Origin of the sequence: Enterococcus sp. HY326, from assembly GCF_026157065.1 — a bacterium.
Lineage (GTDB): Bacteria > Bacillota > Bacilli > Lactobacillales > Enterococcaceae > HY326.
Genome location: NZ_JANLGQ010000001.1, coordinates 460,612 through 515,514, shown reverse-complemented (window position 1 = coordinate 515,514; position 54,903 = coordinate 460,612). Strand labels below are relative to the sequence as shown.

The following is a 54,903-nucleotide window of genomic DNA, read 5'->3' as shown; positions in this document are numbered from 1 at the left end:
GGGTCATATTTCTTTTGTTGAGTTGGATGAATTTGTCTTGCAAAATTTTGTCAACGGCTTGTCTGATAAAGGACTGAGTGGCAGTAGTATTCAATTGATTTTCAGCTTGGTCAAACAATCTTTAAAGGAAGCTGTTAAGCGGGACTATCTCCATCAAGAAATTGCCAATAAAGTCGTTTTACCTAAACAAGAAAAACGTAATATTTCGGCGTTGAGCTTAGCCCAACAGCAGGAGTTAGAAAAGTTGGCAAGAAATAGTCGTCATGGTTTACCGATTATGATTTCTTTATATACTGGTCTAAGAATTGGCGAAATCAGTGGGTTGAAGTGGGAGGACATCGATTTTTCCGAACAGATGATTAAAGTGGACAAAACTGTAATTCGGATAAAAAATGACACATCTGAAAAATTGAAAACAAAATTGATTATCGATTCACCAAAAACTACATATTCAAGACGTTTAGTTCCGTTGGCGGATACTTTGAAGGAATACTTGCTGCCTTATCGAAAGCTAGACCATGAGATGGTTGTGTCAACAGTTAATGGGATTGCAGAACCGCGAATTATCGGCCTGCGTTTTAAAAATTTGATTGCCGAAACTGATTTTTCAGATATTCATTTTCATGTGTTGAGGCATACGTTTGCGACTAGATGCTTGGAGCAAGGGATGGATATTGCTAGCTTGAGTAAAATTTTGGGCCATCAATCGATTAAATTAACTTTGGATACTTATAGTGATTCTTTGATGGAGCAACGAATCAAGGAGATGCAGAAAATCAATTTCATTTTTAAAGAAAGAAATTGAAGAGGCACGGGTACGTTAGGTTTTAAAACAGGATTTTTTTCTAAGACATTATATATTTTAAATATAGGAATCGCTGTTGATTTTGATAAAGTTATTTTTTCGAAATTGATAGGAGGTTTTAGATTTTTTGCCGTGACAGTTGTCACGGTTTTTTTTGCTCGAATTGTCAAACCAAATGCAACACTTCGTTGAAAAATACTTCGAAGGGTGTTTTCCACCCTAAGCACTTTCTAGGTCGAGTGTTTAAACGATAAACATATTCTTCAACTTGTTCATCAGAAATTATCAGCAATGGTTTTCCTATCTCGCCCTTGCAGAAAAGCCCTAACCTGAGTCTTTTTCCTCACTGAAATGGGAATAATCGTACCGTCGTTTAAACTCAAGCTTTTGAAATCTTTGGCGATTTGCTGAATGGCCTTTTGGTTGACTAAATAGCTGCGGTGACAGCGGATAAAGCTATTTGCTAGCTCTGTTTCTAAATGATTGAGGGTCTCCAGATAAATTGGATAGCTGTCCTCTCTGGTAAACAAAGAGAGGACATGGCCCTTGTTTGCAGAAAGATAGAGGATGTCATCGACCAAAAAAGATTGCAGATCATTGCCTGTGTTGAGGTGCAGCGTTTGGCTATTGGTTAAAGAATTTAGCCGCTGTTCCACCGTTTTTAGGCAACTGTGAACTCGCTCTGCAATATTAACAGCGGGATCTTTGATGATAAAATCCAAGGCCTGAACCCGGTATTGAAAGGTCAAGAAGCTCAGTTCAGAGCGCACCGTAATAAATACGATAAAACCAAAGGGGTCGAAAACGCGGATTTTCTGGGAAACGAGAAAGCCGTTATTGATTTTCGCGTCCTCGGCGAGATTGATATCTAGAAAGTAGACATTCCATTGATTTTCGTGGTCAATACTGGCTAGCAATTCCTCACCAGAGGCCACCGCACTGACGATTTTCATTTCCCAATTTGAAAAGAGGGCATAATTTTCAATGGCTGCGACTAATTGCTGTCGTTGGGAAAAATTGTCCTCTGCAATGTAAATATTAATAGCCATCACGAAACTCCCTTTTCTTTAAAATCAGCGTTTGGCGAAATTCAAAATCGACAAAGGTTGTATTTAGGGCAATTTCATTTTTATAATTTAACAAAATATCCCTGATAATCGCCAATCCTAAGCCTCGGTGTCGCCCCTTTGTTGAGATTCCTTTTTTTAAAAGGCAGCGTCGACCTCTTTTTTTGTGGAATTGACAACAATAAATAGATAGTCTTGTTGATTGTCAATTAAAGCCAGATGGACATAAGGTACAGGACTTTCAAGGGCCGCCTCCAAGGCATTGTCCACCAAGATTCCAAAAATTCGAGATAAAGAGAGCTCATCTAAGGGCAGTGTTTGAATCGTTTCTTCAATTTCTAAGTGAAAGTCAATGCCCTTCTCGTTGGCCACCATCATTTTTGTAAAGAGGAGGGATTTCAGTTCTGGAATCTCTAAATTTTTTAATTTCGAAACCTCTAAAAAATACTGATAATCAGCCTCAAATGTCTGACTGACTGTTTGAAAATAGTTTTTTAATTCTGGTTCATTAATCGGCTTTTGATAGATATAACCACCCAGTGAAAAAAGAATATTGCTGAAATCATGATGATTTTTGCGGATTTTTTGGGACATGCTTTCTAAGTTATCGACATACTGAGTCAGTTCAAACCTGTGCTTTTCCTGTTCTAGCAATTTTTGCTTGCGGTAATCGTTTAAGAATAATAGGAAGAAGAAGGCACCGATAATTATCATGACAAAGACAATCAGTGCCGTGCTAAAAGGAATTGTCTGATTAACCGGCTCCACCATAAAACGCGCATTAGGTACCAGCCATTGTAAAAAAGCAATCCCTAGATGTGTCGAAGAAATAAAGATAGCGACATAGCCTGGCAAATCATTTTGGGCGGTGACCGCACTGATTTGGACAAAAAGTTGAACAATTACCAGAGCAATCAGAACATACCAGAAAAACAATACCAATTGTTTTAGCGGCCAGCTAAAACGCTGATTGGCCCAATTTAACAGGATTCTGATTAGTGGCAGTAATAACAGGTAAAGTAAAAAATACCAGTTTAGTGTGAAAATTGAAAACAGTGGCGGTCCTAAATAATACATTAGGCAAATTCGCAAATAATCAAAAAAGGCGGTCCAAATCAACAGAGAAATTGTGACTAATAGCAAGTTTAGTTGGAACCGCAGTTGTCCTCGATGATAAATTAGATAGAGTAAAATCATCATTAAAAAATAGCAATGAATAATCAAAACGTTATGAATGACCATTACTTCTTGAAAAAAATATTGAATTAAGCCATTAAAGATACCGTTAACTAATAAAACTGGAAGAGCCGTAATCACCAAGAGTCTATGGGGGATTTCTAGCGGAAAAAAATAACGCATGGTGACATAGAAAGTGATTAAAATTGGCAAAGTTTGAACTAGGTAATTTAAAAAATTAATCTCAGTTGAGAAAAATTGAGTATAAAAATAAATCATGTCAAACTCCTTTTCTGATTAGTTATAGCGGCACTTGCAAGCACAGCTTGTCTGATTTTCTCAAAAAATTTTGAGAGTGGTCACTCGAGTTAGCAAATAAGTCTATTTTTATGTAAAGACTAACAGGAGACTGTGACACTAGCTTTTTTGAAGATGTAATTTCGAACTATCTTGTATTTGCCTCTGTATTCCAGTGGGTCTTTGAGACAAAAAGTGTCCGGGAGACTGCGACTGAGGTCCAGAGAGTCCTCAAGACAGGAAGTGCCTGCGGGACTGCCGCCTAATAGGTCATAATCGCAAACTTACAATACATAGAGATGTTTACTGGAAATTGTCTGTGAAATTTAGTTTTGTTTTACAAATGACCCCGTCTTTTTAAACTCACAAGTGTTTTGAAGTAATATTAACGCTTAGAACGAAAATTATAAGTGATAGGTTCGTTTTTATTGTTTTTTTTAGGTTATAAATTATTTTTTGAATCCTCTAAAATAGAAATAAAGATTATTAATAATGATTAACTGATTTTTATTTGATAATTATTAGTTAAAAAACCTCTCTTTTATCTTACACTTTTTGCTAAAAAAAAGAAAAAAACAACTGAAATATTTTTCGAAATCAACGCTTATGCTGCCTGAACGTTGTTTTTTTATTCGCTGGAAATACGTCTGGGGGGCTATTTCTTTGTTTAGGCAGCTTTGCCAGAGCAGACGATGATTTCCGCTATAATTTTAATATCAGGATGATAAGCTGACTCTGAGAATTTTTTCTTAAATACCCGTCGAAGAACGCATCGACAGCCGTTGAGAAAATGCGCCTTTAACAGCTGTTCTATGCCCTAATTCTCACAATTGCTGTAGATTTTTTCAGTTTCAAATCTGTCAAGCAAAGGAGTCAGCTTAATTTCTGGTATGAGTATCAACAGTCATGCTTGCTTATTATCTCTCAATTGGTTGTTGGAGATAGTGCGGCTCAGTGGAAAAGGTTAGAAGTATTTTGGTTGTCAAGGGAGTAGTGAGCCGAACTGTCTTGACTAATATCAAAAAGGGGAACAAGGGGAGGATTACGGAAATGAAAAATAGGCTGCCAAAACACACGGCTTTTTTAATAGGTTTTATTCTGCTATTTTCAGCTCTTTTTTTCAATGGAGAAACGGTTAGAGCGGTGGATGTAGATCAGCGTACGGGGTATTATTATGCAACTGGTACTGAACCGGCCGGCTTTGAAATTGAGGCACCGGCTGGGGCGGAAAATCCTAATATCGATATTACGGATGCCTTTACTTTACCCGGACGTTATGGAATTAGTTACTCTAGTGTCAATCCGAATGATTCATCAGATAGTAATTTTGCTTATATCAGTGAGGAACGTAACAATGTTCTGATTTTATATGATGGATCCGAGCAAAATCAAAAATCGGCCCTCTGGTATAATCAGCAGGTTAATTTAAATTACTCCTTTGAATTTGAAGCTTATGTCTATCTATCTAATAGATATCCCACAGATAACAATGGGATTGGTGATGGGATCACCTTTGTCATGCAGCATGATCCGAACTTGGAACGGGCTGTCGGCGGCCGGGGTGGCGGAATTGGCGTCTTACCGGTTGGAGTGAATACCGTCAATATGATTTATAATGCAGTCACGATTGAAATGGATACCTATTATAATGGTGCAGCCTCCGGAAATACTTATGATGAAGATTTATTAATTGATCCTTGGAATTTGACATCCACCATGGCTTGGCCACATATTGGTATGGGGACGACAGCTACAAGTGGCAATTTGTGGTCGCTAGCAACACCGGCGGCGGCACCGGCTTTTGTTCAGAAAGAATTCAAGCATCATGGAGTAACGAGTATTGGATCTGTTGCCGAACGCAATTCTTGGTTTAATAAATGGGTCAAGCTCAATGTCAAATGGTCCCCAGACGGAGTGGATGGTGACTTTGCTAATATCGAAACTGGTGATTTGAGTTACACTTGGGGTCCAATTTATGATGAGTTTGGTACTGTTCAATATGATTATATTGAACAGACCTGGGATAATATTAATCTTGATAGGACTTTTGCATCAGAAACCTTTAATGATGCTTTATCGTGGACCGAAGAAAATCGGGTGGTTACTTGGGGCTTTGCCGGCTCCAATTATCTGACAGGGAATCCTTTTGGCGTGATGATTACCAAGCTGCCAAATGAACCAGAGATCACTGTCAATCGAACTGTCAAAAATACCAGCGTTGCTGGAGAAGATTATGCCAGTTACACTCAAGCAGCAGCTGGCGATGTGCTTGAATATAAAGTTCGTGTAGCCAATACTAGTGATAACGGTACGACAATCCCTTTGCGAAACACGAGGATTGCTGAAGATTTACAAGGGAATTCATGGAATAATCAGTTCACTTATACGAGTAGTTTTGGGGATACTGCCACCACACCCACGCCAGTGATGGAAACAGACTTGTTTACCTTTACAGATAGTAACAATCTTTTTGTGCCGGGGGACTGGTTTGAATATACTTATCAAGTGGTTGTCGGCGATGATACGACAGAATTTATTAATGACGTTGAAATTACCAGCACCTACTCCTCTTTAGCAAACTTCGGTGAAACGAATGTGACTGTTTATCCGGAGGGATTGCAATTAAGCAAATCAGTGAGCGATAATAATCCTCGGGTCGGTGATCCGACGAAGGTCAGTTTAGATTTGACAGCCGCTAAAGGTTTAGGAGTTCTTGAAACGTTGACCGATACGATTCCGGCTGGTTTTGAATTAGCTCCCGGCTCAACGAGATTGACTGCCTATAGCGGATCGACTAAAGCTACCGAGCTGAGCCATGAGGTTTTGGCGGATAGCTTGTGGACTGGTACGACTGAAAGTGGTCAGAGTTTAACTTTTACAGCTGACACTGATCTAACTGACAGTAGCTTACGGGAAGTGTATGGCGGAGCAGTGGATAATAATTTGCTCTCATTAAGCTATGAAATAATTCCGACGGCGACGAATAAAGGTGCGCTCAATCTCTCATTAGGGGGAGCATCGGGAAACCTTACGGATAAAGTTAATAATGTGCGGGGCAACTCGGATTATCCAGTGACAGCTGCAGCAATAGCGCTCTCTGTCAAAACAGATTTAACCTTCAATTTTCTGGATGAAGCAAGTCAACCATTGGCGCCGAGTCTGATCAATAGTATCCACCCAGGCTTCGATGGTATAAATCCGGTTGTTTTATATCTCAATACCGATGAAGCATATAAGTATTCTTCGACGATTGCAGAAATAACCGGGCACCTTTTTACCGATAATAATTTGTCGCTGTATAAAGTTCAGACAAATGGTAGTGATAGTTCTTTAACAGATATTTCCGGTACTGCCAGTCGAGAGGGAACGGTGGTTGATTTATATTATGGTTCCAAAGCAGTCTTAACCATCGAGTTTGTCGACGATCAAGGAAAAGTCTTAACTGACCATACAATAACTGCAGGTGAAGGGGCGGAAAATACAATTGTGACAGACCTTTACGTTGGCTCAACGGTTGACCTCACCTCGACCACTTTCTTGCCGGTTCAAACAAAGGTCGCCGAATTTATCACGGCCGGTTATGCCTCGGTGACACCGCCAGTGAATGAAAACCAGATTGAAATCACTGGCGTGGCTCAGACTGTCCAATATATACTTGTTGGTCAGTTTCGGATGATGACGGCACCGAAGACTATTGATTTCGGTAGCCTGACTTATAATGCGCAAAGTCAGCGGGTCGATAATCCGCAAATTGATGATGACTTAGTGATTGTCGATACCAGATCTGATACTAAAAATGGATGGGCCCTCAAAGTGCAGCTGATTTCGGAGATGCATAATGATCAAACCGGCTCTACAATGTTGGAGGCACTTCGGTATGTCAAAGGGGTCGATGATGAAGAAATCTTAACTACGGAAGCCACAATTGAAGTTTATAATCAATCGACCGGTGGCACTGGAATTTTTAACGTAACCGATACCTGGGGAGATGTTGAAGGATCTCTAGGCTTGAAGCTTGTGGCAGATCCGTATAAAACAACTGGTTCAAGTGTTGGCACCTTTACCGGTGAAATAGAATGGATACTTGAATCTGCGCCATAGAAAAGTTTAAGTAAAAAAAGATTCACCAGCAAATATTTTAGTTTGCTGGTGAATCTTTTTCAGTTTATCTTACAAGTAGTATTTCTTCGCAACAGTTAAATCATCGTTTAATTCATAAACTAATGGTTGGCCTGTTGGAATTTCAAGGTCCATGATATCATCATCAGAGATACCCTCGATGTGTTTAGCTAACGCACGTAAAGAATTACCGTGAGCTGCTACTAGGACAGTTTTATTGTCCAATAAAGCTGGGGCAATTTGATCTTGCCAGAAAGGTAACGCACGTTCTAAAGTAACTTTTAAGTTTTCGCCTCCAGGAACGTCGCGAGGGTCTAACATGGAGTAGCGGCGATCATTAGCAGCAGAGCCTTCATCAGTTGCTTCTAAAAGCGGTGGCAAAGTGTCATAAGAACGACGCCAGATGTGAACTTGTTCGTCGCCGTATTTTTCAGCAGTTTCTTTTTTGTTTAAGCCTTGTAATTTTCCGTAGTGGCGTTCGTTTAAGCGCCAAGATTTAACAGTTGGTACCCAAAGTTGGTTAGAATATTCTAAGATGTAGTTACAAGTTTTGATGGCACGAGTTAAAACTGAAGTGTAAGCTACGTCGAATTCGATGCCGGCTTCTTTAATTTTACGGCCGCCTTCTTTTGCTTCTTCAACACCTTCTGGAGCTAGGTCAACGTCAACCCAACCGGTAAATTGATTCAAGGCATTCCATTCGCTAAGACCATGACGAGAAAAAACTAATTTTGGCATGTGATAAATCTCCTTTAAAATTTTTTCTGAAAATTTCAATTCCTCATCTATTGTACAAAACTTTTGCTGATTTTACCATTAAAAAAACGGCAAAATCACGACTTTGAGAAATTTTTAACTATCTTTTTTCGAGAGTTTTGGGACCTTCTGGATAACCAACGATGACTTTACCAGTTAAACCAATGAAAAGACCATGTTCGACGACTCCCACTGTTGTGTCTAATTCCTGAGCGAGGGCAGGGACGTCATTAATTTGCTGTAAATGCAAATCAATGATGTAATGGCCGCCATCAGTGACTAGGACTTGCCCAGTTTCATTTTTGCGTAACTTTGGTTCATAGCCCTTTTGGTCAAATAAAGTAACAAGCTGCTGATGACCATAAGGCACAACTTCAACAGGTAAAGGGAATTTCCCTAATTTTGCTACTATTTTGGATTCATCGACAATCCAAATATTTTGGCGGGAATAGGTTGCAACGACTTTTTCAAACAAGAGCGCTGCGCCGCCGCCTTTAATGCCGGAAAAATCGGGATCAACTTCATCAGCACCGTCAATCGTTAAATCGACATGAGTAACTTCATCAATGCTCTTCAAAGGGATTCCTAAGCCTAACGCTTGTTTTTCAGTAGCTTTTGACGTAGTTACTCCAGTAATCTTCAAGCCTTCTTCCTTCATTCGCCGACCAATTTCTTCTACCATATAATAGGCTGTCGAACCGGTTCCCAAACCAACAATCATGCCATCAGTTACAAACTTAGCGGCCTCAATGCCTACCATCTCTTTTAAATTCATCTGTGCACACCCTTCAAACGATTTCTGTAAGTCTATGGTCTATTGTAGCGTTTTCTCACTGAAAATACAGTAGGAAAAGCAGATATTCTCCATCTTTTTATAGAAGAAAAATTTATGCTAAAGTAATAAAGGCCCACAAGTGTAAAAAAATTTGAGGATTAGCAAAAAATCTTAAAGAGTCGTTGACAGCTTGAAAAAACCATGATATTCTATCAAAGGTGCTTTGTTTACAGGTCTCTCTACTGAGACGTGCTGACTGTGTTAAAGTACACGCTTGATGAAGAATGCAGAGAATGCATTATTTTTTATCGCCACAAAAGAACCACCTGGATGTGTGGGTCTAGTGAGCGAATCGAGGAAGGAGGAAAACAAGGAATGCCTACAATTAATCAATTAGTACGTAAACCTCGTAAGTCAAAGGTGAAAAAATCTAATTCACCAGCTTTGAACAAAGGATATAACAGTTTTAAGAAGGTTCAAACAGATATCAATTCACCTCAAAAACGTGGGGTAGCAACTCGTGTGGGAACTATGACACCTAAAAAACCGAACTCAGCTTTACGTAAATATGCTCGTGTTCGTTTGTCTAACTTAATCGAAGTTACTGCTTATATCCCGGGTATCGGCCACAATCTTCAAGAACATAGTGTTGTCTTGATGCGTGGTGGACGGGTAAAAGATTTACCAGGGGTACGTTACCATATCGTTCGTGGTGCTTTGGATACTGCCGGTGTTAATGACCGGAAACAAAGTCGTTCTAAATATGGTACTAAACGACCTAAAGCTTAATTTCAATTATTAGTGAAACTAACAATATTATAATAGAAGAGATTATTTCGGAAGGAGGAGTTACGGATGCCTCGTAAAGGTCCTGTTGCAAAACGTGATGTTTTACCAGATCCAATGTATAACTCAAAATTAGTAACTCGCTTAATCAACCGTGTAATGGTTGACGGAAAACGCGGAACAGCTGCTAATATCATTTATAACGCTTTTAACAACATCAAAGAATCTACTGGTAATGATCCATTAGAAGTCTTTGAACAAGCTATGAAAAATGTTATGCCCGTGCTTGAAGTTAAAGCACGTCGTGTTGGGGGTTCAAACTACCAAGTCCCAGTTGAAGTACGTCCAGAACGTCGCACAACTTTAGGTCTTCGTTGGATTGTTAACTATGCGCGTCTTCGTGGTGAACACACTATGGAAGAACGTTTAGCTAAAGAAATCATGGATGCCGCTAACAACACTGGTGCTTCAGTTAAGAAACGTGAAGACACACATAAAATGGCTGATGCCAACCGTGCATTTGCACATTATCGTTGGTAAGATTTTCTTTTTCAAGAAAATCTTATCTATACACTCGATATACAGAGAGGAGAAAAAAGTAGAATGGCCAGAGAATTTTCGTTAGAAAACACTCGTAACATCGGTATCATGGCCCATATTGACGCCGGTAAAACAACTGCGACTGAACGGATCTTGTACTATACTGGTAAAATCCATAAAATTGGTGAAACTCATGAAGGAGCTTCTCAAATGGACTGGATGGAACAAGAACAAGAACGTGGTATTACTATCACATCAGCTGCGACGACTGCACAATGGAAAGGTCATCGTATCAACATCATTGACACTCCTGGACACGTGGACTTCACAGTTGAAGTAGAACGTTCATTGCGGGTTCTTGATGGTGCTGTAACAGTTCTTGATGCTCAGTCTGGGGTTGAACCACAAACCGAAACTGTTTGGCGTCAAGCGACTACTTATGGTGTTCCCCGGATTGTATTTGCAAACAAAATGGATAAAATTGGGGCAGATTTCTTATACTCTGTAACAACTTTACACGATCGTTTACAAGCAAATGCTCATCCAATTCAAATCCCAATCGGCGCTGAAGATGATTTCACTGGAATTATTGACTTAGTCAAAATGAAAGCTGAAATGTACGTCAACGACTTGGGTACTGAAATTGAAGAAACCGACATTCCTGCTGATTATTTAGAATTAGCAACTGAATGGCGTGAAAAGTTAATCGAAGCTGTTGCTGAAACAGACGAAGATTTAACAATGAAATATTTAGAAGGCGAAGAAATCACTGAAGCCGAACTAAAAGAAGGTATCCGTAAAGCAACCGTTAACGTTGAATTTTACCCAGTCCTTTGTGGTTCTGCCTTCAAAAACAAAGGGGTTCAATTATTATTGGATGCCGTGTTAGACTACTTGCCTTCACCATTAGATATCGAAGCAATCAAAGGTATCGATCCTAAGACAGATGAAGAAGTTGAACGTCCTGCTGACGACAGCGCTCCTTTCTCTGCTTTAGCCTTTAAAGTTATGACTGACCCATTCGTAGGTCGTTTAACTTTCTTCCGTGTGTATTCTGGTGTCTTACAATCAGGATCATACATCCAAAACGCAACAAAAGGTAAACGTGAACGTGTTGGACGGATCCTACAAATGCACGCAAACTCTCGTTCTGAAATCTCTGAAGTGTACGCTGGAGATATCGCTGCGGCAGTTGGTTTGAAGGATACAACAACTGGGGATACTTTATCTGATGAAAAGAATTTAGTTATTCTTGAATCAATGGAATTCCCTGAACCCGTTATCCAAGTTGCGATTGAACCTAAATCAAAAGCTGACCAAGATAAAATGGGTACAGCTCTACAAAAACTTTCTGAAGAAGATCCGACCTTCCGGGCTGAAACAAATCCGGAAACTGGCGAAACAATTATCGCTGGTATGGGCGAACTTCACTTGGACATCATCGTTGACCGTATGCGTCGCGAGTTCAAGGTGGAAGCTAACGTAGGTGCTCCTCAAGTATCTTATCGTGAAACATTCCGTGCTTCTACTCAAGCGGAAGGTAAATTCGTTCGCCAATCTGGTGGTAAAGGTCAATACGGTCACGTATGGATTGAATTTACTCCGAATGAAGAAGGCGCTGGCTTTGAATTTGAAAATGCTATCGTCGGTGGTGTGGTTCCTCGTGAATACATCCCAGCCGTTGAAGCTGGTTTGAAGGATTCTATGGAGAACGGTGTCTTAGCCGGCTATCCAATGGTTGATATCAAAGCAAAACTTTACGATGGTTCTTACCACGATGTCGATTCAAATGAAACAGCCTTCCGTGTTGCCGCTTCAATGGCATTGCGTGCGGCTGCTAAGAAAGCTAATCCAGTTATCCTTGAACCAATCATGGGCGTTGAAGTTGTTATCCCAGAAGATTACTTAGGTGATATTATGGGTCACGTAACTGCTCGTCGTGGTCGTGTTGAAGGTATGGAAGCTCGCGGAAACTCTCAAGTAGTTCGTGCGATGGTTCCATTGGCTGAAATGTTTGGTTATGCAACTACTTTACGTTCAGCAACTCAAGGTCGTGGTACATTTACAATGACCTTTGACCATTACGAAGATGTGCCTAAGTCTGTTCAAGAAGAAATCATCAAGAAAAACGGCGGCAAATCTGAGTAATACCAGCTTTTAAGCTTGGTTGTCACATTTTTGACAATCATTCTAAAATTGCGATAGAGGGAGAGCTGTCCTTGCCAGGACGGTTCTACCTATCAAAAAATATTAACTTAAAAACCTAGGGGGAACAAATTAAAATGGCAAAAGAAAAATTCGACCGTTCTAAACCACACGTTAACATTGGTACTATCGGACACGTTGACCATGGTAAAACAACTCTTACAGCAGCAATCACAACTGTTCTAGCTAAAAAAGGCGGAGCAGAAGCGATGGCTTATGATCAAATCGATGGCGCTCCTGAAGAACGCGAACGCGGAATCACTATCTCAACTGCTCACGTTGAATATGAAACTGACGCACGTCACTATGCTCACGTTGACTGCCCAGGACACGCAGACTACGTTAAAAACATGATTACTGGTGCTGCACAAATGGACGGCGCGATCTTAGTAGTATCTGCTGCTGATGGTCCTATGCCTCAAACTCGTGAACACATCTTGTTATCTCGTAACGTTGGTGTACCTTACATCGTTGTTTTCTTAAACAAAGTTGATATGGTTGATGACGAAGAGTTATTAGAATTAGTTGAAATGGAAGTTCGTGACTTATTGTCTGAATACGACTTCCCAGGCGATGACACTCCAGTTGTTGCTGGTTCTGCTTTGAAAGCTTTAGAAGGCGACGCTTCTTACGAAGAAAAAATCTTAGAATTAATGGCTGCAGTTGACGAATATATCCCAACTCCAGTTCGTGATACTGACAAACCTTTCATGATGCCAGTCGAAGATGTATTCTCAATCACTGGTCGTGGAACTGTTGCAACTGGTCGTGTTGAACGTGGACAAGTTCGCGTTGGTGACGAAGTTGAAATCGTTGGTATTGCTGAAGAAACAGCTAAAACTACTGTAACAGGTGTTGAAATGTTCCGTAAATTGTTGGATTACGCTGAAGCTGGCGACAACATTGGTGCATTATTACGTGGGGTTGCTCGTGAAGACATCCAACGTGGTCAAGTATTAGCTAAATCTGGTACAATCACACCTCATACAAAATTCTCTGCTGAAGTTTACGTTTTATCAAAAGAAGAAGGCGGACGTCACACTCCATTCTTCACTAACTACCGTCCTCAGTTCTACTTCCGTACAACTGACGTAACTGGTGTAGTTGAATTACCAGAAGGTACTGAAATGGTAATGCCTGGTGATAACGTAACTATGGAAGTTGAATTAATCCACCCAATCGCTATCGAAGACGGAACTCGTTTCTCTATTCGTGAAGGCGGACGGACTGTTGGTTCAGGCGTTGTAACTACAATCAAAGCTTAATTCAATTTAAGTTGAACCTTTAAAGCAACATTGTGATCGGACGTATGCGTCAGAATTTATCCTCGTGATAGATTCTGGCGCTTTTTTTATAGTAAAAGGAGGAAATGAAGATGCGACTGGTTCCATTAACGAGCGAAAAATTCCCAGAACTACTGGAATTTGAGGAAGAAAACCGAAATTTTTTTCGCCAGCATATCCCAGATCGAGGGGATGATTATTTTTTACCAGAGGAATTTCAAGGACGAAATGAGGCGTTGCTGATGGAACAAGCCAATCAGCAATCTTTCTTCTATTTAATTGTAAATGAAGCTGGCCAGGTAATTGGACGGATAAATTTAACAGATTGCAATTGGCAGCAGCAAAGTGCTGAACTAGGGTATCGAATTGGTGAAGGCAGTCTTGGAAAAGGCATGGCAACGCAGGCAGTTGACCTGATTTCAATTGAGGCACAGACTTTAGGCTTGAAAAAAATCCTCGCTTATACTACCAATAACAATCTTGCCTCACAAAAAGTATTGACTAAATCTGGCTTTCAATTTACGCATCAAGCTTCTGAACCATTTTTATTTTTGGATGAGGAAGTCTTCTTCGTTTATTTCGAGAAAATGATTTAATAATTGACAATCTGACTGGGCACATAGGATCATCGTGAAAGGTTTTGTAGAATCCTTATTTGATGCCGGTTGTTTTTTTATATGAGACCCACTTTGTTGAAACTTAACTAATAAAACTAAATCAGACTGGATTATCAGTTCTAATAGAATCAGGCCATCTCACAAGTTTTTTGTAAAGGTGGCTATTGGCTACCGTTTCCGCAGGCACGTATGGAAATTAGCTGTGTACAAATGGAAGATTGCTGAAAGATTCTTTAGAACTTATGGTGCAGTCTTTTTTGTATTCAACAAATTAAGATTTAGTTTTTCGCAGTTAAGAATCAATTAACATTTAGTTAAGAGCTGATTTAGGAAGACTTGATATGATGTTCTTGTAAACAAGGAGGAGTTAAAAATGGAAACTATCTTAAATCTATCAGGTGTAAATAAAAAATTTGGCAAGCAGCAGGCTCTCCAGGATATCACTATGACAATTCGCAAAGGTGATATCTACGGCTTGGTTGGGCGTAATGGTGCAGGGAAAACGACGTTACTTAAGACCATCGTCCGGATGATTCAACCGAGTAGCGGTAGCATCCAGCTGTTTGGGAATCAAAACGAAAAAGACTATATCAAAGAGCTGAAACGGGTAGGGAATATTATTGAAACACCAGTCGCCTATGACCAGCTGACAGCCGAGCAAAATCTAAAATATTATTGCAAAATTAACGGGGTCATCGAAAAAGATGCGGTTGCTAAAGCGCTGAAATTCGTTGATTTAGAAGATACCGGCAAAAAGAAATATAAAAACTTCTCTCTAGGGATGAAGCAAAAGCTGGGTCTAGCAATTGCCCTATTAAATAAACCAGATTTTCTGATTCTGGATGAACCTATTAACGGCTTAGATCCGGTAGCGATTGTCGAGTTTCGAGAGCTTTTACTCAAGCTCAACCGAGAAGAAGGCATGACAATTTTAATTTCTAGTCATATCCTAGATGAATTGTATCAAGTAGCTACTCGTTTTGGCTTTATCAAAGATGGCTTGCTAGTGCAGGAAATGACCAAAGAGGAATTTGATTTGAAGGCCCAAGCCTTTATTAAAATTGAAGTTGACGATGTTAAAAAAGCCTTGCAGACTTTGGGCCAAATGGCGATTGAAGATTGTAAGGTTGTCGGACAACATCAGATTAATGTTTACCAACTGGAAACACCGATTCGCCAAATCGTGCGGGAATTGACGATGGCGGACTTGGCAATTGACGGTATTTCCCTTGAGGGAGAAAGCTTAGAAACTTACTTTAAAGAATTAGTGATGAATTAGGAGAGTGGAAAATATGTTTAATTTTATTCGTGGGGATTTTTATCGGTTGTTGCACACTAAGAGTTTTTGGATTACTGAAGCGATTGTCTTCATTTTTACTTTAATCGCTATTTTTTCAATGTCGACGGTCACAATGGTCACAGTCAATGGCGAATCTGCGACTAGCGGGAACTCTGTTTCAAGCATAACTGGGTTTACGGCAATCCAATTGAGTCTGACTTCAATGTTACTGTATTTCATGCTACCTTTGATTATTTTAGTGTTGGGTAGTGAGTATTCTAAAGGAACTCTGAAAAATATCGTGACTGTCGGCGTTTCCCGTACCAGCTTCTTCTTTGGGAAATTTATCAGCTTTATGACGGTTTTATTCGCTCAAATCTTAGGGATTATGGCAGTCAGCTTTGTTGTCGGCACCATCGTTGGTGGAGCCGGCTTTGAAAATGGTGAACAAGTTGCAACCCTTGTCTACTATATGTTTGGACTCTTGTTAATGTTAGCAGCTATCTCTTCTTTAATCATTATCGTTCTTTACCTAACAAAGAACACGGCTGTCTGTATTATTCTCGCAATCATTTTGCCAACAATTATCAATACGTTGCACATCTTTAAACAAGACTGGAAAGTTTTGGAATTTATCGACTTCCAAGGTGGGATGGATAGCTTGGTCAGCGGGACTTTGAGTAACTTTGGTGATATGCTGCCGGCCTTTGCAGGTTCGATTATTACAATGGTTTTTTGCTTGATGCTTTCCAATCGGATTTTCAATAAGCAGGATTTATAAAATAAAAATGGCGAGAACGAATCATTGTTCTCGCCATTTTTATGGGGCCTTTTTGAAAAAAACAATCGTAACTTTAAAGCTTTCAGCCTGCGCTTGGATGGTCATCTTTCCTGATAAGCGTATTACCAGCTCCTTCACAATAAAAAGACCAAGTCCAGAGTTTTGGCTTTGACGGGATAAGTCCTCAGTGTAAAAGCGTTCTGTTAATTTTTCCGGATGAAGGATTGGTGTGGCTAAATGATTTTCTGCGATTAAAATTAGCTGATTTCCGCTTTCTTTTAGCTGTAGTGAGGCAGCCTCAGTCCCGTGATTTAAAATATTTCCCAAAATATTTTGAAAAATCCGTCGTAACAGCTTACTATCAGTAATCAAGCTAAGCTCCGGCTGAATATCAACGGCCATCTCGATATCTGCTTCTACAAAGGATTGGTAAAGATTCAGCAGCTCTTCCTGCAACAGCCGGGAGACATTCACTTCGGCAAATGTCGGCTGAATTTGATCTTCAATTAGCCGCTGATAATTGAGAAGCTGTTCTAAATGCTGCTCCACTGTGCCTAAATTCGTTGAGATTTTTCTCAGTAGCTCCTGTTGTTTTTCTGTTGCCTGATCATCCTTTTCCAAGAGCTGCACATAGCCACCCGCCACCGTCAAGGGGGTTCGCAAATCGTGGGAAATATTATGAATCGCTTGTTCCAACTGCTTTGTCTCGTTGACCAGCTGATGGCGTGCTTGTTTATGATTGCGAATCATTTGATTATTTAGTAAAACAATCTGCTGAAAAGAGCGCAGACGGGAATGGGTTTTTAATTCCAAATTGGTCTCATTATCAGTAATGATAGCCAGTTGATCATGGTATTTTTTTAATTCTGATAAGACTACTGCTAGAATCACCACTAAGATGAGGGCAATTGCTGTCATTAACCAGAGCATCGGCTTTCCTCCTTTTGAAGTTTTTTAAAGGACCTAGGCAAGTTTGACACCAATGCCCCAAACAGTTGCAATATAGGGCTCTGCATCATCCAATTGCTTAATTTTTTTTCGCAGGTTGCTGATGTGGACATTGATGGTATTTTCATCACCATAATAGGCTTCGCCCCAAATTTCTTCATAGAGCATTTCTTTTGTGTAAACTTTTTTTGGATGATTCAATAGAAGGGTGAAAATTTCAAACTCCTTCTTTTTAAGGGCCACGACTGTTTCATCTTTTTTCAGCTCAAAGGTATCCGGTAAAAGAGTTAAATTCTTGTAGCAATGGCTAGTTTCGGTTTCTTCTACAGGAACAGCTGCTTGATTTCGCAATTGCACGATAATTCTGGCCTTCAACTCATCAATATTAAAAGGTTTGGTCAGATAATCATTGGCCCCTGCCAGCAAAAGCTGAGAAATTTCCTGCTGGTCTGTTAACGCCGTCAGAAAAATAACCGGTATTTGAGAATGTTTGCGAATCTCTGCTAGAACTTCGCCGCCGTCTTTTCCCGGCAGCATCCGATCCAGCAAAACTAAATCAAACTCATCTTGTTGAAAATATAGCAGGCCTTCAGTCCCTGAGTAAGCCGGCTGAACATGGTAATCATCCGCTAAAATTGTTGCCAGCATTTCATTTAATTCATTATTGTCTTCAATCACTAATATTTTTTTCATTTGCATCAACCTTTTTTAACCATTTTGATTAACATTTTATCATGAAATGCGCTAATGCCATATTCTAAAGGAAAAGATTTTCTTGAGTTGAATAATTATTTAAAAATACTGGATATTTAAGTTTTTTTATGTATAATAATGTATAAACAAACAAATGAAGAGGTAGAGATTATGAATTCGATTTTTCAAGGAAAAAGTTTTTTAGCTGAAAAAGATTTTAGCCAAGCGGAATTGTTGCACTTAATTGATTTTGCGCTGCATTTAAAAGAGCTGAAACAAAAAAATATTCCCCATCAATATTTAGCAGGGAAAAATATTGCATTATTATTTGAAAAAACTTCGACACGAACACGGGCCGCTTTTACGGTTGCAGCAAATGACTTAGGGGCCCATCCGGAATTTTTAGGGGCACAGGATATTCAACTAGGGAAAAAAGAATCCGTTGCTGATACTGCTCAGGTTTTAGGTAGCATGTTTGATGGAATTGAGTTTCGCGGCTTTAGCCAACAGGTTGTCGCGGACTTGGCGAAATATTCTGGAGTGCCGGTCTGGAATGGCCTAACTGATCTGTGGCATCCAACTCAGATGATTGCTGACTTCATGACGGTGAAAGAAAATTTTGGCAGCCTAGCTGACATCACGTTTACTTATGTGGGGGACGGACGTAACAATATGGCGAATAGTCTTTTAGTAACAGGAGCTATTTTAGGTGTTCATATGCGGATTGTTTCACCACAATCCCTTCAACCAGCTAAAGAAGTTGTTGAATTAGCCCAAGGGTTTGCTAAAGATTCTGGGGCCCAGCTGTTGATTACTGACGATATTCAAACGGGTGTCAAAGGCGCTAATGTTTTGTATACTGATGTTTGGGTATCAATGGGGGAAGAAGATAAATTTGCTGAGCGGATTGAAGCGCTGCAACCTTATCAAATTAACAGTGAGATGGTGGCGGCAACCGGCAATCAAGGAGGTAACTTGATTGTTCTGCATTGCCTGCCGGCTTTTCATGATACGCAAACTGAGTATGGCCAGAAAATTTTTAATGAATTTGGCCTGACTGAGATGGAAATCACTGATGAGGTCTTCAACAGTCCTTTTGCTAAACAGTTTGAACAGGCTGAGAATCGGATGCATTCAATCAAAGCGATTATGGCGGCAACCTTAGGAAATTTATTTATTCCAAAGGTTTAAAACAAAAAAGCTGTTTCCTATTGAATCCCTTACCAATAACCTTTGTTGTTGGCAAAAGGATTTCTAAATAGGAAACAGCTTTTTGTTGAGACGTTCATGGGTAAAAAGGCGTTGCTGCGTAATTTATAATGGAAAAACTAATTCACAGGCAACTGCCCCGTAAGGAGGTGTTGTGTGTTGAAATTAGTTTTTACACTGGTCCTCTGTCCGATTGTAACAGGTGTTATTGTCGGAATAGTGAATTCACTATTCGATTATTGGTTAACTAATCGTAAAGATGACTAAGCAGTTGCTGGATTAACCCATGCGCCAGTAGTGTCGCCACTGGTGAAAAGTAAAGCCCTACTCCGGCATGAGTAGGGCTTTCATGTTGTGCTCATTAGTTTTTACACGTCGCAACTTAAATATAGCATAGTTCCCCCCATTTTTCAACGATCCATAGGTAAGGTAGCTCAGTTAGCACAAAATTTCAATGCATCCTAGGGTAAAATTGAATGAGCGGTTTGTAGTATAATCAAAGCAATGAATCTATATCTGTGAAAGTATCAGACGAGGTGATAAGTAATGCGGCAAGTGTATTTTATTCGACATTCTATTCGAGATAGTCGGGTGCATTCTGAAAATGCCCCTTTGACAAAAGAGGGAACTAGACTGGCTGAAAAGCTAGTGCCCCTCTTTTCTGAAGTTGCCATTCAGCACATTTATGCAAGTCCCTATGAACGGGCGCAAGCCACAGTTCGACCACTGGCAGACTATTACAATCTGCCAATCAGCGAAAAGTCTGCTTTGCGGGAACGAGCGATTGGCACTTGGCTGGCTGATTTTGATAGCTTCACAGCTGCCCAATGGCAAGACTTTTCTTACAAATTAGCTGGAGGGGAAGCTTTGGCTGAAGTGACTCTGCACATGAGCCAGATTTTTTCAGAAATTCTGGCAACTTCCTCTGGCAATATTATAATTGCTGGCCACGGGACTGCCCTAGCTTGTCTGTTTAACGAAATTACAAGCGGGAAATTTGCTTATCAAGATTTTAAACGGATGCAGATGCCTGATATCTTTGTGGGAGAGTTCTCTGATGAGGGGAAATTGCTTAATTTTTCCCCTAGCTTATTAGCGAATGGCTTATCTAAATAAGAAAAAAGTTTGGTAATCCCGGCTGATCTTAAAGGGAATGTATTCCCAAAATTAATTTGACAGCTCGCCGGGATTTTGTGGAAATTTTCAGGCCTTCTTTTGAATCAAGAATGACGACCTTTTTCCCTAGCCAAATTCTGAGATAGCAGGAAACAAATTTTAATTCACCGACAAAGCCTTTCGTTTCCTCCTCGCTGCCGTCAGCCTGCTCGATTTCTGTCCGGCACCACCAGGTATTACCAAAGCCAATTTCATAATATTTTTTCATCTGGCAACCTCTTCTGATTATAAAAAAGTACTTGTTTGTCCTCTTCATAAACAAGTTTCTTCTATTATAATAGAGAAAATCACAGTTCAGTGCAAAAACCATTGAAATTTTTTTCTCCGCCAACGAATAAAAAATCATTTATACAGAGATGCTTTTTTTGTGACGGCACGAAGTTCAATTAAAAGACTAGTTTGAAAGTGTTCATGCCAGTTGAAAACTTGTTTCTTCTATTATATATATTCATGAGTTACGAAAGAAAATCTAAGGTTTTGAAAATGCTTGGAAATCCTGAGTTTTTCTGAAAAAAATACTTGCTTTGAAGCTTTTTCTATAATATAATGACAAAGGCGCTGTTTACAGGTATGTACTCAGCACTGGCAGGATAGAAATAATTCTGCCGGCTTTGAAACGAGAGGTTGCGACACGCCCGGGCGCTTTGCCACGAACGTGCTTGTCGGAGATTTTCGTGGAGCTATGTCTACTTTTCAAAATAGGCGAAGGAGGGAACAAGATGGCAAAACAAAAAATTCGTATCCGTTTAAAAGCGTATGAACACCGTATTTTAGACCAATCAGCGGATAAAATCGTGGAAACTGCAAAAAGAACTGGAGCTAGCGTGTCTGGTCCAATTCCATTACCAACTGAACGCAGTCTTTACACAGTTATTCGTGCGACTCATAAATACAAAGATTCACGCGAACAATTCGAAATGCGTACTCACAAGCGTCTGATTGACATTGTGAATCCTACACCAAAAACTGTCGATGCTTTAATGAAGCTTGACTTACCATCTGGTGTAAACATTGAAATCAAACTATAAAAATCTAATTAAGATGGAGGTGTACTCATGACCAAAGGAATCTTAGGGAAAAAAGTGGGGATGACCCAAATCTTTACTGAATCTGGTGAACTTATTCCAGTAACTGTAGTGGAAGCTACGCCTAACGTTGTATTACAACTGAAGACAATGGAAAATGACGGCTACGAAGCTGTTCAAGTTGGTTACCAAGATTTACGTGAAGTATTGGCAAACAAACCTGCGAAAGGTCATGTTGCAAAAGCAAACACGGCTCCTAAGCGCTTCATTCGAGAATTCAAAGATGTTGAGCTAGGAGAATATGAAGTAGGAAAAGAAGTTAAGGTAGATATTTTCCAAGCAGGAGATATCGTTGATGTGACAGGTACGTCAAAGGGTAAAGGATTCCAAGGTGCTATTAAACGCCACGGCCAAAGCCGCGGACCAATGGCTCACGGTTCTCGTTACCATCGTCGTCCTGGGTCAATGGGTCCAGTTGCACCTAACCGTGTATTCAAAAATAAAAAGCTTGCTGGTCGGATGGGTGGCCAACGCATTACAATCCAAAACTTGGAAATTGTTCGCGTTGACTTAGACCGTAACGTTATCCTTATTAAAGGAAATGTTCCAGGAGCTAAAAAATCTTTAATCACAATCAAACAAGCTGTGAAAGCTAAATAATTTAAGTAGAGGAAGGAGGAACTAAGGAATGCCGAATGTAGCATTATTCAAACAAGATGGTAGCCAAAATGGCGAAATCACATTAAATGAAGAAATCTTCGGAATCGAACCTAATGAAAGTGTTGTCTACGATGCCATCATCATGCAACGCGCTTCATTAAGACAAGGAACACACGCTGTTAAAAATCGCAGTGCCGTTCGTGGCGGTGGTCGCAAACCATGGCGTCAAAAAGGAACTGGTCGTGCTCGTCAAGGTTCAATCCGTTCACCACAATGGCGTGGAGGTGGCGTAGTCTTCGGACCAACACCACGTTCTTACAGCTACAAACTTCCTAAAAAAGTTCGTCGTTTAGCAATGAAATCTGTATTATCAGAAAAAGTTGCTGCAAATAATTTGGTAGCAGTTGAAGGGTTAGCCTTCGAAGCACCAAAAACTAAAGAATTCAAAGAAGTATTAGCTAAATTAGCTATTGACTCTAAAGTATTGGTAGTTGTTGAAACTGACAATGACTTTGCTGCTTTATCAGCTCGTAACTTACCAAATGTTTCTGTTGTCTTCTCTGACAACATTAGCGTTTTAGATGTAGTCTCTAGCGATAAAATGTTAGCAACGCAAACTGCTCTTACTCAAATTGAGGAGGTGCTTGCATAATGAACTTATTAGACGTAATCAAACGCCCGGTTATCACTGAAAAATCTATGCTTGCCATGGATGAAAAGAAATACACTTTTGAAGTGGATACCCGCGCTAACAAAACTTTAGTGAAACAAGCTGTTGAAGCTGCCTTTGACGGAGTAAAAGTTGCCAACGTGAACATTATCAACGTGCATCCTAAATTCAAACGGATGGGCAAATACGCTGGTTATACTAGAAAACGTCGGAAAGCAGTCATTACTTTAACTGCTGATTCAAAAGAAATCCAAATTTTCGAAGCTGAATAAGCTGATTGACTAATTGACTATATAGGAGGGAATAAGACGTGGCGATTAAAAAGTACAAACCTACGACAAACGGCCGTCGTAACATGACAGGTTCTGATTTTGCTGAAATCACAACTTCAACACCTGAAAAAACATTGTTACAGCCTTTGAAAAACAATGCCGGTCGTAACAACAACGGACGTATTACTGTTCGTCATCAAGGTGGCGGCCACAAGCGCCAATACCGCATGATCGACTTCAAACGTAATAAAGATAACGTTGTCGCACATGTTAAAACAATCGAGTATGATCCAAATCGTTCTGCTAACATCGCGTTAGTTCATTACGAAGATGGAGTAAAAGCATACATCTTAGCACCTAAAGGATTAGAAGTGGGCATGACTGTGGTATCTGGACCAGAAGCCGATATCAAAGTAGGAAACGCACTTCCATTAGAAAATATCCCAGTGGGTACTGTGATTCACAACATTGAAATGAAACCTGGTAAAGGCGGACAATTGATTCGTTCAGCTGGAACAAGTGCTCAAGTACTTGGTAAAGAAGGCAAATACGTATTAATCCGTTTGAACTCTGGTGAAGTTCGCATGATCTTGGCAGCAGCTAGAGCAACAATTGGTTCTGTCGGTAACGAACAACACGAATTAATCAATATCGGTAAAGCGGGTCGCTCTCGTTGGATGCGTAAACGTCCAACTGTACGTGGTAGCGTAATGAACCCTAACGATCACCCACACGGTGGTGGTGAAGGTAAAGCGCCAATCGGACGTAAAGCACCAGTTTCACCTTGGGGCCAACCAGCTCTTGGTTACAAAACCCGTAATAAAAAAGCTGCTTCTGACAAACTTATCGTTCGTCGTCGTAAAGCTAAATAATCTATTTGACCATGTGTTTCAAATTTTGAGAGGAGGTTCACCATGGGTCGTAGTTTGAAAAAAGGACCTTTCGCTGATGAGCATTTAATGAAGAAAGTTGAAGCTCAAGCAGGTGCTGAAAAGAAAAAAGTTATTAGAACTTGGTCTCGTCGTTCAACAATTTTTCCAAGTTTTGTAGGCTACACTATCGCTGTTTATGATGGACGTAAACACGTACCAGTTTACATCCAAGAAGACATGGTAGGACATAAATTAGGTGAATTTGCACCAACTAGAACTTATCGCGGTCACGCGGCTGACGATAAGAAAACTAGACGCTAATTTTGAGGGGAGGAAACAGTCTAATGGCAGAACAAATCACATCAGCAAAAGCAACTGCTAAAACAGTTCGCACTTCACCTCGTAAAGCACGTCTAGTAATTGACCTTATCAGAGGGAAAAGCGTAGCGGATGCAATTTCAATCTTGAAATTCACCCCTAACAAATCAGCGGGAATCATCGAAAAAGTTTTGATGTCCGCAGTTGCTAACGCAGAAAATAACTTCGACTTAGATGTCGAAAACTTAGTGGTATCTGAAGCATTTGTCAACGAAGGCGCAACTATGAAACGGTTCCGTCCACGTGCCAAAGGTTCAGCATCACCAATCAACAAACGTACAAGTCATATTACAGTTGTTGTATCCGAAAAATAAGGAGGGATAATCAGTGGGTCAAAAAGTACATCCAATTGGAATGCGTGTAGGCATCATCCGTGATTGGGATGCAAAATGGTATGCTGAAAAAGAGTATGCTGAGTTCTTACACGAAGATTTAAGAATCCGTAAATTTATCGCTACTAAACTTGCTGATGCCGCTGTGTCAACCGTTGAAATTGAACGTGCTGCAAATCGCGTAAACATTTCAATCCACACAGCTAAGCCAGGAATGGTTATCGGTAAAGGCGGATCTGAAGTCGAAAACCTAAGAAAAGAATTAAACACATTAACAGGTAAAAGAGTTCATATCAACATCATTGAAATCAAAAAACCTGATTTAGATGCAAAATTAGTCGGCGAAGGCATTGCCCGTCAACTTGAAAGCCGGGTAGCGTTCCGTCGTGCTCAAAAACAAGCGATTCAAAGAACTATGCGTTCTGGTGCTAAAGGGATCAAAACTCAAGTTTCTGGTCGTTTGAATGGTGCAGATATCGCTCGTAGCGAAGGCTATTCAGAAGGAACAGTTCCATTGCACACTCTTCGTGCCGATATCGATTATGCTTGGGAAGAAGCAGACACAACATACGGAAAACTAGGAGTTAAAGTGTGGATCTACCGTGGCGAAATCTTGCCAGTTAAAAAGAACACTGAGAAAGGAGGGAATTAATCATGTTAGTACCTAAACGTGTAAAACACCGTCGTGAATTCCGCGGAAAAATGCGTGGGGAAGCTAAAGGTGGTAAAGAAGTAGCATTTGGTGAATTCGGCTTACAAGCTGTAGAATCTCACTGGATCACTAACCGCCAAATTGAAGCAGCCCGTATTGCAATGACTCGTTACATGAAACGTGGTGGGAAAGTATGGATTAAAATTTTCCCTCACAAATCTTATACTGCCAAAGCTATTGGGGTACGTATGGGTTCTGGTAAAGGGGCACCTGAAGGTTGGGTATCACCAGTTAAACGTGGTAAAATCATGTTTGAAATCGCTGGCGTACCTGAAGATGTTGCTCGCGAAGCATTACGTCTTGCTTCTCACAAATTACCAGTTAAAACTAAGATCGTAAAACGTGAGGAAATGGGTGGTGAATCGAATGAAGGTTAAAGAAATCAGAGAGTTAACCACTGCCGAAATGCTTGATCAAGAAAAACAATTAAAAGAAGAATTGTTCAATCTAAGATTCCAACTAGCAACAGGTCAATTAGAAAACACTGCACGTATTCAAGAAGTACGTAAATCGATTGCACGCATCAAAACTGTTTTGCGTGAACAAGCTAACTAATTCGGAAGGAGGCCATTACTCGTATGACTGAAAGAAATCAACGCAAAGTTTACCAAGGACGCGTGGTATCTGATAAGATGGACAAAACTATTACAGTTGCTGTCGAAACTAAGAAGAATCACCCAATCTACGGCAAACGCATGAATTACTCTAAAAAATACAAAGTACATGATGAAAACAACACTGCAAAAGTTGGCGACATCGTGCGTATTATGGAAACTCGTCCATTGTCAGCTACCAAACGCTTCCGTTTGTTAGAAGTTGTCGAAGAAGCAGTTATTATCTAATAACCACGAATTTCCTATATTAAGTTTTTCAAAAACTTATTTCCTTGAATGAGAAAGGAGGATTCAACCGTGATCCAACAAGAAAGCCGTTTAAAGGTTGCTGATAATTCAGGCGCTCGTGAAATTCTAACTATTAAAGTGTTAGGCGGTTCAGGACGCAAAACTGCAAATATCGGTGACGTGATTGTTGCTACAGTTAAACAAGCAACGCCAGGTGGTGTTGTCAAAAAAGGTGAAGTCGTTAAAGCCGTAATCGTTCGGACTAAATCAGGCACTCGTCGTGCTGATGGTTCTTATATTAAATTTGACGAAAATGCTGCAGTTATCATCCGTGATGATAAAAGCCCTCGTGGAACTCGTATCTTCGGACCAGTTGCTCGTGAATTGCGGGAAAACAACTTCATGAAGATCGTTTCCCTTGCACCAGAAGTATTATAATCTGAAGTTTAACCATAAGGAGGTGCGAATCTAACATGTTTGTTAAAAAAGGCGATAAGGTTAAAATTATCACTGGTAAAGACAAAAATAAGGAAGGCGTCGTTTTAGAAGCTTTTCCTAAAAAAGATAAAGTCATCGTTGAAGGCGTCAATGTTGTTAAAAAACATCAAAAACCTTCTCAAGCTGTTGCAGGTGGGATCATTGAAACGGAAGCACCGATTCATGTTTCTAATGTAATGATCTTAGACGCTAATGGCGTTGCTGGCCGTGTTGGCTACCAAGACGTTGATGGCAAAAAAGTCCGTGTTTCTAAAAAAACCGGTGAAGTATTAGATAAATAATCATAGGAAAGGAGGGCTCTAAGGAATGAACCGCCTTAAAGAAAAGTATCTTAAAGAAGTAACACCATCTTTGATGGAAAAATTTAGCTACAGCTCAGTTATGCAAACACCTAAAGTTGAAAAGATCGTCATCAACATGGGGGTTGGTGATGCGGTATCAAACGCTAAAAATCTTGATAAAGCAGTGGAAGAATTAACTTTAATTTCTGGTCAAAAACCTTTGATCACGAAAGCGAAGAAATCAATCGCTGGCTTCCGTTTACGTGAAGGAATGCCAATCGGTGCCAAAGTTACCCTACGTGGCGAAAGAATGTACGAATTCCTAGATAAATTGGTTTCCGTAGCATTACCACGGGTTCGTGACTTCCACGGTATCAGTAATAAAGCCTTTGACGGCCGGGGAAATTATACTTTAGGTATTAAAGAACAATTAATCTTCCCAGAAGTTGATTATGATTTAGTAGATAAAGTACGCGGTATGGACATCGTTATTGTAACGACAGCTAACACAGATGAAGAATCTCGTGAGTTGTTAACACAATTAGGCATGCCATTCCAAAAATAATTATAGGAGGCGAACTACATGGCTAAAAAATCAATGATTGCAAAAAACAAACGCCCTGCAAAATTTTCAACTCAAGCATACACTCGTTGCGAACGTTGCGGACGTCCACATTCTGTTTATCGTAAATTCCACCTATGTCGTATTTGCTTCCGCGAACTTGCCTATAAAGGACAAATTCCCGGCGTGAAGAAAGCTAGCTGGTAAAAACAACTTACAACTCGCAAGAAGGAGGTAAATCACTCAATGGTCATGACAGATCCAATTGCAGATTTCTTAACTCGCATTCGTAATGCCAACATGGTAAAACACGAATCATTAGAAGTACCTGCATCAAAAATTAAACATGATATCGCTGAAATCTTGAAAAACGAAGGTTTCATCCGCGATGTGGAATATATTGAAGATGACAAACAAGGCGTGATCCGCGTATTTCTTAAATATGGTAGAAACGACGAACGGGTTATCACTAACTTGAAACGTATCTCAAAACCAGGTTTGCGTGCTTACGTTAAATCTAACGAAGTACCAAAAGTCTTAAACGGCTTAGGAATCGCAATCCTATCGACTTCTGAAGGTGTTATCACTGATAAAGAAGCTAGAGCCAAAAATATTGGCGGCGAAGTTTTAGCTTACGTATGGTAATTTAATTTTACAAACAAGGAGGTGCCCTAAGTGAGCCGTATTGGTAATAAAGTAGTAGTCTTGCCTGCTGGAGTTGAAGTAACTCAAAAAGGTAATGACGTCACTGTTAAAGGACCTAAAGGTGAATTAACTCGTCCATTTTCTTCTGATATTACAATGAATATCGAAGGCAGCGAAGTTACATTTACTCGTCCAAACGATAGCAAAGAAATGAAAACTATTCACGGTACAAGCCGTGCAAACTTCAATAACATGGTTGTTGGTGTTTCCGAAGGCTTCCAAAAAGCCCTTGAATTAATCGGGGTTGGTTACCGTGCTCAATTGCAAGGAACAAAACTTGTCTTGAACGTTGGTTACTCTCATCCTGTTGAAATCACTCCACCTGCTGGCGTGACAGTTGAAGTACCTGCCAACACACAAGTGATTGTGAAAGGCATTAATAAAGAAGATGTTGGCGAATTAGCTGCAAACATTCGTGGCGTTCGTCCACCAGAACCTTATAAAGGCAAAGGTATTCGTTATGTCGGCGAATATGTTCGTCGTAAAGAAGGTAAAACTGGTAAATAATAGTAGTTTAGTAATAAACTGCGGGAGTCTTCTGAAGCTTGTCAGCTTTCAGAGGCTACCCAAAGCGGCTTAGGCTAGCTTATTTCAAGAGGTGAAAATTGTGATTACAAAACCAGACAAGAATAAAACACGTCAAAAGAGACATCAACGTGTCCGCAACAAAATTTCTGGTACTGCTGAGTGCCCACGCTTGAACGTTTTCCGTTCTAACAAAAACATCTACGCGCAAGTAATTGATGACGTAGCGGGTGTGACGCTAGCAAGTGCCTCAGCCTTAGAAAAAGAAATTTCAGGTGATACTAAAACTGAACAAGCGGCTGCTGTCGGCAAATTAGTTGCTGAACGTGCTGCTGCCAAAGGTGTAAAACAAGTAGTCTTTGACCGTGGTGGATACCTTTACCATGGCCGTGTAGCAGCTTTAGCTGAAGCAGCTCGCGAAAATGGACTAGAATTTTAGGAAGAAGGAGGAATACCATTCATGGTTTATATCGATCCAAAACATTTGGAATTAGAAGACCGCGTAGTTGCGATTAACCGCGTAACTAAAGTTGTTAAAGGTGGACGTCGTTTACGTTTTGCTGCTTTAGTTGTTGTCGGAGATAAAAACGGACATGTTGGCTTTGGTACTGGTAAAGCTCAAGAAGTTCCTGAAGCTATCCGTAAAGCAATTGAAGACGCGAAGAAAAACTTAGTTGAAGTACCTATGGTTGGTTCAACTATCCCTCACGAAGTTATCGGTGTCTTCGGCGGCGGCCGCATTTTAATGAAGCCTGCTGTAGAAGGTTCTGGAGTGGCAGCTGGTGGACCAGTTCGTGCCGTCCTTGAGTTAGCTGGGGTAGCAGATATCACATCTAAATCATTAGGTTCTAACACACCAATCAACGTTGTTCGCGCAACAATTGATGGTTTAAAACAATTAAAACGGGCAGAAGAAGTTGCGCAATTGCGTGGCAAATCTGTTGAGGAATTAATCGGTTAAGGAGGACAAAGTAATGGCTGAATTAAAAATTACATTAAAACGCAGTGTTATCGGACGTCCTCAAAACCAACGTGATACAGTGAAAGCTTTAGGCTTAGGTAAAATCAACAGCACGGTTGTTAAACCAGCTAACGATGCTATCAAAGGCATGGTAAACACTGTTTCACATTTAGTGGACGTTGAAGAAGTCTAAAAAGATTTAGATGATTAAGGAGGTGCCAATTAATGAAACTTCATGAATTACAACCTGCAGAAGGTTCTCGTAAAGTGCGTAACCGTGTTGGTCGCGGAACTTCATCAGGTAATGGTAAAACTGCCGGCCGTGGACAAAAAGGGCAAAAAGCTCGTTCAGGTGGCGGTGTGAGACTTGGTTTTGAAGGGGGACAAACTCCTTTATTCCGTCGTTTGCCAAAACGTGGATTTACTAATGTTAATCGTAAGGAATATGCAGTTATTAACTTAGATGTGTTAAACCGCTTTGAGGATGGTGCTGAAGTTACACCAGTTGCTTTGGTGGAAGCTGGAATCGTGAAAAACGAAAAAGCCGGCATTAAAGTCTTAGCTAATGGTGAATTAACTAAAAAACTTACTGTTAAAGCAGCTAAATTCTCTGAAGCAGCTAAACAAGCAATTGAAGCTGCTGGTGGTTCTATCGAGGTGATCTAATATGATCAAACTCTTGAGAGACGGATTTAAAGTTAAAGATATTCGTAACAAAATATTCTTTACTTTATTTATTCTAATCGTATTTCGAATTGGAGCACATATTACCGTTCCTGGTGTCAACGCTAGTCGTTTACAGGAAATTGCTGATCTGCCCTTCTTGAGTATGTTAAGTTTGACTAGTGGTGGTGCGTTGCAGCAGTATTCAGTCTTCGCAATGGGTGTTTCCCCATACATCACTTCATCAATCGTTATTCAATTATTGCAGATGGACATTGTTCCCAAGTTTGTGGAATGGTCCAAGCAGGGGGAAGTCGGTCGTCGTAAATTAAATCAGATGACCCGCTATCTTACGTTAATTATCGGTTTTGCGCAATCGCTGACCTTGACCATCGGTTTGAACTCGCTAACGTCATTTGGCGTTACCACATCAACCAATTGGGAAACATATGTCACAATCGGGTTAATCCTGACTGCTGGTACAATGTTTGTTACTTGGATGGGGGAACAAATCACTGAAAAAGGTATCGGGAATGGCGTATCGATGATTATATTTGCGGGAATTATCTCACGTTTGCCAGAGAGTATTAAAGAAATTTACAATGAATACTTTGTAAATATCGACCAATCAAAAATCTGGCAAAGCGCAATTTTTATCGCCTTGATTTTAGTTGCCGTGTTAATTATCGTGACCATCGTAACCTATGTACAGCAAGCGGAATATAAAATTCCAATTCAATATACCAAACGGGTTGCTGGAGCACCAACTAGTAGTTATTTACCATTAAAAGTAAATGCTGCCGGCGTTATCCCAGTAATCTTCGCCAGTTCATTTGTGACTTTACCTGGTACGCTTTTACAAGCGTTCGGGAATTCCTTTAGCGATGCTGGCTGGTACGATATCGTTTCACAAATCTTCAATTATCAAACGGTACCTGGGGCCATTCTTTACACAGTATTGATTGTTGCCTTTACATTCTTCTATGCATTTGTCCAAGTCAACCCTGAGAAATTAGCTGAAAACTTGCAAAAACAAGGCAGCTATATCCCAAGTGTACGACCTGGTAAAGGGACTGAAGAATATGTATCTAGTTTGTTAATGCGTTTAAGTACGGTCGGCTCAGTCTTCTTAGGCTTAGTGGCCTTGTTACCAATCATTGCTTCGATGTTGTGGGATCTTCCTTCATCCATCGGACTTGGGGGAACAAGTTTACTAATCATTATCGGAGTTGCGTTAGATAGTGCTAAACAATTAGAAGGGTTATTGTTGAAACGCAAGTACGTCGGCTTTATCAACTAATCAGTTACCGAGAATTTCTCGCTGCCTAAACACATGATGGGAGAATCTTCTCCCAGAGGGTGTTGCGGAGGTTAGTTGAAGGCCAAGACATTCACTGCAGAGACTTTGCTGATTGTTTAAACAATCAGTCAAAGGAATGAAGGAGGAGCACTGATGAATCTCATTTTAATGGGACTGCCTGGAGCTGGTAAAGGAACTCAGGCTGAAAGAATTATTGATGCTTATGGGATTCCGCAAATCTCGACTGGCGATATGTTCCGAGCTGCAATCAAAAATGAAACAACTCTTGGATTACAGGCAAAAGCGTTTATGGACAAAGGCGATTTGGTTCCTGATGAAGTAACCAACGGCATTGTTAAAGAACGTTTAGCTGAAGATGATACCAAAAATGGTTTCCTTTTAGATGGCTTTCCCCGGACTATCGACCAAGCAAAAGCATTAGATCAAATGCTAAAAGACTTAAACAAAAAAATCGACGGCGTCATTGAAATTCATGTCGCAGAAGATATTTTAGTTGAACGTTTGGCAGGTCGCTATATCTGTCGTAATTGTGGGGCGACTTATCATAAGATTTTTAACCCGACAAAAGTCGAAGATACCTGCGATCGTTGCGGTGGGCATGAGTTTTTCCAACGGGAAGACGACAAACCTGAAACTGTTAAAAACCGCTTAGCTGTTAATATTGAAAGTAGCGCACCAATCTTGGCTTACTATCAAAAGCTAGGCTTATTACAAACAATTGATGGGAATCGTCCAATTGATGACGTATTTGCAGATGTCAAACATATCATTGACAAATAGCCAGCTAGCCCGCAACCGACTTGCGTTTGGTTTCTCTTGTCAAATGTAGCGGTCTATGATAGAATATGTCAGTCCGACTTCTAGTCAAATAGAAGTAGTCAAGTTGAAAATGTAGGTGGGAGCAGCTGTTTCCGCCGTTTTATCGTGTAAATCACGAAACAAGTACAAGGAGGTACTATGCGTGGCAAAAGATGATATGATTGAAATCGAAGGTACAGTCGTCGAAACTTTGCCGAATGCAATGTTTAAAGTGGAATTGGAAAATGGACACGAAGTACTCGCTCACGTATCAGGCAAAATTCGGATGCACTACATTCGTATTTTACCCGGTGACAAGGTGACAGTTGAATTGTCTCCTTATGATCTGAGTCGTGGCCGGATTACCTACCGCTTCAAATAATTGTACTCCGTAAAACCACAGGAGGTATTATCATGAAAGTAAGACCATCAGTAAAACCGATGTGTGAACATTGTAAAGTAATTCGTCGTAATGGACGGGTTATGGTGATTTGCTCAGCAAATCCAAAACACAAACAACGTCAAGGATAATGGAGGTGTCATAAAGTATGGCTCGTATTGCAGGAGTAGATATTCCTCGTGATAAACGCGTAGTAATTTCCCTTACTTATATTTTTGGGATTGGTAACACTACTGCGAAAAAAGTATTGGCTAATGCTGGTGTTTCTGAAGACGTTCGCGTTAGAGATTTAACTAACGAACAAACAGATGCTATCCGTGCAGAAGTTGATAAATTAAAAGTTGAAGGTGATCTTCGTCGTGAAGTGAACTTAAACATCAAACGATTGATGGAAATCGGTTCTTACCGTGGGATTCGTCACCGTCGTGGATTACCAACTCGTGGACAAAACACGAAAAATAATGCACGTACTCGTAAAGGCCCAGCTCGTACAGTAGCAGGTAAGAAAAAATAATTCTTAAGTAAAGGAGGCCAACACTTCATGGCAGCAAAGAAAGTAAATCGTAAACGTCGTGTCAAAAAGAATATTGAAGCTGGGATTGCACATATCCACTCAACATTCAACAATACTATTATTATGATCACTGATGTTCACGGTAACGCAATCGCTTGGTCATCAGCTGGCTCATTAGGCTTCAAAGGAAGCAAGAAATCAACTCCTTTTGCAGCTCAAATGGCAGCCGAAACTGCTACCAAAGCAGCGATGGAACACGGCTTAAAAACCGTTGAAGTAACAGTTAAAGGACCTGGTTCAGGACGTGAAGCAGCTATTCGTTCACTACAAGCAACTGGACTAGAAGTAACAGCAATTCGTGACGTTACACCAGTTCCTCATAATGGTGCCCGCCCTCCAAAACGCCGTCGTGTTTAATAGGTGCAGCTCATTTTGAGTGCTTGCAATAACATCATTGAACTAATGACGTTTCGTTTTGAAAGGGGTAAAGATAAGAATGATTGAATTTGAAAAACCTAGAATTGCCAAGATTGATGAGAAAAAGGATTACGGAAAGTTCATCGTTGAACCTCTGGAAAGAGGTTATGGAACTACTTTAGGGAATTCCCTACGTCGTATTTTATTATCTTCTTTACCGGGTGCCGCTATCACCAATATTCAAATTGATGGCGTATTGCATGAGTTCTCAACTGTTAAAGGTGTGAGAGAAGATGTGACACAAATCATCCTGAACATCAAAGGCTTAGCGTTAAAGCTTTACACCCAAGAAGAAAAAACCCTTGAAATTGATATCACAGGACCAGCAACTGTCACTGCCGGCGATATTCTCGTGGACAGCGATGTTGAAATCCTAAACAAAGATTTATTTATCTGTGAAGTAGCTGAAGGTTCAACCTTCCATGCTCGTTTAACGGTTAAACCAGGACGGGGCTATGTCCAAGCAGATGAAAACAAACGTGAAGATATGCCAATTGGTATGCTTCCAGTTGATTCTATTTACACCCCGGTAAACCGTGTCAACTATCAAGTTGAAAATACACGTGTCGGCCGTCGTGATGATTTTGATAAATTGACGATGGAAATTTGGACTGATGGCTCAATTGAACCATTAGAAGCAATGAGTTTAGCTGCAAAAATCATGACTGAACATTTAGACATCTTTGTTAACCTAACTGACGAAGCGAAAAACGCTGAAATCATGGTTGAAAAAGAAGAAACGCAAAAAGAAAAAATGTTGGAAATGACAATTGAAGAACTAGACTTGTCTGTTCGTTCATATAACTGTCTGAAACGTGCCGGAATCAACACTGTACAGGAATTAACTAATAAATCTGAACCAGAGATGATTAAAGTTCGTAATTTGGGCCGCAAATCATTAGAAGAAGTCAAAGCAAAATTGATGGACTTAGGTTTAGGTTTACGTAAAGAAGACTAATCCCAAAGGAGGATAATCCCCGTGAGTTATCGTAAATTAGGACGCACATCTAGTCAGCGTAAAGCAATGTTGCGTGATTTAACTACCGACTTGTTGATTAACGAACGTATCGTAACGACTGAAGCTCGTGCGAAAGAAGTTCGCTCAACAGCGGAAAAAATGATTACTTTAGGCAAACGTGGAGATCTTCATGCTCGTCGTCAAGCAGCTACATTCGTTCGTAACGAAGTTGCCAGCGTACGTGAAGAAGATGAAAAAATCGTTGTGGAAACAGCTTTACAAAAGTTGTTTAACGATATTGCACCTCGTTATGCTGAACGCCAAGGCGGCTACACTCGTATCTTGAAGACTGAACCAAGACGCGGCGACGGCGCCCCAATGGTTGTTTTAGAACTAGTTTAAAATCACACTGCTGTCACTTTATAGATGTGAGCATAGAGTGTTATGATGTTGGAGTTTTACTCCGAGTCTAGCTCGGCGCCAGAGTCTGTGACCCAATTGTCTCAAGCTTGATTTATCCAATTGCTAGTATCATGGTAAGTTTGCTTTTTACAGCAAACACGGAGAAGGAAATAGTTTGAGGCAGCGTCACAGCCTCTTGGCACTCATCATAAAGTGTTTTTTTATACCTAGCAAACCTGTCATGACAGTTAGGTGTAAAAAAGCACTTTATTTTATTTTGTAAGAACAAAAGATTGCTATATTCCACAGTTTATGATGAAATAATAACAGGAAAATTTGTGGACGGAGGAAGTCTAATGGATCCGATTATTCAACTTGAGAATATTCGTTTTAAATATCAAGAAGACGATTCAAGCTACGCCTTAAACGACGTCAGCATCGAAATAAACCGGGGAGAATGGGTGGCAATTATCGGTCACAATGGCTCCGGTAAATCAACTTTAGCCAAGACAATCAATGGCTTATTGCTGCCAGAATCTGGTTCAGTTAAGGTCGGCGACTATATCTTATCAGAAGAAAATATTTGGAGTCTTCGAAAAATGGTCGGCATGGTCTTCCAAAATCCTGACAATCAATTTGTTGGGGCCACAGTGGAGGACGACGTCGCCTTTGGTATGGAAAATCAAGGCGTTCCTAGAGAAGACATGCTGGTTAGAGTCAAAGATGCGCTGCAAAAGGTTCGCATGAGCGATTTTGCTGCCAGAGAACCTGCTCGACTGTCCGGTGGTCAAAAGCAACGGGTGGCGATTGCTGGTGTGGTTGCGTTGCGACCAGATATTATTATTTTAGATGAAGCGACGAGTATGCTTGATCCTGAAGGCCGAGAAGAGGTCATTAAGACGATTAAAGAAATCAAAGACGAAAGCAATTTGACGGTGATTTCGATTACTCATGATATTGACGAAGCGGCAAATGCCAATCGGGTCTTTGTCATGTGCCAAGGGGAACTGATCAAAGAAGGTTCACCGGAAGAAATTTTTTCTGCTGGTCCTGAGTTAATTGAATTGGGCTTGGACTTACCATTTCCGGAAAAATTGAAAATTGCCTTGAAGGAACAAGGAATTGCCGTTCCCCAAGAGTATTTAACTGAAGAAGGGATGGTTGAGTGGCTATGGACATCCGTTTTGAAGAAGTAAGCTTTACATATCAACCGAATACGCCCTTTGAACAGGCCGCACTATTTGATCTAGACTTAGAAATTAAAGAGGGCTCTTACACAGCGATTGTCGGACACACCGGCAGTGGCAAGTCGACTTTACTGCAACATTTAAATGCACTAGTCAAACCAACCAAAGGCAAGGTTTGGATTGGTGAAAGAGAGATTATTGCTACTACAGATAATAAAAATCTAAAACCGATTCGCAAAAAAGTTGGGATTGTTTTTCAATTTCCAGAAGCTCAATTATTCGAAGAAACGGTTGCGAAAGATATCGCCTTTGGTCCTAAAAACTTTGGTGTCAGTGATGAAGAGGGAAAAGTTCTAGCGAAGGAAATGCTAGAATTAGTTGGATTAGACGAAACCTACATGGAGCGGTCACCCTTTGACTTATCTGGGGGGCAAATGCGGCGAGTAGCGATTGCTGGCGTTTTAGCAATGGAACCGGAAGTATTAGTCTTAGATGAGCCGACAGCCGGTCTTGACCCACAGGGGCGTCGTGAAATGATGCAGATGTTTAATGAGCTGCATCTAAAGAAAAATTTGACGATTGTCCTCGTGACCCATTTAATGAATGATGTTGCTGATTTTGCTGATTATGTTTATGTTCTGGAAAAGGGCCGAATTGTGAAAAACGGCACGCCAAGAGAAGTCTTTGCCGATATCGAATGGCTGAAGGCCAAACAATTAGGCGTCCCAACGGCTTCTGAATTTGCCCAACTGCTAGCAGCCAAAGGCATCCAATTTGCTGAATTGCCGCTAACCGCTGACGAACTAGCCCGTGACATTGTTGCGCTGGCTGGAGGTGACGCCCATGATGAATAAATTGATTTTAGGCCGCTTTATTCCAGGGAACTCACTGATTCACCGTCTAGACCCGCGGGCCAAATTACTGGCAAGTTTTTATTTTATCGGCATTATTTTTCTGGCAAATAATTGGCAAACCTATTTGTTGATGGGGAGTTTTACCATCTTTGCTATTTTACTTTCAAAGATTGACCTGCGCTTTTTCATTCGTGGCGTGCGTCCGTTGCTCTTTTTAATGCTTTTTACCGTTGCGTTGCAAATCTTTTTTACCCGTGGCGGTGAGGTCTATTGGAGCTGGGGCATTTTCAGTTTAACTTATCTCGGTGTAGTCAACGGGGTAATGATTTTCTGCCGCTTCGTTTTGATTATCTTTATGTCGACTTTACTGACGTTAACAACACAGCCTTTAGAATTATCTGACGCAATTGAATATATTTTGCGTCCGTTGCGGGTGGTGCGTTTTCCAGTCCATGAAATTTCATTGATGCTGTCGATTGCTCTACGTTTTGTGCCAACCTTGATGGATGAAACAGAAAAAATTATGAACGCTCAGCGGGCCCGTGGTGTCGATTTCGGCGAAGGAAATCTGATTGATAAAATGAAGGCAGTCGTGCCGTTACTGATTCCGCTCTTTGTCTCTAGCTTTAAACGGGCCGATGATTTAGCGACAGCGATGGAGGCTCGTGGTTATCAAGGCGGCGAAGGCCGAACAAAGTATCGTGTGCTCCATTGGCATGGACGGGATACGGTTGTGATTGTCGTGTTTGCAGTGTTGACATGCGCTCTACTTTTCCTACGCTATTAAAAAACATTTTTAATCAACAAGTTATCCGAACTATCTGAGAGGGAAGGCATTGTTAAAATTTTGCCGACGGGTTATTATAACCTGCGAAAAACTTAGATTGGTTCGGATTTTTTATTTATAAATCAATAAAGGAATGAACAAAATGGTACGATACAAAGCAATTATTGCTTATGATGGCACAAATTTTAACGGCTTTCAAAACCAGCCCAATGGTCGAACCGTTCAAGGGGAAATTGAGAAAACTTTAAAGATGATGAATAACGGACAAGGAATTACTATTTTTGGCTCAGGGCGAACAGATGCGGGAGTCCATGCCATCGGTCAGGTGATTCATTTTGATTATCCTGAGGAGCGCCCGCTGGAGCGAATGCGCTATGCTTTAGACACACAAACGCCAGAGGATATTGCTTGCCGGGAAGTAGCAATTGTCAAAGATGACTTTCACGCCCGTTATCATGTTATCGAAAAGACCTATGAATTTCGTGTTGACATCGGCAAGCCTCGCAGTCCCTTCCGCCGTTTTTACGCGAGCTTTTATCCTTATCCGCTAGATTTGGCGAAAATCCAGCAGGCACTACCGGATTTATTGGGCACCCATGACTTTACGTCGTTTTGTGCAACTGGTAGTTCCGTTGAAGAAAAAGTGCGGACGATTTATCAAGCTGAGATGACCGTCAATGCTGCTGGTGATGAATTGCTTTTCACTTTTCGGGGAGATGGCTTTTTATATAAAATGATTCGCATCTTAGTCGGCACCTTATTAAAAATCGGCAATGGCAGGCTGGCTGCTGACAGCCTGCCAAAAATCATCGCTGCTAAAGATCGGAATGCAGCCGGCCCAACGGCTCATCCAGAAGGATTGTATTTGAAAGAAGTGAAGTATGAGTGAAAGAAAAGACCCATCTACAACCATTGCTAAACAATGTGTTGCAGATGGGCTTTTTTCATTTCACCTTCACAAACAAGCGGTCACCAACAAAGAAAACTAAACTTAATGCCAGCATTGGTAGGGCGATAAAGTAATAATATCTTAAATAGGGCGTATCGCTGCCGGCAATATCAAGAATTCCTTGAATAATCACGGCGTTGATACAGACCGCTAAAGCGACATTGTAAAGATTAAAAGCCAAGCGATTATTGAGGGTTTTTAAAGGGCCATTTAAAAGAATAATAAGCAGACCGCCGATTAAGGGAATCACCCAGACGTACTCTAAGCCGATTGAGGTGACCCCATGACTAAAGCTGTGGTAAATGAGCTGAAAGACAAAAAGAAAGGCAGTAATGCTTAAGTACCCAAGAATTGTTCGTTTTAGTTTCATGTAAATCTTCCCTTCTAGGCTAGTAGCCGAAATATAAAATGTCGCTGACGGCCCGTTCGCTGGAGCCGCCGCTGCCGCCAACAGTTTGATTGACGACTTCACCATTGAAATAAAGTGTTGTTGAACCGCCGCCGTCTAAATTATAGGCAGTGGTTGCACCGAGGCCTTCAAAGACTTCGGCTAATTGATAGAGGCTTAAGCCTTCACTATCGTCGGTGCGGCCTTCTGAAACGACAATCACATAATGATTTTCACTGATTTGACCAATAGCGGTGCGGGGATTACTTTGCATGGATTGCCCGACTTCGCTGGATTCGCTAACAGCGATGGTGCTGTCTTCAATTAATGTTGGGCCAAAGGACAACACTTGTCGAGCGCCAGCTGCGAGTAAATCGGCGGCGCTGGTTTCTGATTCATTGACAATTGAAAAATTACCATCGCTGTCAATCACTAAATCCTCTTGGTCACTGTCGCCAGCAGTATCACGATATAAAACGCCATTGCGAATCACATAACCGGTTGAACGGAAGCCGTAATAATCGCCGTTGATGGCTAAAATAGCATCGTTGTCCTCGGCGATAGCGGAAGTCGTTTCGGTAATATTGCGGCCGTAAGTTCCTTGGGCTAAAGCTGCTTGCAAATAGCTAGCGTCGCTAACTTGAATATCGACAACATAGACAGTCGTGTTATCGACGACTTCTTCAGTGATAGCTATTTGGATATTGTCATCACTGTAGCTGGTATCAGTGATGGTTGCCTCTGAGGAGCTATTAGAATCAGTCGAGCTGTCAGTCGTTGTGGAGCTGGTGCTGGTAGTATCGGCGGTTGTAGTTGCCACAGCTGCTTCAGCTTCGGCGACGGAAACGCTGGCTTCAGGTAAGACAAATGCCTTTAACAGCACGAAGCCGTCTCCACCGGCAATCAGCAAACAGGCTAAACTGGCCCAGAGATATTTTCGTTTTAAAAACTTTTTTTTCATAGGACACCTCTTAAATTTACAGGAATAAACAGACTAACGGGGCGTAAAGACAACCCGTTTTTGAATGGAGAAACTGAAAAAGAATAAGATGAAATCAATCACTAGTTTACTAATAAGAATGGATTGAATCACAGAGCTGAGGAGAGTGACTCCCAGCCAGCTCAATAGCAATTGACTGCCAAACAGCAGACTGTATTTCCAAAAAGACTGCTTGATGTTGGTTTTATTTTGGAAAACTAGTTTGCGATTAACTTGATAATTAAATATTCCCGATAAAATGCGGGCGGTGACGGTGGCCACCAGCAGCATTTGCGCCTGCTGCCCAAAAATCGCAGCAATTAAAACAAATAGGGTCACATCAACTAACGCCGAAGACAAAGACGAAAGTAAAAAGGCAACTAGTGGGCGATAGACTAAAAAAGAATCTTGGATAGTTCGAAAATGAGAAAGATGATTTTTTTCTTCATAGACGGTGGCTATCGGCAAGGTTTCTATTTGATAGTCGGCCTGCGGTAATTCTAAAAGCTGATTCATCTCATATTCAAAGCGTTGTCCTTTGATTAATAATAAATCCGGCAGACTAGCACTGGGAAATCCTCTTAATCCCGTTTGGGTATCTTCTAAACGAATCCCAGAGCTCAGATAATAAATCAGGGAGGTCATCCGGTTACCAAACAGGCTCCGCGTAGGTGTGGTGGCCTTTGAAAAACTACGAACGCCTAAAAGAAATTGCTGTTCCCGTAGGCTTTCGGTTCGTTGAAGCATCTGGGAAATATCTGAAATAGTATGTTGCCCATCACCATCAGCGGTGACGACACTTCTATTGGGATAATTTTCTTGGATAAATTTGAAGCCGGCTTTTAAAGCGTGTCCTTTGCCGAGATTGTCAGGATAAGTCAAGACCTCAGCGCCTAGAGATTCGATTTCCTGAAAGGCCGCTTGATAATCGGGCCCACTGCCGTCGTCCACCACGATAATCGGCGCAATTTGCTGGCTCAGCTCCTGCATAAATGCCAAAGTTTTGGCTGTCGGTTGATAAATCGGAATTAATAAAATTGCTGTCATCACGTCACCTCCTGGGAATTTTCCTTTAGCATAGTGTTTAGTATAAACATTTAACTTAAAAGGGACTTAAAGGTCAGATTCGCTGAAAGCTTTAAAATTCGGTATACTTGAAGAGACTTTGAAGCAGAAAGGATTAGCAAACAGATGATACAACTTGAAAAAGTCGGCTTTATTGCCGGCGGAGAAACAATTTTAGCAGATATTTCTTTTGCGGTGACCAAAGGTGATTTTTTAACGATTTCGGGACCTTCTGGTGGCGGTAAGAGCACGCTTTTAAAAATTGTGGCGAGTTTACTGACCGCCACCAGCGGCAAGATTCTTTTTGAGGACCGAGATTTAGCGGAGCTCAATCCGGTAACTTATCGACGGGAAGTTTCCTATTGTTTTCAACAGCCGGCTCTATTTGGAGAAACGGTGGCGGATAACTTGCGCTTTCCTTTTGAAATCAGGGGAGAAACTTATGATGAAGGCCGGGCGGTTGAATTATTGAGCCGAGTAGCTTTAGGCAAAAGCTACCTCCAAAAATCCATCAATGAAATTTCCGGTGGGGAAAAACAGCGGGTAGCATTAATCCGCAATCTGATGTTTCCACCAAAAGTTTTGTTATTAGACGAGGTGACGACTGGCTTAGATGAGGTGAGTCAACAAATTGTTTGGCAGTTGATTTCTGATAGCAATCAAGAGGGCATTACGATTTTACAAGTGACCCATGACCGCCAGGAAATCGCAGCAGCCAAACAGCTACTGACAATTGAAGGAGGAAAAATCAGTGAACTTAAACGTTTCTAATTTCGCCTTGGCGACAGCGGCACTGCTAGTTTGTGTTTCATTATTTATCAGCAGCAAAGAAAAGCTGGGGCTGACCAAAGATATTTTAATTAGTGTGCTGCGGGCGCTTATTCAATTGATTGTAGTCGGATATGTGCTGCAATATATTTTTAAAGTCGATAATGTCCTCTTGACAGCGGCGATGATTTTAGTGATTATTTTCAATGCGGCGTGGAATGCCGGCAAACGTAATCCGCAATTGGAGCACGGCTTCGCCTATTCCTTTGGGGCAATTTTTGCTAGTACCGGCATTACCCTTGGCATGCTAGTTTTGGCGGGGGCAATTAATTTTATTCCCTCCCAAATGGTGCCCATCTCAGGAATGATTGCCAGTAATTCAATGGTAGCAATCGGTTTATGTTATCGCTCGATGGAAACCCAGTATCACGACCAGCGCCAACAGGTCTTAGAAAAATTAGCATTAGGCGCTGAGGTAAAACTGGCTTCGCTGCCGATTTTGCGGGGCAGCATCAAAACGGCGATGCAGCCGACAATTGATTCGGCAAAAACGATGGGGATTGTCAGCTTGCCGGGAATGATGAGCGGCTTGATTTTTGCCGGTGTCGACCCAGTTCAAGCAATTAAATATCAAATTATGGTGGTTTTCATGCTTTTGTCAGCCACCGGATTAGGCTCGTTTATTGCCGGCTATCTAGCGTACCGCGACTATTTTAATAGTCGCCAGCAACTCAAAATTTAATTCAGTAAAAAGTACCAATAGTCTGAGCTTTTTTGATATAATATCTGAGAAAGCTCAGACTGTTTTGATTTTTTCAAGCGGGACAGTCTTGACTTATGAGTTTTTTATTGTGCTGCTTAACACAAGAAAAAAATCCGACTTACATCGGCTTAAAAGAAGCAGACTAAGCCACAAAAATCTAACTATTCTAAGGAACAGGGAGAAGTTTATGAAAAAAAGTGACCGTCATACCTTAATCAAACAAATTATTACCCAACAAAATGTGGGGTCTCAAGAGGAACTTATTCAGCTTTTGAAAAAAGCTGGTGTTGATGCAACGCAGGCAACTATTTCCCGGGATATTCGGGAATTGAGAATTGTCAAAGACCATGATAGCAGCGGTAATGTGCGTTATGGCATTTTCAATCAGCCAACTGAGACGGGCATGGAGGAAAAACTGGCGGCTTCCATCAAAGAGGAAATGCTGAGTTTAGAACAGATTCAATTTACACTGATTTTAAAAACGAATTTACGCAGTGCCGACGTGGTGTCTAATTGGCTGGATGAAGTCAATTATCCGGAAATCGCTGGAACGATTGCCGGTGTCGATACTATTTTAATTATTTGTCACAACGAAGCAGAAGCAGCGCAGGTAGCGGCTCGTTTATCCGCAATGCGTTAAAAAAAATTTGGAGGCTTACAGTATGAATTTGGAAGCGTTACAAAATGGTTCAGATATTCGGGGAATTGCGATTACGACAGCAGAGGAAACGGCGAATTTAACGCCGGCTGCTGTGACTGAGATTGCCAAAGGCTTAGTCAGCTGGCTACGAGAAACTAGAGAAGCAGATTATCAGACCGGTCAGTTAAAAATCGGTATCGGCCACGACAGTCGCTTAAGCGGTCCTGCTTTAAAGCAGGCCTTAATCGATAGCTTAGTCGAACAGGGCATTAACGTGATTGATTTTCATTTGGCGACAACGCCGGCGATGTTTATGGCGACACAGTTTGAGCAGTTTCAGTGTGATGCGAGCGTGATGTTGACGGCTAGCCATCTGCCATTTTATTTTAACGGCATCAAGATTTTTAGTCCGGTCGGCGGTGCAGAAAAAAGCGATATTCGTTTTATTCTGACTCACATTAAAGAAAATAAAAATGGCCAGACTGGCTCTGTCACAGAGGCCGATTTGTTAACGCCTTATGCGGCTGATTTGGTAACAAAAATTCGGCAAGGGATGCAGACCACTGAGGAGCGGCCACTTGCCGGCATGAAAATTATTGTGGATGCCGGCAATGGTGCGGGGGGCTATTTTGCTGAAAAAGTTTTGGCGCCGCTGGGGGCTGACACGAAGGGTTCGCAGTTTTTAGAACCAGATGGCAATTTTCCAAACCATATTCCAAACCCAGATAATAAAGAAGCGATGGCTAGTATTCAACAGGCCGTTTTGGATCAGCAGGCGGACTTAGGTGTTATCTTTGATACCGATGTCGATCGCTCGGCTGTGGTGGCGAAAAGCGGCGAGGTGATTAACCGCAATAATTTAATTGCGGTCTTGGCTACTATCGTTTTAGCGGAACATCCGGGGACCCGGATTGTCACTAATTCACCAACGACCAATCACTTGAAGGACTTTATTGAAGCCAAAGGCGGGATTCAAGTCCGTTATATTTCCGGCTATCGTAACGTGATTAATAAGGCGATTGAGTTAAACGAAGCCGGTGTAGATTGCCAGTTGGCGATTGAAACCAGCGGACACGCAGCCTTCAAGGAAAATTATTTCTTGGATGATGGCGCCTATGTAATTGCTAAAATTTTGATGCTCTTGCCGAAATTAAAGGCAGAGGGTCGCACGATTGATCAGTTGATTGCCGAATTAAAGCAACCGGCAGAAACGATTGAATTTCGTTTTAAATTAGAAGCCAGCGATTATCGCCCAATCGGAGAAAAGGTGATTGCCGACTTGCCTGCATTCTTAGCTGCTAAAGCCGGCTTCACTTTAGATCCAGAAAATGATGAAGGTGTCCGCTTTAGCGTTAGTGGAGAATATGGCAGCGGCTGGTTCTTGTTACGGATGAGCCTGCATGAGCCGTTACTCGTTTTACAGGTTGAAAATGACATCGCCGGCAGCAATCGTAAGGTTTTAGCCGTATTAGAAGTTTTCTTTGCGCCAATCGACAAGGTCAACTCAGAAAACTTGACTGCATACTTGCAGTAAAAAGGAAGTGATGGAGTTGGTTAAAGCAATTTTATTACCTTTAACGCTGCTTTTATACGGCACGAATTTTATCGTGGCTTTGACGATGAAATTTGGCAAACAACGCCAAACCAGTGAAAAAATTGCCATCTGTTTTGGTGTCAATATGAGCCTGATTCTAATTGGCTTAATTGTCATCGTCGTGATGCGCTTAGCTGAGGTCGGCTTTCTGCCGGCATTTTAAAAAATGAGTTCTGCTGACTAACTTTTGCCAGTTATTTAAAAGTTAGTAAAGAGCAGGACTCTTTTTTTGCAGAAAACAGCGGTCTATTAGCGAAATAGCGAAAATTTTGATACTATGATAGATGTAGAAATAAAGTGAAATGTGAGGAATCCAAGACTGCTGCAAGAGGTTTAGTTTACCTAAAGAATACTGAATAGGCCAATCGAAGTTTGAAGTAAATGCAGGTTAATAAAATAATTGCTTGGACAGCTTGTCTAAATCAAGTTATTTATTGAGGACGATAAACTTTTTGATTGACTAGCAGTGACATGGATTCCAGACAGGTCTTAATAGAAACAGGGGGCAATTGAGATGGCGAAAATAATGATTGTAGAAGACGAAGCGGTCATTCGCAACTTGGTGATGGAGGAGTTGGAGAAATGGGAATTTACTACCTTTGGCACAACTGACTTTCATGATGTATTGCTGGATTTTGAAAGGGAAGAGCCTCAATTGGTTTTACTAGACATCAATTTGCCGGTGTTTGACGGCTATTATTGGTGCCAAAAAATCCGTGATATCTCCAAGGTGCCGATTATTTTTATTTCCAGCCGCTCCACCAATATGGATATGATTATGGCGATGAACATGGGGGCAGACGATTTTATCACTAAGCCCTTTCAAATTGATGTGCTAGTAGCGAAAATCAATGCGCTGTTGCGGCGTTCTTATGATTATTCTGAAGGCAGTGCTGAAACGTTGGCCCATAACGGCTTAACTCTAAATATTGACAATTCCAGCATGGAAATCAACGGTCAAATTGTCGACCTCAGCAAAAATGAATACCGGCTATTGTATATTTTAATGAAAAAGCATGGCAAGATTCTCAGTCGGGAAAAATTGTTGCGGGCCTTGTGGGAGGATGAGCGCTTTGTCGATGACAATACGCTGACGGTCAATATCAATCGTCTGCGGAAAAAAATCGAGGAAGCCGGCATGAAGGGCTATATTGAAACAAAAGTTGGCCAAGGATACCTTGTGCCTTGATTGAAAAAAATGGGCAACAGATGAAAGAGGCGGGAATCAAATGAGTTTTTGGCAATATCTCAAGGACCGCTGGCTGATTATCATCGGCTGGCTGCTGTTTGTCGTCTTGACGATTTTTTTAATGTGGCTGACCCCCAGTCTGTATGTTGATTGGTCAATCATTGGTTATCTGGCGTTATTAGAGGGCTTTTTATTACTGATTTTTCTGGGGGGCTATTATTTAGCTCGCCGACACTGGTGGCGGCGTCTCCAAATGACTGAGGAGGCTGAAGATGTGCTGCAGGAATTTTTTGATGACGGTCAAAACAATGAAGAAATTTTAGTCGAAAATTATATCAACCACCTGCTAGTGGAACATCAGCAGACGATGCAGGACTTGGTGGAAAAGCAGCAGGATCAAAAGGATTATATCGATTCGTGGGTACACGAAATCAAAGTGCCGCTGGCAGCTGCCGGCTTGATTCTCCGTAGCATTGAAGATGATATTTCCGATGAAAAATACTTGCTCTTAGAAGATGAAATTGCCCAAATTGATGAATACGTTGAACAAGTGCTGTATTACGCCCGCTTAGATACATTTTCTAAGGATTACCTGATTCAAGAGTATTCCTTAAAAGAAATAGTTCAGCCGGTGGTCCGCAGTCAAGTTAATCATTTTATCCAAAAGAATTTGAAATTGGAAATTCTCGGGGAAGATTATCAAGTGCTGACAGATGCCAAATGGCTCAGCTACATTTTTCGGCAGCTACTGTCTAACGCAATAAAATATACGCCAGTCAACGGCGAAGTTCAGATTTTAATGGAAAATACCCCTGACGGCATTCAATTATCTGTCAAAGACAACGGCATTGGAATTCCCAGTGAAGATGTGAAACGAATTTTTGATAAGGGCTTCACCGGTGAAAATGGCCGCCGAAGTGAACAACATTCAACAGGATTAGGCTTGTACTTGGCCTATAACTTAGCAGAAAAACTAAACGTAAAACTATCGGTGCAATCGACAGTTGGTCAAGGCACCACCATGACGCTAGCTTTTCCCAAGCTGCGGTATTATCAGGAGGAGCGGTAGTTGCGAAACTTATGACACAAGCAATTTTTTCTTCAACGAAAGGGAGTCAGCATGATTTTTTTCGTTGAAGCAGGTTTGCGTCATAAGTTTTTTATTTTGGAGGTCAGACAAATGAAAAAAATTATTATTGCGATGGATTCATTTAAGGGAAGCGGTACGAGCAGTCAAGTAGCTTTTTGGGTTGCTCAAGGAATTCGACGGGTTAATCAGCAGCTTGAAATTCAAGAAATCCCGATCGCCGATGGCGGGGAAGGAACTGTGGCAGCCTTGGTCCAAGGGATGCATGGTCAATTTCAAGAAGCCGTTGTGACGGGGCCATTAGGCAAAAAAGTGACGGCCCGTTATGGCTTACTGCCCAATCAGCAAGCTGTAATCGAAATGGCAGAGGCAAGTGGCTTGGCTTTGATTAATCCCCAGAGTGATGATGTCTTTCAGGCCAGCACTTATGGCGTGGGAGAATTGATGTTGGCGGCAATTGAGGCCGGTGCGAAAACTATTTATTTAGGTTTAGGTGGCAGCGGCACCAATGATGGAGGTGTTGGGATGGCCCAAGCTTTAGGTGTTTCCTTTAAAGATGCGGTAGGAAACGAAATTTTGCCGGGAGCAAAAGGCTTGGAAAGTCTAGCACAAATTGATAGTAGCGGACTTCATCCGGCTATCGAAAAGACAACGATTAAAATTTTGGCAGATGTGGCTAATCCTTTGACTGGTGCAAATGGCGCAACCGCAGTGTATGGTCCGCAAAAAGGCCTTCAGAAAGATGACATAGCTAAAGTCGATCATTGGTTAGAAAGTTATGGTCAATTAATTTTCCAAACAACAGGTTTAAAAGTTGTTGATATACCCGGCAGCGGTGCAGCTGGTGGTTTAGGAGCAGGCTTGTTAGCTTTTGCAGGGGCCAAGGTCATTCAAGGCATCACAGAAATTTTAGATTTGCTAAATTTTGAAGAAGCAATCAGGGATGCTGCCTTTGTGATAACTGGTGAAGGCCGGTTGGATAGTCAGTCTCTTGAAGGCAAAGCGCCGCTGGGTGTCGCCCGTTTAGCAAAAAAATTCCAGCTTCCAGTCGTCGCGATTGTCGGCAGTTATCAAGGGGATATTTCGGGAGTTTACCCAATGGGCATAGATTTAGTTATTGCTGCGATTCATCGGCCCCAGACTTTAATTGAGGCGCTTGACTCAGTGTCAGAGAATCTGGCGGCTGCAGGTGAAACAGCGATTCGCAGCTATTTGTTTAGCGACATTCAACGGGATTCTTAGGGTTTCAGGAAAACCCCTTGTCCCACCTCCCGCTATCTGGTAAACTGCCAAAGTGAGTAAAAGCAGACAGCCGTCGTTTTCAAAAGGACGGCGGCTTTTTTGAAAGGAAAGAAAATGGATTTTTTAATTGCGTTAGTACCGATGGTGATGTGGGGAAGTGTTGGTTTAGTCAGCGGTAAAATCGGCGGCACAGCCAATCAGCAGACATTGGGGATGACTTTAGGGGCGCTGCTGTTTGCGTCAGTCGTTTTTATTATTGTGCGGCCGGTTTTAACCTGGTGGACAATTCTCATCGGTGTTGTGGTCGGCATTTGTTGGTCGGCCGGACAGAACGGTCAGTTTCATGCGATGAAGCATTTAGGTGTTTCAGTCGGTCTGCCGATGTCAACTGGTATGCAATTGGTGCTAAATACGATTGCCGGCGCTGTTTTATTTCATGAATGGACCCGTACAAAAGATTTTGTACTGGGCATTGCCGCCTTGATTTTATTAGTTTTAGGTGCGTACTTGACTGCTCGCCAAGATGATCAAAGCCAACCACGGACGCCTGATAAAATGTTAGATTTTGGCAAAGGCTTGCGGGCATTGGTTTATTCGACTCTTGGCTATGGTGCGTACACAATTATCGTTACTTGGGCCGACTTGGATGCCTTGGCGATTATTTTACCGATGAGTATCGGGATGAATATCGGCGCACTTTCCTTTGCCGCCAAAAAGCTAACGCTTAATCAATACGTCTGGAAAAATATGATTAGCGGCCTAATGTGGGGCTTGGGAAATGTTTGTTTGCTAGTGACGGTCCAAACTTTAGGACTAGCGGTTTCGTTTTCCTTGTCGCAAATGGGAATCATTATTTCGACATTAGGTGGAATTTTTATTTTGCATGAACGTAAAACTAAAAAAGAGCTGCTGTTTGTAATCTTTGGCTGCTTGTCAATCATCGCTGGCGGAATTTTATTAGGCTATATGCGGGCGTAAGGAGAAAAATGTAGAGATGGATTTATTTAGAAAAAAAGCAATCATGCCCACAGGTACTAGTGGCATGAAAAAAGAATTAAAGACCAAAGACTTAATCTTCTTGGGAATCGGTGCCATCATCGGGACCGGAATATTTGTTGTCACCGGTGAAGCGGCCCAAGCCTATGCTGGACCCGCTTTAAGTTTATCCTTTCTATTGGCGGCCGTTGTAGTAGTGTTGTCTGGTTTATGTTTTGCGGAATTCGCTTCACGGGTGCCGGCGTTGGGCGGTCCGTACGCTTATATGTATATCGTCTTTGGAGAATTTATCGCATGGTTAGCCGGCTGGTTTTTGATTTTAGAATTTATGCTGGCAGTCTCCTCAGTGGCTTCTGGTTGGTCCGGTTATGTGCGGGGCTTTTTGACCAGTCTGGATATTCAGCTGCCGCAATTTTTAAGCGGTGCCTATAATTCGCAAAATGGAACTTATGTCGATTTAATCGCTGTCTTAGTTTTGATTTTTGTCACCTGGTGGGTTTCTTTGGAGGCCAAAAAAGCTCTGCGTTTGAATAATTTAATGGTTTATGTAAAATTTGCAATTATTGCTTTATTTATAATTTTAGGTGTTTTCTTTGTGAAACCAGAAAACTGGGTGCCCTTTATGCCGATGGGCGTTTCTGGTGTAATTGACGGCGCAGCTCTAGTCTTTTTTGCTTTTCTAGGTTTTGATGCGGTGGCAATGGCCGCCGAAGAAGTTAAAAATCCGCAAAAAGATATTCCCCGGGGAATTATCGGGTCAATTGCGATTGCGACAGTTCTCTATATTATTGTGACATTGATTTTAACAGGAATTGTACCGTTTACTGAATTGGGCGTCCAAGATCCAGTAGCCTTTGCGATGCGCTATGTCGGTCACGGAGTGGTGGGATCAATAATTTCGGTGGGGGCCATTTTAACGTTGCTATCGGTGACGATTGCAATGATGTACTCACTGGCACGACTGCTGTTTGCTATCAGTAAAGACGGTCTGCTGCCGAAAAAAATGGGGCTGATTGATTCAAAGCACCGGACACCGAAAAATGCGACCATTGCCGCTGGCGTAGTGGCGATGTTTTTTGCAGGAATTTTTCCTTTGTCTATTTTGGCAGAGCTAACGAATATCGCTGCTTTGAGTCATTTATTGTTAATGGCTTTTGGTATTTTACGCCTAAATAAAGTCATTGGACCTGCCAAACCCGGTGAATTTAAAGTCCCATTCGGTCCGATTTTACCGATACTGTCCATTATTTTTTCAATTGTATTGATGCTGCGTTTTCAAGCAATTACTTGGATTGTCTACGGCATTGCCATCGTCATCGGCTTAATCATCTATTTTGGCTATGGCTATCAACATAGCGTTTTAGTTTTAGAACAAAAAGAAAACGAATAAAATTTAAAACTCAAAAATCAAAGGCAGTAAAAATGAAGCGACCCAAAAGCTAACTTTTGGGAATCATCCAGTCCAATTGATTTTTGAGTTTTTTTAGTGTTGAAAAAGAGTTTTTAGATAGTTCTTCTTTTCGGATTCTTGAAGTTCCTCAAGCTTAAAGCTGGGCTGACTTAGTTGGGCGACTTCCTCATCAGAAAACCACAGCTTATCTTTGGTAATATCTCTGCCGTAGTCAGTTGGTTCAGGAATAAAACGAAAGACAATAAACTGGCAGGCCTCCTCGAAGGGATTTATCAGTCGATGCAAGCTATTATTCATCGTAATTAAATCATGAGCAGCCAGTTCAATCCTTCTTACTGACTGATTCCTTTCAAAAATTTCAACGGTTAGACCACCTGTTAGGACGAAAACAATTTCCTGCAAATATTGATGGGCGTGCCATTCTTGCGTCAACTTTTTTGGCAAAGTATTAAAGTGGATTTCAAAATTTTGCCGTAAATAATAATCTACTAAAGTGCCATTTTCTTTTTGAACAGTAATGGCTGTGGAGCTTTTTTGATAATCTGCTGAAAAATTCATGTTTGCCCTCCCATATTCGCTATAATTATACCATGTACAGATTTTTTTAAAATAATCGCAAAATTTTGTAACCATCTGGCAACTCAAACGTTGTTACTGTGAAAAGGGGAAAATAAGGGATAAGGGGGGAGTAAATGGGTGAAAGGTGGATTGAGGAGCTCTTTGAAAAGGAGTATCCGGCTCTGCTGCTTTATGGGATTTCATTGACACATTCCCGCTTTGAAGCGGAGGATTTAGTGCAGGAAGCTTTTTACCGCTTCCTATTGATTTATGATTCCTTAAGCAGTGATAATTATCGCGGCTGGCTGTTTCGAGTGATGCGCAACTATTTTTATGACGGCCAGCGCAAGGAAAAAAACAAGAAAAAATTAGTTAAGTATTTAAAAAAGGAATATCAAGAAACCACAGCTGACCTCTTGGAGGAATTTATTCAGTCTGATGAACGAGAAGCCCTTTTTCAAAAAATTCAGCAGTTAAAAAAACCTTATCAAGAAATTTTGTTGGCTTATTACTTTTTGGAGATGCCGATTCAGACGATCGCTGAATTTTTGCAGCTCAAGCCAAATAATGTCAAAGTCTTGTTGCATCGTGGGAGAAAACAGTTAAAGGAGCGATTATAAATGAAAGATTATCGGGAGCGTTTAGAAAAATATCGGAATTATCAAATGTCACCAGAAGAAGCCCAAGCGTTTGAGCAGGAAATGGCGGATGCTGCGAGTCTTTTTGATGATTTGCTAGAAAAAGAGGAACTGGCGGCCCTAGAAGACTATGAAAAAAATCAACAGGAGCAGGTTCAACAGGAAAAAGATGTCAAGAAAAAAATCCGCCGTCGCTATCTGAAGATGGTGGCACTAGTCATCGTTGTGGTTTCGCTGATAGTTGGTGGCGGCGTGTATTTAGTCCCAAAGGCGATTGATAGCTATTATTATAATCCGACGGAAGGACAAGTTGAAGGTTCTTCTTATGAGCGTTATCAACCGAGCGATTTTGAAGTATATCAGCGGGTCTTAAATCAAGTGAATGTTTCTGAAAATCGGTTAATATCGACATATGCTCGCCATAGTGGGGCAGGGACTTATCAAATTTCACAAAGTTTTATCGATGACTTTAATCAGTCTTATTCTCCTAGAATGTATACTTTGAACCGTAATCAATTGCAGGACGAAACAAATTATGGCAGTAGTGATGCTAATTATTACGGCAGTGTTTTAGCCGAGGTAAATTTAACAGGGGACACTGAATTTTCCGGAGCAGATGATTTGGCTTCAAGAATTGCGGATTTGCCGGATTCAGCTTGGGTCAAATTAGAAGTCAGACCAAAGGATCAAAGCTGGGCAGCAGTTTCAGAATTGATTAAAAATTACCCGGAAATTACGTTTTATTCCGGCAAGATTGTCGAGCCTAGTGTTAATAGTGGTGAATATATGCCGTCTTCTTTTAACGTGGGTGTTCGTTTTGGCCGACCTCAGTCAACAGTCGAGACTGTGGGGAACCTTTATGTTCAAAGTCAAATTTACGATTCGGAATATCAAAATAAGCTGGAGGAGGACTATCCTAAATTACTTCGGCTGAATGGACAGTTTGGCGCACATCAAACGGAAGAAGAATTGCGACAATATCTCAGTTCCAATCTCCAGTATTTAGTCGATCATCAAGAGGACAGTCTGGATACGTATATTTTTAAAGATCCTGAAACCTATACAGACTTATATGGAGAAGATTTTGACCAGGCAGCCAGTGATAAGGCCTATTATGATAACTTGATTGAAGCGGTTGAAACAGGTGATTTGAAATTTGATAATCTGTTGATTGCTCTACCAAAGGACTTGTATGCTGACTTTGTCAATGGTGATAATTTCTATACAGCGAATTTAGTGGATGTTTTAATGTTCCGCTATTAAGATTATATAGGGAAAAAATTAAAAATCCCCCGCAAGCTCTTCAATGAACTTGCGGGGGATTTTATGTCTTACTGAGTCAATTCCATTAATTTTTGTTTCAAATCTTCTTCCATTTGAACAAGTTCGGTTTCGGCATTGCGGCGTTTCAGCTTGCCTTCTTGTTGAATACGTAAGGTTTCTTGGATGGTTTCCACCAAATCGTTTTGGGTTTTTTGCAGCGTTTCGATATCGACGATGCCCCGCTCGTTTTCTTTGGCGGTTTCGATAGCGGAAATTTTTAGCATCTCTGAATTTTTCTTCAAGAGTTCATTGGTCGTTTCAGAGACCTGACGTTGCGCCGTAACCGCATCTTTTTGGCGTAAAAGGGTCAGGGCAATGACCACTTGGTTTTTCCATAAAGGAATTGCCGTATTAATCGAAGCTTGGATTTTTTCCGCCAATGCCTGATTGGTATTTTGAATCAGGCGGATTTGTGGTGCCTGTTGGATGGTAATTTCCCGAGCAATCCGCAAGTCATGTGTCCGTTTGTCTAAACGGTCTAAAAATTGACTGTAGTCATTGGCAATTTGGACATCCATCTGGTCGCCGGTTTCATTGGCTTTGGCCATCGCTTCAGGAATTGTTTTGGTCTGCAATTCCTCCATTTTTAATTCGCCAGCAGCAATATAGATGTTTAAGGCATCAAAATAATCTTTGTTTTTAGTATAAAGCTGTTCTAACATCAGATTATCTTTGATTAAGCCATCTTTTTCTTTGTTTAATTTGACGGCAATCTTATCAATTTGCGCGCCAATTTTTTGATATTTGGCGGTCACTTCATAAATTGATTGCTTCACCTTGCCAAACATTTTTTGGAAAAAATTGCCCTCGCCAGCCCGTAATTCATCTGGATTAGCTTCATTTAAGCGATACATTAATTCAGTTAAGGAATCGCCAACGGGGCCAATATCATTGGCTTGAACGTGGTTGAGCATCGATTCAGAAAACTCGCCTAATTTGGTTTGCGCTGCTGAGCCATAAGTGATGACCGCCTGTGAATCATTGACATCAATTTTATTGGCTAATTCTTGAGCCTGATGCTGATACTCCGGTGATAATTTATCAATTAAGCGGGGAGCAATTTTTTGCTCCTGCAGCATGTTGATTTCTTGTTTTTGATGGTCGGTCAATTCATTGACCACCGGCGCTGAAAAAGGATTGTTTAA

Annotated in this window: 69 protein-coding genes (2 of these 69 cut by a window edge); 56 read left to right on the top strand and 13 right to left on the bottom strand. The window is 41.1% G+C overall.

The window, feature by feature from the left end; translation table 11 throughout:
- A protein-coding gene (locus ORH16_RS02585; RefSeq protein WP_265455956.1) for a tyrosine-type recombinase/integrase crosses the window boundary here: on the top strand, nt 1-805 show its 3' portion. Its footprint begins 308 nt before the window's first position; only the last 805 of its 1,113 coding nucleotides appear in the window; the start codon falls outside the window, past its left edge; it ends in the stop codon at nt 803-805.
- 275 nt (nt 806-1,080) lie between these two features.
- Here the strand turns inward: ORH16_RS02585 and ORH16_RS02575 are convergent, their stop codons facing one another.
- From ORH16_RS02575 to ORH16_RS02565, 3 genes are read right to left on the bottom strand one after another with little or no spacing between them, the layout of a single operon-like run.
- Nucleotides 1,081-1,854, bottom strand: coding sequence for a LytR/AlgR family response regulator transcription factor (locus ORH16_RS02575; protein WP_265455954.1), 774 nt, complete (start codon nt 1,852-1,854; stop codon nt 1,081-1,083).
- On the bottom strand, nt 1,844-1,969 hold the full coding sequence (locus ORH16_RS02570) for a hypothetical protein (RefSeq protein ID WP_265455952.1): 126 nt from the start codon (nt 1,967-1,969) through the stop codon (nt 1,844-1,846). Before ORH16_RS02570 ends, ORH16_RS02575 begins: the two co-directional genes overlap by 11 nt.
- 41 nt (nt 1,970-2,010) lie before the next feature.
- Entirely contained in the window at nt 2,011-3,327 is a 1,317-nt protein-coding gene (locus tag ORH16_RS02565) for a sensor histidine kinase (protein WP_265455950.1), read from the bottom strand.
- Nucleotides 3,328-4,395: 1,068 nt separating this feature from the next.
- On the opposite strand from ORH16_RS02565, the gene ORH16_RS02560 reads away from it, so the two are divergent.
- Nucleotides 4,396-7,446: a lectin-like domain-containing protein gene (locus ORH16_RS02560; RefSeq protein WP_265455948.1), complete on the top strand. Its 3,051-nt coding sequence runs from the start codon at nt 4,396-4,398 to the stop codon at nt 7,444-7,446.
- A 69-nt stretch (nt 7,447-7,515) separates the two neighbouring features.
- Here ORH16_RS02560 and gpmA read toward each other — a convergent pair whose 3' ends face one another.
- Complete coding sequence (gene gpmA, locus ORH16_RS02555) at nt 7,516-8,202, bottom strand: 2,3-diphosphoglycerate-dependent phosphoglycerate mutase (RefSeq protein ID WP_265455947.1); 687 nt, start codon at nt 8,200-8,202, stop codon at nt 7,516-7,518.
- A 118-nt stretch (nt 8,203-8,320) separates the two neighbouring features.
- Nucleotides 8,321-8,995: a ribose-5-phosphate isomerase RpiA gene (gene rpiA, locus ORH16_RS02550; RefSeq protein ID WP_265455946.1), complete on the bottom strand. Its 675-nt coding sequence runs from the start codon at nt 8,993-8,995 to the stop codon at nt 8,321-8,323.
- Between the two features lie 375 nt (nt 8,996-9,370).
- On the opposite strand from rpiA, the gene rpsL reads away from it, so the two are divergent.
- The 7 genes from rpsL to ORH16_RS02515 all read left to right on the top strand — a co-directional run bounded on the left by rpsL (nt 9,371) and on the right by ORH16_RS02515 (nt 16,486).
- Nucleotides 9,371-9,784 carry a 30S ribosomal protein S12 gene (gene rpsL / locus ORH16_RS02545; RefSeq protein WP_265455944.1) on the top strand — a complete coding sequence of 138 codons (414 nt, stop codon included), beginning with the start codon at nt 9,371-9,373 and terminating at the stop codon, nt 9,782-9,784.
- A gap of 66 nt (nt 9,785-9,850) precedes the next feature.
- A complete protein-coding gene (gene rpsG / locus ORH16_RS02540) occupies nt 9,851-10,321 on the top strand; it encodes a 30S ribosomal protein S7 (RefSeq protein ID WP_265455942.1) in 471 nt (156 codons plus the stop codon).
- A gap of 63 nt (nt 10,322-10,384) precedes the next feature.
- Entirely contained in the window at nt 10,385-12,469 is a 2,085-nt protein-coding gene (gene fusA / locus ORH16_RS02535) for an elongation factor G (RefSeq protein WP_265455941.1), read from the top strand.
- A 134-nt stretch (nt 12,470-12,603) separates the two neighbouring features.
- Nucleotides 12,604-13,791: an elongation factor Tu gene (gene tuf, locus ORH16_RS02530; RefSeq protein WP_265455940.1), complete on the top strand. Its 1,188-nt coding sequence runs from the start codon at nt 12,604-12,606 to the stop codon at nt 13,789-13,791.
- Between the two features lie 110 nt (nt 13,792-13,901).
- Nucleotides 13,902-14,405 carry a GNAT family N-acetyltransferase gene (locus tag ORH16_RS02525; protein WP_265455938.1) on the top strand — a complete coding sequence of 168 codons (504 nt, stop codon included), beginning with the start codon at nt 13,902-13,904 and terminating at the stop codon, nt 14,403-14,405.
- Between the two features lie 394 nt (nt 14,406-14,799).
- Nucleotides 14,800-15,705: an ABC transporter ATP-binding protein gene (locus ORH16_RS02520; protein WP_265455936.1), complete on the top strand. Its 906-nt coding sequence runs from the start codon at nt 14,800-14,802 to the stop codon at nt 15,703-15,705.
- A 13-nt stretch (nt 15,706-15,718) separates the two neighbouring features.
- A complete protein-coding gene (locus ORH16_RS02515; RefSeq protein ID WP_265455934.1) occupies nt 15,719-16,486 on the top strand; it encodes an ABC transporter permease in 768 nt (255 codons plus the stop codon).
- 39 nt (nt 16,487-16,525) lie between these two features.
- On the opposite strand, the gene ORH16_RS02510 is transcribed toward ORH16_RS02515, so the two are convergent.
- A complete protein-coding gene (locus tag ORH16_RS02510; protein ID WP_265455933.1) occupies nt 16,526-17,416 on the bottom strand; it encodes a sensor histidine kinase in 891 nt (296 codons plus the stop codon).
- 33 nt (nt 17,417-17,449) lie between these two features.
- Entirely contained in the window at nt 17,450-18,127 is a 678-nt protein-coding gene (locus ORH16_RS02505) for a response regulator transcription factor (RefSeq protein WP_265455931.1), read from the bottom strand.
- A gap of 171 nt (nt 18,128-18,298) precedes the next feature.
- On the opposite strand from ORH16_RS02505, the gene argF reads away from it, so the two are divergent.
- Together argF and ORH16_RS02495 are read left to right on the top strand one after the other, a co-directional pair.
- On the top strand, nt 18,299-19,318 hold the full coding sequence (gene argF / locus ORH16_RS02500; protein WP_265455929.1) for an ornithine carbamoyltransferase: 1,020 nt from the start codon (nt 18,299-18,301) through the stop codon (nt 19,316-19,318).
- A 564-nt stretch (nt 19,319-19,882) separates the two neighbouring features.
- Nucleotides 19,883-20,452, top strand: a complete 570-nt coding sequence (locus ORH16_RS02495) for a histidine phosphatase family protein (RefSeq protein WP_265455928.1) — start codon at nt 19,883-19,885, stop codon at nt 20,450-20,452.
- Nucleotides 20,453-20,480: 28 nt separating this feature from the next.
- On the opposite strand, the gene ORH16_RS02490 is transcribed toward ORH16_RS02495, so the two are convergent.
- A complete protein-coding gene (locus tag ORH16_RS02490; protein WP_265455926.1) occupies nt 20,481-20,720 on the bottom strand; it encodes a DUF3977 family protein in 240 nt (79 codons plus the stop codon).
- Nucleotides 20,721-21,231: 511 nt separating this feature from the next.
- Between ORH16_RS02490 and rpsJ the strand changes: the two genes are divergently transcribed.
- From rpsJ to truA, 33 genes are all read left to right on the top strand, one after another.
- Nucleotides 21,232-21,540 carry a 30S ribosomal protein S10 gene (rpsJ, locus tag ORH16_RS02485; RefSeq protein WP_005880808.1) on the top strand — a complete coding sequence of 103 codons (309 nt, stop codon included), beginning with the start codon at nt 21,232-21,234 and terminating at the stop codon, nt 21,538-21,540.
- A gap of 27 nt (nt 21,541-21,567) precedes the next feature.
- Complete coding sequence (gene rplC / locus ORH16_RS02480; RefSeq protein WP_265455923.1) at nt 21,568-22,197, top strand: 50S ribosomal protein L3; 630 nt, start codon at nt 21,568-21,570, stop codon at nt 22,195-22,197.
- 28 nt (nt 22,198-22,225) lie between these two features.
- Nucleotides 22,226-22,849 carry a 50S ribosomal protein L4 gene (rplD, locus tag ORH16_RS02475; protein ID WP_265455921.1) on the top strand — a complete coding sequence of 208 codons (624 nt, stop codon included), beginning with the start codon at nt 22,226-22,228 and terminating at the stop codon, nt 22,847-22,849.
- Nucleotides 22,849-23,139: a 50S ribosomal protein L23 gene (locus tag ORH16_RS02470; protein WP_265455920.1), complete on the top strand. Its 291-nt coding sequence runs from the start codon at nt 22,849-22,851 to the stop codon at nt 23,137-23,139. The genes rplD and ORH16_RS02470 overlap by 1 nt, the downstream gene beginning before the upstream one ends.
- A 38-nt stretch (nt 23,140-23,177) precedes the next feature.
- Nucleotides 23,178-24,011, top strand: coding sequence for a 50S ribosomal protein L2 (gene rplB, locus ORH16_RS02465; protein WP_265455919.1), 834 nt, complete (start codon nt 23,178-23,180; stop codon nt 24,009-24,011).
- A gap of 42 nt (nt 24,012-24,053) precedes the next feature.
- Nucleotides 24,054-24,332 (top strand): 30S ribosomal protein S19, encoded by a 279-nt coding sequence (rpsS, locus tag ORH16_RS02460; RefSeq protein WP_265455917.1) that lies wholly within the window; start codon nt 24,054-24,056, stop codon nt 24,330-24,332.
- A gap of 23 nt (nt 24,333-24,355) precedes the next feature.
- The gene (rplV, locus tag ORH16_RS02455) at nt 24,356-24,703 is read left to right on the top strand and encodes a 50S ribosomal protein L22 (protein ID WP_265455916.1); all 348 of its coding nucleotides are present in this window, start codon (nt 24,356-24,358) and stop codon (nt 24,701-24,703) included.
- Between the two features lie 13 nt (nt 24,704-24,716).
- A complete protein-coding gene (rpsC, locus tag ORH16_RS02450) occupies nt 24,717-25,373 on the top strand; it encodes a 30S ribosomal protein S3 (RefSeq protein ID WP_265455914.1) in 657 nt (218 codons plus the stop codon).
- A gap of 2 nt (nt 25,374-25,375) precedes the next feature.
- Nucleotides 25,376-25,810 (top strand): 50S ribosomal protein L16, encoded by a 435-nt coding sequence (rplP, locus tag ORH16_RS02445; RefSeq protein ID WP_265455912.1) that lies wholly within the window; start codon nt 25,376-25,378, stop codon nt 25,808-25,810.
- The gene (rpmC, locus tag ORH16_RS02440; protein ID WP_265455911.1) at nt 25,800-25,988 is read left to right on the top strand and encodes a 50S ribosomal protein L29; all 189 of its coding nucleotides are present in this window, start codon (nt 25,800-25,802) and stop codon (nt 25,986-25,988) included. The genes rplP and rpmC overlap by 11 nt, the downstream gene beginning before the upstream one ends.
- A 23-nt stretch (nt 25,989-26,011) precedes the next feature.
- On the top strand, nt 26,012-26,275 hold the full coding sequence (gene rpsQ / locus ORH16_RS02435; RefSeq protein ID WP_265455910.1) for a 30S ribosomal protein S17: 264 nt from the start codon (nt 26,012-26,014) through the stop codon (nt 26,273-26,275).
- A gap of 69 nt (nt 26,276-26,344) precedes the next feature.
- Nucleotides 26,345-26,713, top strand: a complete 369-nt coding sequence (gene rplN / locus ORH16_RS02430; RefSeq protein WP_265455908.1) for a 50S ribosomal protein L14 — start codon at nt 26,345-26,347, stop codon at nt 26,711-26,713.
- A 35-nt stretch (nt 26,714-26,748) separates the two neighbouring features.
- On the top strand, nt 26,749-27,054 hold the full coding sequence (gene rplX / locus ORH16_RS02425) for a 50S ribosomal protein L24 (protein WP_265455906.1): 306 nt from the start codon (nt 26,749-26,751) through the stop codon (nt 27,052-27,054).
- Nucleotides 27,055-27,079: 25 nt separating this feature from the next.
- Nucleotides 27,080-27,619, top strand: coding sequence for a 50S ribosomal protein L5 (rplE, locus tag ORH16_RS02420; protein ID WP_265455905.1), 540 nt, complete (start codon nt 27,080-27,082; stop codon nt 27,617-27,619).
- An 18-nt stretch (nt 27,620-27,637) separates the two neighbouring features.
- The gene (locus ORH16_RS02415) at nt 27,638-27,823 is read left to right on the top strand and encodes a type Z 30S ribosomal protein S14 (RefSeq protein WP_002288673.1); all 186 of its coding nucleotides are present in this window, start codon (nt 27,638-27,640) and stop codon (nt 27,821-27,823) included.
- 39 nt (nt 27,824-27,862) lie between these two features.
- Nucleotides 27,863-28,261: a 30S ribosomal protein S8 gene (gene rpsH / locus ORH16_RS02410; RefSeq protein WP_265455903.1), complete on the top strand. Its 399-nt coding sequence runs from the start codon at nt 27,863-27,865 to the stop codon at nt 28,259-28,261.
- Between the two features lie 30 nt (nt 28,262-28,291).
- On the top strand, nt 28,292-28,828 hold the full coding sequence (gene rplF / locus ORH16_RS02405; protein WP_265455901.1) for a 50S ribosomal protein L6: 537 nt from the start codon (nt 28,292-28,294) through the stop codon (nt 28,826-28,828).
- A gap of 100 nt (nt 28,829-28,928) precedes the next feature.
- Nucleotides 28,929-29,285 carry a 50S ribosomal protein L18 gene (gene rplR / locus ORH16_RS02400; RefSeq protein ID WP_265455899.1) on the top strand — a complete coding sequence of 119 codons (357 nt, stop codon included), beginning with the start codon at nt 28,929-28,931 and terminating at the stop codon, nt 29,283-29,285.
- A gap of 21 nt (nt 29,286-29,306) precedes the next feature.
- The gene (gene rpsE / locus ORH16_RS02395; protein WP_265455898.1) at nt 29,307-29,807 is read left to right on the top strand and encodes a 30S ribosomal protein S5; all 501 of its coding nucleotides are present in this window, start codon (nt 29,307-29,309) and stop codon (nt 29,805-29,807) included.
- Nucleotides 29,808-29,820: 13 nt separating this feature from the next.
- Complete coding sequence (gene rpmD, locus ORH16_RS02390; protein ID WP_265455896.1) at nt 29,821-30,000, top strand: 50S ribosomal protein L30; 180 nt, start codon at nt 29,821-29,823, stop codon at nt 29,998-30,000.
- A gap of 32 nt (nt 30,001-30,032) precedes the next feature.
- Nucleotides 30,033-30,473, top strand: a complete 441-nt coding sequence (gene rplO, locus ORH16_RS02385) for a 50S ribosomal protein L15 (protein WP_265455895.1) — start codon at nt 30,033-30,035, stop codon at nt 30,471-30,473.
- A 1-nt stretch (nt 30,474) separates the two neighbouring features.
- Nucleotides 30,475-31,770 (top strand): preprotein translocase subunit SecY, encoded by a 1,296-nt coding sequence (secY, locus tag ORH16_RS02380; protein ID WP_265455893.1) that lies wholly within the window; start codon nt 30,475-30,477, stop codon nt 31,768-31,770.
- A gap of 153 nt (nt 31,771-31,923) precedes the next feature.
- Nucleotides 31,924-32,571: an adenylate kinase gene (locus tag ORH16_RS02375; RefSeq protein WP_265455891.1), complete on the top strand. Its 648-nt coding sequence runs from the start codon at nt 31,924-31,926 to the stop codon at nt 32,569-32,571.
- Between the two features lie 181 nt (nt 32,572-32,752).
- The gene (gene infA / locus ORH16_RS02370; protein ID WP_010756460.1) at nt 32,753-32,971 is read left to right on the top strand and encodes a translation initiation factor IF-1; all 219 of its coding nucleotides are present in this window, start codon (nt 32,753-32,755) and stop codon (nt 32,969-32,971) included.
- A gap of 32 nt (nt 32,972-33,003) precedes the next feature.
- Nucleotides 33,004-33,120 carry a 50S ribosomal protein L36 gene (rpmJ, locus tag ORH16_RS02365; protein WP_013773089.1) on the top strand — a complete coding sequence of 39 codons (117 nt, stop codon included), beginning with the start codon at nt 33,004-33,006 and terminating at the stop codon, nt 33,118-33,120.
- Between the two features lie 17 nt (nt 33,121-33,137).
- The gene (rpsM, locus tag ORH16_RS02360; protein WP_265455884.1) at nt 33,138-33,503 is read left to right on the top strand and encodes a 30S ribosomal protein S13; all 366 of its coding nucleotides are present in this window, start codon (nt 33,138-33,140) and stop codon (nt 33,501-33,503) included.
- 27 nt (nt 33,504-33,530) lie between these two features.
- Nucleotides 33,531-33,920 carry a 30S ribosomal protein S11 gene (gene rpsK / locus ORH16_RS02355; RefSeq protein WP_265455882.1) on the top strand — a complete coding sequence of 130 codons (390 nt, stop codon included), beginning with the start codon at nt 33,531-33,533 and terminating at the stop codon, nt 33,918-33,920.
- Between the two features lie 79 nt (nt 33,921-33,999).
- Nucleotides 34,000-34,938, top strand: coding sequence for a DNA-directed RNA polymerase subunit alpha (locus ORH16_RS02350; protein WP_265455880.1), 939 nt, complete (start codon nt 34,000-34,002; stop codon nt 34,936-34,938).
- A gap of 21 nt (nt 34,939-34,959) precedes the next feature.
- A complete protein-coding gene (gene rplQ, locus ORH16_RS02345) occupies nt 34,960-35,340 on the top strand; it encodes a 50S ribosomal protein L17 (RefSeq protein WP_265455878.1) in 381 nt (126 codons plus the stop codon).
- Nucleotides 35,341-35,696: 356 nt separating this feature from the next.
- Nucleotides 35,697-36,536, top strand: a complete 840-nt coding sequence (locus tag ORH16_RS02340) for an energy-coupling factor ABC transporter ATP-binding protein (RefSeq protein WP_265455877.1) — start codon at nt 35,697-35,699, stop codon at nt 36,534-36,536.
- Nucleotides 36,512-37,381 (top strand): energy-coupling factor ABC transporter ATP-binding protein, encoded by an 870-nt coding sequence (locus ORH16_RS02335; RefSeq protein ID WP_265456654.1) that lies wholly within the window; start codon nt 36,512-36,514, stop codon nt 37,379-37,381. The genes ORH16_RS02340 and ORH16_RS02335 overlap by 25 nt, the downstream gene beginning before the upstream one ends.
- Nucleotides 37,371-38,168: an energy-coupling factor transporter transmembrane component T family protein gene (locus ORH16_RS02330; RefSeq protein WP_265455875.1), complete on the top strand. Its 798-nt coding sequence runs from the start codon at nt 37,371-37,373 to the stop codon at nt 38,166-38,168. The genes ORH16_RS02335 and ORH16_RS02330 overlap by 11 nt, the downstream gene beginning before the upstream one ends.
- Nucleotides 38,169-38,310: 142 nt before the next feature.
- A complete protein-coding gene (gene truA / locus ORH16_RS02325) occupies nt 38,311-39,057 on the top strand; it encodes a tRNA pseudouridine(38-40) synthase TruA (RefSeq protein WP_265455873.1) in 747 nt (248 codons plus the stop codon).
- Between the two features lie 55 nt (nt 39,058-39,112).
- Here truA and ORH16_RS02320 read toward each other — a convergent pair whose 3' ends face one another.
- From ORH16_RS02320 to ORH16_RS02310, 3 genes are read right to left on the bottom strand one after another with little or no spacing between them, the layout of a single operon-like run.
- A complete protein-coding gene (locus ORH16_RS02320) occupies nt 39,113-39,487 on the bottom strand; it encodes a hypothetical protein (protein WP_265455871.1) in 375 nt (124 codons plus the stop codon).
- A 19-nt stretch (nt 39,488-39,506) separates the two neighbouring features.
- A complete protein-coding gene (locus ORH16_RS02315; RefSeq protein WP_265455870.1) occupies nt 39,507-40,466 on the bottom strand; it encodes a phosphodiester glycosidase family protein in 960 nt (319 codons plus the stop codon).
- Nucleotides 40,467-40,499: 33 nt separating this feature from the next.
- On the bottom strand, nt 40,500-41,531 hold the full coding sequence (locus ORH16_RS02310; RefSeq protein WP_265455868.1) for a GtrA family protein: 1,032 nt from the start codon (nt 41,529-41,531) through the stop codon (nt 40,500-40,502).
- 144 nt (nt 41,532-41,675) lie between these two features.
- On the opposite strand from ORH16_RS02310, the gene ORH16_RS02305 reads away from it, so the two are divergent.
- The 10 genes from ORH16_RS02305 to ORH16_RS02260 all read left to right on the top strand — a co-directional run bounded on the left by ORH16_RS02305 (nt 41,676) and on the right by ORH16_RS02260 (nt 51,218).
- Nucleotides 41,676-42,320, top strand: a complete 645-nt coding sequence (locus tag ORH16_RS02305; protein ID WP_265455867.1) for an ABC transporter ATP-binding protein — start codon at nt 41,676-41,678, stop codon at nt 42,318-42,320.
- Nucleotides 42,301-43,059: an ABC transporter permease gene (locus tag ORH16_RS02300; protein WP_265455865.1), complete on the top strand. Its 759-nt coding sequence runs from the start codon at nt 42,301-42,303 to the stop codon at nt 43,057-43,059. The genes ORH16_RS02305 and ORH16_RS02300 overlap by 20 nt, the downstream gene beginning before the upstream one ends.
- A gap of 208 nt (nt 43,060-43,267) precedes the next feature.
- The gene (argR, locus tag ORH16_RS02295) at nt 43,268-43,720 is read left to right on the top strand and encodes an arginine repressor (protein WP_265455863.1); all 453 of its coding nucleotides are present in this window, start codon (nt 43,268-43,270) and stop codon (nt 43,718-43,720) included.
- Between the two features lie 22 nt (nt 43,721-43,742).
- Nucleotides 43,743-45,254, top strand: coding sequence for a phosphomannomutase/phosphoglucomutase (locus tag ORH16_RS02290; RefSeq protein WP_265455861.1), 1,512 nt, complete (start codon nt 43,743-43,745; stop codon nt 45,252-45,254).
- 16 nt (nt 45,255-45,270) lie between these two features.
- On the top strand, nt 45,271-45,477 hold the full coding sequence (locus tag ORH16_RS02285) for a hypothetical protein (RefSeq protein ID WP_265455859.1): 207 nt from the start codon (nt 45,271-45,273) through the stop codon (nt 45,475-45,477).
- 351 nt (nt 45,478-45,828) lie between these two features.
- The gene (gene sapR / locus ORH16_RS02280; protein WP_265455857.1) at nt 45,829-46,503 is read left to right on the top strand and encodes a two-component system response regulator SapR; all 675 of its coding nucleotides are present in this window, start codon (nt 45,829-45,831) and stop codon (nt 46,501-46,503) included.
- A gap of 40 nt (nt 46,504-46,543) precedes the next feature.
- The gene (gene sapS / locus ORH16_RS02275) at nt 46,544-47,572 is read left to right on the top strand and encodes a two-component system sensor histidine kinase SapS (protein WP_265455855.1); all 1,029 of its coding nucleotides are present in this window, start codon (nt 46,544-46,546) and stop codon (nt 47,570-47,572) included.
- 111 nt (nt 47,573-47,683) lie between these two features.
- Nucleotides 47,684-48,832, top strand: coding sequence for a glycerate kinase (locus tag ORH16_RS02270; RefSeq protein WP_265455853.1), 1,149 nt, complete (start codon nt 47,684-47,686; stop codon nt 48,830-48,832).
- A gap of 114 nt (nt 48,833-48,946) precedes the next feature.
- On the top strand, nt 48,947-49,810 hold the full coding sequence (locus ORH16_RS02265; protein WP_265455851.1) for a GRP family sugar transporter: 864 nt from the start codon (nt 48,947-48,949) through the stop codon (nt 49,808-49,810).
- 16 nt (nt 49,811-49,826) lie between these two features.
- On the top strand, nt 49,827-51,218 hold the full coding sequence (locus tag ORH16_RS02260) for an amino acid permease (RefSeq protein ID WP_265455849.1): 1,392 nt from the start codon (nt 49,827-49,829) through the stop codon (nt 51,216-51,218).
- Nucleotides 51,219-51,311: 93 nt separating this feature from the next.
- Here ORH16_RS02260 and ORH16_RS02255 read toward each other — a convergent pair whose 3' ends face one another.
- The gene (locus ORH16_RS02255) at nt 51,312-51,797 is read right to left on the bottom strand and encodes a cupin domain-containing protein (RefSeq protein WP_265455847.1); all 486 of its coding nucleotides are present in this window, start codon (nt 51,795-51,797) and stop codon (nt 51,312-51,314) included.
- Between the two features lie 134 nt (nt 51,798-51,931).
- Between ORH16_RS02255 and ORH16_RS02250 the strand changes: the two genes are divergently transcribed.
- Both ORH16_RS02250 and ORH16_RS02245 read left to right on the top strand, forming a co-directional pair.
- Entirely contained in the window at nt 51,932-52,417 is a 486-nt protein-coding gene (locus tag ORH16_RS02250; RefSeq protein WP_265455845.1) for an RNA polymerase sigma factor, read from the top strand.
- Nucleotides 52,418-53,698: a hypothetical protein gene (locus tag ORH16_RS02245; protein WP_265455843.1), complete on the top strand. Its 1,281-nt coding sequence runs from the start codon at nt 52,418-52,420 to the stop codon at nt 53,696-53,698.
- 68 nt (nt 53,699-53,766) lie between these two features.
- Here ORH16_RS02245 and ORH16_RS02240 read toward each other — a convergent pair whose 3' ends face one another.
- Nucleotides 53,767-54,903 carry the 3' portion of a toxic anion resistance protein gene (locus ORH16_RS02240; protein ID WP_265455841.1) on the bottom strand. It continues 54 nt past the right edge of the window, so the window shows 1,137 of its 1,191 coding nt (coding positions 55-1,191); its start codon lies beyond the right edge, outside the window; the stop codon is at nt 53,767-53,769.

What these genes read in the sequence shown, in the direction of transcription:
- ORH16_RS02305 (WP_265455867.1), top strand. Translation starts at nt 41,676, where the DNA reads ATGATACAACTTGAAAAAGTCGGCTTTATTGCCGGCGGAGAAACAATT.
- rplV (WP_265455916.1), top strand. Translation starts at nt 24,356, where the DNA reads ATGGCAGAACAAATCACATCAGCAAAAGCAACTGCTAAAACAGTTCGC.
- rpsQ (WP_265455910.1), top strand. Translation starts at nt 26,012, where the DNA reads ATGACTGAAAGAAATCAACGCAAAGTTTACCAAGGACGCGTGGTATCT.
- ORH16_RS02255 (WP_265455847.1), bottom strand. Translation starts at nt 51,797, where the DNA reads ATGAATTTTTCAGCAGATTATCAAAAAAGCTCCACAGCCATTACTGTT.
- rpsS (WP_265455917.1), top strand. Translation starts at nt 24,054, where the DNA reads ATGGGTCGTAGTTTGAAAAAAGGACCTTTCGCTGATGAGCATTTAATG.
- rplD (WP_265455921.1), top strand. Translation starts at nt 22,226, where the DNA reads ATGCCGAATGTAGCATTATTCAAACAAGATGGTAGCCAAAATGGCGAA.
- ORH16_RS02265 (WP_265455851.1), top strand. Translation starts at nt 48,947, where the DNA reads ATGGATTTTTTAATTGCGTTAGTACCGATGGTGATGTGGGGAAGTGTT.
- ORH16_RS02335 (WP_265456654.1), top strand. Translation starts at nt 36,512, where the DNA reads ATGGACATCCGTTTTGAAGAAGTAAGCTTTACATATCAACCGAATACG.
- ORH16_RS02525 (WP_265455938.1), top strand. Translation starts at nt 13,902, where the DNA reads ATGCGACTGGTTCCATTAACGAGCGAAAAATTCCCAGAACTACTGGAA.
- tuf (WP_265455940.1), top strand. Translation starts at nt 12,604, where the DNA reads ATGGCAAAAGAAAAATTCGACCGTTCTAAACCACACGTTAACATTGGT.
- rpsL (WP_265455944.1), top strand. Translation starts at nt 9,371, where the DNA reads ATGCCTACAATTAATCAATTAGTACGTAAACCTCGTAAGTCAAAGGTG.
- rplO (WP_265455895.1), top strand. Translation starts at nt 30,033, where the DNA reads ATGAAACTTCATGAATTACAACCTGCAGAAGGTTCTCGTAAAGTGCGT.
- ORH16_RS02315 (WP_265455870.1), bottom strand. Translation starts at nt 40,466, where the DNA reads ATGAAAAAAAAGTTTTTAAAACGAAAATATCTCTGGGCCAGTTTAGCC.
- secY (WP_265455893.1), top strand. Translation starts at nt 30,475, where the DNA reads ATGATCAAACTCTTGAGAGACGGATTTAAAGTTAAAGATATTCGTAAC.
- rpsG (WP_265455942.1), top strand. Translation starts at nt 9,851, where the DNA reads ATGCCTCGTAAAGGTCCTGTTGCAAAACGTGATGTTTTACCAGATCCA.
- ORH16_RS02575 (WP_265455954.1), bottom strand. Translation starts at nt 1,854, where the DNA reads ATGGCTATTAATATTTACATTGCAGAGGACAATTTTTCCCAACGACAG.
- rpsH (WP_265455903.1), top strand. Translation starts at nt 27,863, where the DNA reads ATGGTCATGACAGATCCAATTGCAGATTTCTTAACTCGCATTCGTAAT.
- rplP (WP_265455912.1), top strand. Translation starts at nt 25,376, where the DNA reads ATGTTAGTACCTAAACGTGTAAAACACCGTCGTGAATTCCGCGGAAAA.
- fusA (WP_265455941.1), top strand. Translation starts at nt 10,385, where the DNA reads ATGGCCAGAGAATTTTCGTTAGAAAACACTCGTAACATCGGTATCATG.
- rpsM (WP_265455884.1), top strand. Translation starts at nt 33,138, where the DNA reads ATGGCTCGTATTGCAGGAGTAGATATTCCTCGTGATAAACGCGTAGTA.
- rpsK (WP_265455882.1), top strand. Translation starts at nt 33,531, where the DNA reads ATGGCAGCAAAGAAAGTAAATCGTAAACGTCGTGTCAAAAAGAATATT.
- truA (WP_265455873.1), top strand. Translation starts at nt 38,311, where the DNA reads ATGGTACGATACAAAGCAATTATTGCTTATGATGGCACAAATTTTAAC.
- ORH16_RS02245 (WP_265455843.1), top strand. Translation starts at nt 52,418, where the DNA reads ATGAAAGATTATCGGGAGCGTTTAGAAAAATATCGGAATTATCAAATG.
- ORH16_RS02520 (WP_265455936.1), top strand. Translation starts at nt 14,800, where the DNA reads ATGGAAACTATCTTAAATCTATCAGGTGTAAATAAAAAATTTGGCAAG.
- ORH16_RS02505 (WP_265455931.1), bottom strand. Translation starts at nt 18,127, where the DNA reads ATGAAAAAAATATTAGTGATTGAAGACAATAATGAATTAAATGAAATG.
- ORH16_RS02560 (WP_265455948.1), top strand. Translation starts at nt 4,396, where the DNA reads ATGAAAAATAGGCTGCCAAAACACACGGCTTTTTTAATAGGTTTTATT.
- rplE (WP_265455905.1), top strand. Translation starts at nt 27,080, where the DNA reads ATGAACCGCCTTAAAGAAAAGTATCTTAAAGAAGTAACACCATCTTTG.
- argF (WP_265455929.1), top strand. Translation starts at nt 18,299, where the DNA reads ATGAATTCGATTTTTCAAGGAAAAAGTTTTTTAGCTGAAAAAGATTTT.
- rpsJ (WP_005880808.1), top strand. Translation starts at nt 21,232, where the DNA reads ATGGCAAAACAAAAAATTCGTATCCGTTTAAAAGCGTATGAACACCGT.
- ORH16_RS02515 (WP_265455934.1), top strand. Translation starts at nt 15,719, where the DNA reads ATGTTTAATTTTATTCGTGGGGATTTTTATCGGTTGTTGCACACTAAG.
- sapR (WP_265455857.1), top strand. Translation starts at nt 45,829, where the DNA reads ATGGCGAAAATAATGATTGTAGAAGACGAAGCGGTCATTCGCAACTTG.
- sapS (WP_265455855.1), top strand. Translation starts at nt 46,544, where the DNA reads ATGAGTTTTTGGCAATATCTCAAGGACCGCTGGCTGATTATCATCGGC.
- ORH16_RS02320 (WP_265455871.1), bottom strand. Translation starts at nt 39,487, where the DNA reads ATGAAACTAAAACGAACAATTCTTGGGTACTTAAGCATTACTGCCTTT.
- argR (WP_265455863.1), top strand. Translation starts at nt 43,268, where the DNA reads ATGAAAAAAAGTGACCGTCATACCTTAATCAAACAAATTATTACCCAA.
- rpsE (WP_265455898.1), top strand. Translation starts at nt 29,307, where the DNA reads ATGGTTTATATCGATCCAAAACATTTGGAATTAGAAGACCGCGTAGTT.
- gpmA (WP_265455947.1), bottom strand. Translation starts at nt 8,202, where the DNA reads ATGCCAAAATTAGTTTTTTCTCGTCATGGTCTTAGCGAATGGAATGCC.
- rpmJ (WP_013773089.1), top strand. Translation starts at nt 33,004, where the DNA reads ATGAAAGTAAGACCATCAGTAAAACCGATGTGTGAACATTGTAAAGTA.
- ORH16_RS02470 (WP_265455920.1), top strand. Translation starts at nt 22,849, where the DNA reads ATGAACTTATTAGACGTAATCAAACGCCCGGTTATCACTGAAAAATCT.
- ORH16_RS02415 (WP_002288673.1), top strand. Translation starts at nt 27,638, where the DNA reads ATGGCTAAAAAATCAATGATTGCAAAAAACAAACGCCCTGCAAAATTT.
- ORH16_RS02495 (WP_265455928.1), top strand. Translation starts at nt 19,883, where the DNA reads ATGCGGCAAGTGTATTTTATTCGACATTCTATTCGAGATAGTCGGGTG.
- ORH16_RS02290 (WP_265455861.1), top strand. Translation starts at nt 43,743, where the DNA reads ATGAATTTGGAAGCGTTACAAAATGGTTCAGATATTCGGGGAATTGCG.
- ORH16_RS02490 (WP_265455926.1), bottom strand. Translation starts at nt 20,720, where the DNA reads ATGAAAAAATATTATGAAATTGGCTTTGGTAATACCTGGTGGTGCCGG.
- ORH16_RS02260 (WP_265455849.1), top strand. Translation starts at nt 49,827, where the DNA reads ATGGATTTATTTAGAAAAAAAGCAATCATGCCCACAGGTACTAGTGGC.
- ORH16_RS02250 (WP_265455845.1), top strand. Translation starts at nt 51,932, where the DNA reads ATGGGTGAAAGGTGGATTGAGGAGCTCTTTGAAAAGGAGTATCCGGCT.
- ORH16_RS02565 (WP_265455950.1), bottom strand. Translation starts at nt 3,327, where the DNA reads ATGATTTATTTTTATACTCAATTTTTCTCAACTGAGATTAATTTTTTA.
- ORH16_RS02510 (WP_265455933.1), bottom strand. Translation starts at nt 17,416, where the DNA reads ATGCTCTGGTTAATGACAGCAATTGCCCTCATCTTAGTGGTGATTCTA.
- rpmD (WP_265455896.1), top strand. Translation starts at nt 29,821, where the DNA reads ATGGCTGAATTAAAAATTACATTAAAACGCAGTGTTATCGGACGTCCT.
- rplX (WP_265455906.1), top strand. Translation starts at nt 26,749, where the DNA reads ATGTTTGTTAAAAAAGGCGATAAGGTTAAAATTATCACTGGTAAAGAC.
- ORH16_RS02270 (WP_265455853.1), top strand. Translation starts at nt 47,684, where the DNA reads ATGAAAAAAATTATTATTGCGATGGATTCATTTAAGGGAAGCGGTACG.
- ORH16_RS02310 (WP_265455868.1), bottom strand. Translation starts at nt 41,531, where the DNA reads ATGACAGCAATTTTATTAATTCCGATTTATCAACCGACAGCCAAAACT.
- rplC (WP_265455923.1), top strand. Translation starts at nt 21,568, where the DNA reads ATGACCAAAGGAATCTTAGGGAAAAAAGTGGGGATGACCCAAATCTTT.
- ORH16_RS02340 (WP_265455877.1), top strand. Translation starts at nt 35,697, where the DNA reads ATGGATCCGATTATTCAACTTGAGAATATTCGTTTTAAATATCAAGAA.
- ORH16_RS02350 (WP_265455880.1), top strand. Translation starts at nt 34,000, where the DNA reads ATGATTGAATTTGAAAAACCTAGAATTGCCAAGATTGATGAGAAAAAG.
- ORH16_RS02375 (WP_265455891.1), top strand. Translation starts at nt 31,924, where the DNA reads ATGAATCTCATTTTAATGGGACTGCCTGGAGCTGGTAAAGGAACTCAG.
- rpiA (WP_265455946.1), bottom strand. Translation starts at nt 8,995, where the DNA reads ATGAATTTAAAAGAGATGGTAGGCATTGAGGCCGCTAAGTTTGTAACT.
- ORH16_RS02330 (WP_265455875.1), top strand. Translation starts at nt 37,371, where the DNA reads ATGATGAATAAATTGATTTTAGGCCGCTTTATTCCAGGGAACTCACTG.
- rpmC (WP_265455911.1), top strand. Translation starts at nt 25,800, where the DNA reads ATGAAGGTTAAAGAAATCAGAGAGTTAACCACTGCCGAAATGCTTGAT.